Origin of the sequence: Rubellimicrobium aerolatum, assembly GCF_017872975.1 — a bacterium.
Classification (GTDB): Bacteria; Pseudomonadota; Alphaproteobacteria; order Rhodobacterales; family Rhodobacteraceae; genus Rubellimicrobium; species Rubellimicrobium aerolatum.
Genome location: NZ_JAGGJP010000020.1, coordinates 1 through 49,903, shown reverse-complemented (window position 1 = coordinate 49,903; position 49,903 = coordinate 1). Strand labels below are relative to the sequence as shown.

Annotated in this window: 42 protein-coding genes and 3 tRNA genes; 27 read left to right on the top strand and 18 right to left on the bottom strand. The window is 72.8% G+C overall.

Features of this window, described 5'->3' with window-relative positions; all coding sequences use genetic code 11:
- Positions 1–464: 464 nt before the first annotated feature.
- A complete protein-coding gene (locus J2Z33_RS16060; protein WP_209842927.1) occupies positions 465–1,808 on the top strand; it encodes an ABC1 kinase family protein in 1,344 nt (447 codons plus the stop codon).
- On the opposite strand, the gene treZ is transcribed toward J2Z33_RS16060, so the two are convergent.
- From treZ to J2Z33_RS18780, 9 genes are all read right to left on the bottom strand, one after another.
- Positions 1,805–3,652: a malto-oligosyltrehalose trehalohydrolase gene (gene treZ, locus J2Z33_RS16055; protein WP_209842925.1), complete on the bottom strand. Its 1,848-nt coding sequence runs from the start codon at positions 3,650–3,652 to the stop codon at positions 1,805–1,807. The genes J2Z33_RS16060 and treZ overlap by 4 nt on opposite strands.
- Positions 3,653–3,716: 64 nt before the next feature.
- The gene (locus J2Z33_RS16050; protein ID WP_209842923.1) at positions 3,717–4,634 is read right to left on the bottom strand and encodes a PHP domain-containing protein; all 918 of its coding nucleotides are present in this window, start codon (positions 4,632–4,634) and stop codon (positions 3,717–3,719) included.
- Between the two features lies 1 nt (position 4,635).
- The gene (locus J2Z33_RS16045; RefSeq protein WP_209842921.1) at positions 4,636–5,694 is read right to left on the bottom strand and encodes an ABC transporter ATP-binding protein; all 1,059 of its coding nucleotides are present in this window, start codon (positions 5,692–5,694) and stop codon (positions 4,636–4,638) included.
- Positions 5,695–6,477, bottom strand: coding sequence for an ABC transporter permease (locus tag J2Z33_RS16040; RefSeq protein ID WP_209842919.1), 783 nt, complete (start codon positions 6,475–6,477; stop codon positions 5,695–5,697).
- Positions 6,474–7,379 (bottom strand): ABC transporter permease, encoded by a 906-nt coding sequence (locus J2Z33_RS16035; protein ID WP_209842917.1) that lies wholly within the window; start codon positions 7,377–7,379, stop codon positions 6,474–6,476. Before J2Z33_RS16035 ends, J2Z33_RS16040 begins: the two co-directional genes overlap by 4 nt.
- 60 nt (positions 7,380–7,439) lie before the next feature.
- Positions 7,440–8,552: an ABC transporter substrate-binding protein gene (locus tag J2Z33_RS16030; RefSeq protein WP_209842913.1), complete on the bottom strand. Its 1,113-nt coding sequence runs from the start codon at positions 8,550–8,552 to the stop codon at positions 7,440–7,442.
- A 337-nt stretch (positions 8,553–8,889) separates the two neighbouring features.
- A complete protein-coding gene (locus tag J2Z33_RS16025; RefSeq protein ID WP_209842912.1) occupies positions 8,890–12,165 on the bottom strand; it encodes an efflux RND transporter permease subunit in 3,276 nt (1,091 codons plus the stop codon).
- Positions 12,162–13,403 carry an efflux RND transporter periplasmic adaptor subunit gene (locus J2Z33_RS16020; RefSeq protein ID WP_209842911.1) on the bottom strand — a complete coding sequence of 414 codons (1,242 nt, stop codon included), beginning with the start codon at positions 13,401–13,403 and terminating at the stop codon, positions 12,162–12,164. The genes J2Z33_RS16025 and J2Z33_RS16020 overlap by 4 nt, the downstream gene beginning before the upstream one ends.
- A gap of 1 nt (position 13,404) precedes the next feature.
- A complete protein-coding gene (locus J2Z33_RS18780; RefSeq protein WP_209842910.1) occupies positions 13,405–14,100 on the bottom strand; it encodes a TetR/AcrR family transcriptional regulator in 696 nt (231 codons plus the stop codon).
- Positions 14,101–14,592: 492 nt separating this feature from the next.
- Between J2Z33_RS18780 and J2Z33_RS16010 the strand changes: the two genes are divergently transcribed.
- The 3 genes from J2Z33_RS16010 to J2Z33_RS16000 all read left to right on the top strand — a co-directional run bounded on the left by J2Z33_RS16010 (position 14,593) and on the right by J2Z33_RS16000 (position 17,342).
- Positions 14,593–14,667: transfer RNA gene (locus J2Z33_RS16010), tRNA-Phe, on the top strand.
- A gap of 172 nt (positions 14,668–14,839) precedes the next feature.
- The gene (locus J2Z33_RS16005) at positions 14,840–15,727 is read left to right on the top strand and encodes a cation diffusion facilitator family transporter (protein ID WP_209842909.1); all 888 of its coding nucleotides are present in this window, start codon (positions 14,840–14,842) and stop codon (positions 15,725–15,727) included.
- Positions 15,728–16,229: 502 nt separating this feature from the next.
- Positions 16,230–17,342, top strand: coding sequence for a GGDEF domain-containing protein (locus tag J2Z33_RS16000; RefSeq protein ID WP_209842908.1), 1,113 nt, complete (start codon positions 16,230–16,232; stop codon positions 17,340–17,342).
- Between the two features lie 10 nt (positions 17,343–17,352).
- Here J2Z33_RS16000 and J2Z33_RS15995 read toward each other — a convergent pair whose 3' ends face one another.
- Positions 17,353–18,147, bottom strand: coding sequence for a lytic murein transglycosylase (locus J2Z33_RS15995; protein ID WP_209842907.1), 795 nt, complete (start codon positions 18,145–18,147; stop codon positions 17,353–17,355).
- Positions 18,148–18,289: 142 nt separating this feature from the next.
- On the opposite strand from J2Z33_RS15995, the gene J2Z33_RS15990 reads away from it, so the two are divergent.
- The 21 genes from J2Z33_RS15990 (at position 18,290) to J2Z33_RS18775 (ending at position 42,593) form a co-directional block, all read left to right on the top strand.
- Positions 18,290–19,411, top strand: a complete 1,122-nt coding sequence (locus J2Z33_RS15990; protein ID WP_342454216.1) for a S1C family serine protease — start codon at positions 18,290–18,292, stop codon at positions 19,409–19,411.
- 74 nt (positions 19,412–19,485) lie between these two features.
- Positions 19,486–21,282 (top strand): ABC transporter transmembrane domain-containing protein, encoded by a 1,797-nt coding sequence (locus tag J2Z33_RS15985; RefSeq protein WP_209842906.1) that lies wholly within the window; start codon positions 19,486–19,488, stop codon positions 21,280–21,282.
- Positions 21,283–21,382: 100 nt separating this feature from the next.
- A complete protein-coding gene (locus J2Z33_RS15980) occupies positions 21,383–23,287 on the top strand; it encodes an acyl-CoA synthetase (RefSeq protein WP_209842904.1) in 1,905 nt (634 codons plus the stop codon).
- A gap of 116 nt (positions 23,288–23,403) precedes the next feature.
- Entirely contained in the window at positions 23,404–24,369 is a 966-nt protein-coding gene (locus tag J2Z33_RS15975) for a magnesium transporter CorA family protein (RefSeq protein ID WP_209842902.1), read from the top strand.
- 127 nt (positions 24,370–24,496) lie between these two features.
- Positions 24,497–25,672 carry a D-apionate lactonase family protein gene (locus J2Z33_RS15970; protein WP_209842900.1) on the top strand — a complete coding sequence of 392 codons (1,176 nt, stop codon included), beginning with the start codon at positions 24,497–24,499 and terminating at the stop codon, positions 25,670–25,672.
- A gap of 83 nt (positions 25,673–25,755) precedes the next feature.
- Complete coding sequence (locus J2Z33_RS15965) at positions 25,756–26,205, top strand: RrF2 family transcriptional regulator (RefSeq protein ID WP_209842898.1); 450 nt, start codon at positions 25,756–25,758, stop codon at positions 26,203–26,205.
- A gap of 185 nt (positions 26,206–26,390) precedes the next feature.
- Positions 26,391–27,422: a sulfate ABC transporter substrate-binding protein gene (locus J2Z33_RS15960; protein ID WP_209842895.1), complete on the top strand. Its 1,032-nt coding sequence runs from the start codon at positions 26,391–26,393 to the stop codon at positions 27,420–27,422.
- On the top strand, positions 27,419–28,273 hold the full coding sequence (cysT, locus tag J2Z33_RS15955) for a sulfate ABC transporter permease subunit CysT (RefSeq protein ID WP_209842893.1): 855 nt from the start codon (positions 27,419–27,421) through the stop codon (positions 28,271–28,273). The genes J2Z33_RS15960 and cysT overlap by 4 nt, the downstream gene beginning before the upstream one ends.
- Before the next feature lie 11 nt (positions 28,274–28,284).
- Positions 28,285–29,175 carry a sulfate ABC transporter permease subunit CysW gene (gene cysW / locus J2Z33_RS15950; RefSeq protein ID WP_209842931.1) on the top strand — a complete coding sequence of 297 codons (891 nt, stop codon included), beginning with the start codon at positions 28,285–28,287 and terminating at the stop codon, positions 29,173–29,175.
- Between the two features lie 11 nt (positions 29,176–29,186).
- Positions 29,187–29,906, top strand: a complete 720-nt coding sequence (locus J2Z33_RS15945) for a sulfate/molybdate ABC transporter ATP-binding protein (protein WP_209842891.1) — start codon at positions 29,187–29,189, stop codon at positions 29,904–29,906.
- Between the two features lie 121 nt (positions 29,907–30,027).
- Positions 30,028–30,750 carry a transporter substrate-binding domain-containing protein gene (locus J2Z33_RS15940; RefSeq protein ID WP_209842890.1) on the top strand — a complete coding sequence of 241 codons (723 nt, stop codon included), beginning with the start codon at positions 30,028–30,030 and terminating at the stop codon, positions 30,748–30,750.
- A 160-nt stretch (positions 30,751–30,910) separates the two neighbouring features.
- Positions 30,911–32,635, top strand: a complete 1,725-nt coding sequence (locus tag J2Z33_RS15935) for a calcium-binding protein (protein WP_209842888.1) — start codon at positions 30,911–30,913, stop codon at positions 32,633–32,635.
- A 196-nt stretch (positions 32,636–32,831) separates the two neighbouring features.
- Entirely contained in the window at positions 32,832–36,299 is a 3,468-nt protein-coding gene (locus J2Z33_RS15930) for an indolepyruvate ferredoxin oxidoreductase family protein (RefSeq protein WP_209842886.1), read from the top strand.
- A gap of 194 nt (positions 36,300–36,493) precedes the next feature.
- Positions 36,494–37,477, top strand: a complete 984-nt coding sequence (locus tag J2Z33_RS15925) for a Bug family tripartite tricarboxylate transporter substrate binding protein (protein ID WP_209842884.1) — start codon at positions 36,494–36,496, stop codon at positions 37,475–37,477.
- Between the two features lie 16 nt (positions 37,478–37,493).
- Positions 37,494–37,982: a tripartite tricarboxylate transporter TctB family protein gene (locus J2Z33_RS15920; RefSeq protein ID WP_209842882.1), complete on the top strand. Its 489-nt coding sequence runs from the start codon at positions 37,494–37,496 to the stop codon at positions 37,980–37,982.
- A 24-nt stretch (positions 37,983–38,006) separates the two neighbouring features.
- Positions 38,007–39,503, top strand: a complete 1,497-nt coding sequence (locus J2Z33_RS15915) for a tripartite tricarboxylate transporter permease (protein ID WP_209842880.1) — start codon at positions 38,007–38,009, stop codon at positions 39,501–39,503.
- A gap of 21 nt (positions 39,504–39,524) precedes the next feature.
- Positions 39,525–39,830, top strand: a complete 306-nt coding sequence (locus J2Z33_RS15910; RefSeq protein ID WP_209842878.1) for an antibiotic biosynthesis monooxygenase family protein — start codon at positions 39,525–39,527, stop codon at positions 39,828–39,830.
- Between the two features lie 5 nt (positions 39,831–39,835).
- Positions 39,836–40,864 carry an AbrB family transcriptional regulator gene (locus J2Z33_RS15905; protein ID WP_342454214.1) on the top strand — a complete coding sequence of 343 codons (1,029 nt, stop codon included), beginning with the start codon at positions 39,836–39,838 and terminating at the stop codon, positions 40,862–40,864.
- Between the two features lie 53 nt (positions 40,865–40,917).
- Entirely contained in the window at positions 40,918–42,066 is a 1,149-nt protein-coding gene (locus J2Z33_RS15900) for an aldose epimerase family protein (RefSeq protein ID WP_209842876.1), read from the top strand.
- A gap of 147 nt (positions 42,067–42,213) precedes the next feature.
- A complete protein-coding gene (locus J2Z33_RS15895; protein WP_209842874.1) occupies positions 42,214–42,471 on the top strand; it encodes a spike base protein, RCAP_Rcc01079 family in 258 nt (85 codons plus the stop codon).
- Positions 42,471–42,593, top strand: a complete 123-nt coding sequence (locus tag J2Z33_RS18775) for a hypothetical protein (protein ID WP_280922930.1) — start codon at positions 42,471–42,473, stop codon at positions 42,591–42,593. The genes J2Z33_RS15895 and J2Z33_RS18775 overlap by 1 nt, the downstream gene beginning before the upstream one ends.
- A 143-nt stretch (positions 42,594–42,736) precedes the next feature.
- Here the strand turns inward: J2Z33_RS18775 and J2Z33_RS15890 are convergent, their stop codons facing one another.
- The 5 genes from J2Z33_RS15890 to J2Z33_RS15870 all read right to left on the bottom strand — a co-directional run bounded on the left by J2Z33_RS15890 (position 42,737) and on the right by J2Z33_RS15870 (position 46,516).
- A complete protein-coding gene (locus J2Z33_RS15890; protein ID WP_209842872.1) occupies positions 42,737–43,681 on the bottom strand; it encodes a glutathione S-transferase family protein in 945 nt (314 codons plus the stop codon).
- Entirely contained in the window at positions 43,682–44,494 is an 813-nt protein-coding gene (locus J2Z33_RS15885) for a VOC family protein (protein WP_209842870.1), read from the bottom strand.
- 27 nt (positions 44,495–44,521) lie between these two features.
- Complete coding sequence (locus J2Z33_RS15880; RefSeq protein ID WP_209842868.1) at positions 44,522–44,953, bottom strand: DoxX family protein; 432 nt, start codon at positions 44,951–44,953, stop codon at positions 44,522–44,524.
- Positions 44,954–45,070: 117 nt separating this feature from the next.
- Positions 45,071–45,949, bottom strand: a complete 879-nt coding sequence (locus J2Z33_RS15875) for a LysR family transcriptional regulator (protein WP_209842866.1) — start codon at positions 45,947–45,949, stop codon at positions 45,071–45,073.
- A 63-nt stretch (positions 45,950–46,012) separates the two neighbouring features.
- Positions 46,013–46,516 carry a YciE/YciF ferroxidase family protein gene (locus J2Z33_RS15870; RefSeq protein ID WP_209842865.1) on the bottom strand — a complete coding sequence of 168 codons (504 nt, stop codon included), beginning with the start codon at positions 46,514–46,516 and terminating at the stop codon, positions 46,013–46,015.
- A 169-nt stretch (positions 46,517–46,685) separates the two neighbouring features.
- On the opposite strand from J2Z33_RS15870, the gene J2Z33_RS15865 reads away from it, so the two are divergent.
- Positions 46,686–47,630, top strand: a complete 945-nt coding sequence (locus J2Z33_RS15865; protein ID WP_209842863.1) for a manganese catalase family protein — start codon at positions 46,686–46,688, stop codon at positions 47,628–47,630.
- A 45-nt stretch (positions 47,631–47,675) separates the two neighbouring features.
- Positions 47,676–48,572: an SMP-30/gluconolactonase/LRE family protein gene (locus tag J2Z33_RS15860; RefSeq protein ID WP_209842861.1), complete on the top strand. Its 897-nt coding sequence runs from the start codon at positions 47,676–47,678 to the stop codon at positions 48,570–48,572.
- Between the two features lie 45 nt (positions 48,573–48,617).
- On the opposite strand, the gene J2Z33_RS15855 is transcribed toward J2Z33_RS15860, so the two are convergent.
- The 3 genes from J2Z33_RS15855 to J2Z33_RS15845 form a co-directional block, all read right to left on the bottom strand.
- A tRNA-Gly gene (locus J2Z33_RS15855) sits at positions 48,618–48,692 on the bottom strand.
- A 124-nt stretch (positions 48,693–48,816) separates the two neighbouring features.
- Positions 48,817–48,891 (bottom strand) — tRNA-Gly (locus J2Z33_RS15850).
- Positions 48,892–48,964: 73 nt separating this feature from the next.
- Complete coding sequence (locus J2Z33_RS15845) at positions 48,965–49,717, bottom strand: TerC family protein (RefSeq protein ID WP_209842860.1); 753 nt, start codon at positions 49,715–49,717, stop codon at positions 48,965–48,967.
- Positions 49,718–49,903 lie beyond the last annotated feature (186 nt).

Below are 49,903 nucleotides of genomic sequence, written 5' to 3'. Positions count from 1 at the left end.
TGGACCCCATCGCCTGCCCGATCGTGCGGAACGGCGAGCCGGAACTCCCGTCGCCCGACGAACCGCCAGAAGCCGATACATAGTAAATGGTCATTGTGTTCAGGTTCCCCTCGTTATGGAACGCTGGTTAGGAGAGGCTCGCCGCGCGGGCAAACGCCCGGCGGGCCGGGTGGCGGGTCCCTGCCGGTCGTTTCGCTGCGAAGCAGCGAGATCGCGCCTTTCCCTGGCCGGATGGCCGGCGGATCGGCGCCTCCGGATCGCTTCGCTGGACGGAAACCCGCCGATGGCAAGTGGCGGTTGAACGTGGGATGTTAGCGCTCGCGTCGCTTGGGGCGGCCCGGAGCGGTGGCCGTCCCGGCATGGCGCGGGGGTGATTCGCGGCCGCCCTGCGGCTGATTCGGCTCGCCTTCCCCGCGCCCGGGCTAGGTGGTCCGGGCGCCGCCACCCGACCCGCAGGAGAGGCCATGAGCCGCGACCCCCGCCCCAAGGGCACGCCGATCCCCTCGGGCCGCCTCGCGCGGCTGACGCGGCTGGGCGGCCTTGCCGCCGGGGTCGCGGGCGGCACGCTGGCCGAGGGGGCCCGCGCCCTGGCGCGGGGCGAGAGGCCGGGGATGGGCGACCTCCTCCTCACCCCCGCCAACGCCCGGCGCGTCGCCGACCGGCTGGCCGAGATGCGCGGCGCGGCCATGAAGATGGGGCAGCTCCTGTCGATGGACGCGGGCGACCTCCTGCCGCCCGAGCTGTCGGACATCCTCGCCCGCCTGCGCGCCGGGGCCGACCCGATGCCGCCGCGCCAGCTCGGGCAGGTGCTCGACCGCGAATGGGGGCCGGGCTGGCGCGGGCGCTTCGTGGACTTCGACACGCGCCCCCTGGCGGCGGCCTCCATCGGGCAGGTCCACCGGGCGCGGCTGCGGGCCGATCACGACGAGGGCCGCGACCTCGCCATCAAGGTCCAGTATCCCGGCGTCGCCCGCAGCATCGACAGCGACGTGGACAACGTGGCCGCCCTCCTGCGCCTCTCGCGCCTCGCGCCCGAGGGCCTCGACCTCGCCCCCCTGCTCGCCGAGGCCAAGCGGCAACTGCGCGAGGAGGCCGACTACGCGGCCGAGGCCGGCCACCTCCGCCGGTTCGGGGCGCTCCTCGCGGACGACCCCCGCTTCCGGGTGCCCGAGGTGGCGGCGGACCTGTCCACCCCCCGCGTCCTCGCCATGACCTACGAGCCCGGCGAGCCCTTGGAGTCGCTCGCCCGCGCCCCGCAGGCGACCCGCGACCGCGTGGCGGCGGCCATCCTCGACCTGGGGCTCGCGGAGCTGTTCCGGCTGGGCTGGATGCAGACCGACCCCAACCTCGCCAACTACCGCTGGGACGGGGATCGGGTGGTGCTGCTCGACTTCGGGGCGACGCGGTCGGTGCCGCCGGACCTCGCGCGGCTCTACCGGAGGATGCTGCTGGCCGCCCGCGACCGCGATCGGACGGCGGCCGAGGCGGCGCTCCGGGCCTTCGGGGCGCTCGACGACCGCACGCCGCCCGCGCACCGGGCCGAGGCGCTGGCCCTCTTCGACCTCGCCGCCGGGGCAATGCTGCACGACGGTCCCTTCGACTTCGGGCGCAGCGACCTCCTCCAGGTGCTGCGCGACCGGGGGACGGCGCTGGCCCAGGACCGCAGCGCCTGGCGCGTGCCGCCCGCCGAGGCGATCTTCGTGCAGCGCAAGCTGGGCGGTCTCTACCTCCTCGCCGCGCGGCTGGGCGCGCGGCTGGACCTCCGCGCGCTGGTCGCGCCCTACCTCGCCGAGCCCGATCTCGCCTAAACGGGCCGCACCCGGCGCGCGCCCGCGTCCAGATGCACCGCGACCGACGGCGCCGTGCCCGGATCGCCCGTCGCCACCAGCAGCTCGCCCCGCGCCGGGGGCAGGGGACGGGCCACCTCGCCCAGATTGGCGCGCAGTTGCAGCAACCCCCCGTCCAACCGCCAGTCCACCGCGATCGCGCCCCCCTCGTGCGACAGCACCGCGCCGCAGCCCGGCCCCGTCCCCGCGAGGTGAGGCACGATCCGGTCCCGCCGCAGCGCCAGCAGGTCGCGCACCTCCGCCAGCCGCGCCTGCCCCTCGGCCGAGGCGCGGCGGTCCCAGTCGATCCGGGACCGCTCAAGGGTCGCGGGGTCGTTGGGGTCGGGCACCTCCGCATCCCCGCCATGGGCCTGGAACCCCGCGAACTCCTTGCGCCGCCCCTCGCGCACCGCCGTCGCGAGTTCCCCCTCGTAGTCGGTGAAGAACAGAAAGGGCCGCGTCTCGCCATGCTCCTCCCCCATGAACAGGAGCGGGATGTGCGGCGACAGCAGCAGCATCGCCGTCAGCGCCCGCAGCATCGCGGGGTCCGCCAGCACCGACAGCCGCTCGCCCCCCGCGCGGTTGCCGACCTGATCGTGGTTCTGGAGGAAGTCCACGAAGGCCACGGGCGGCAGGTGGCCCGAGGGCTCGCCCCGCGCCTCGCCCGACGACGGCGCGATCTCGCCCTGATAGGCGAAGCCCTCGGCCAGCGCCCGCGCCAGCAGCCGCCAGCGGTCCCCGGCGAAGTCGGCGTAATAGCCCTCCTCCTCCCCCGTCGCGACGACATGGGCGGCGTTGTGGAAGTCGTCGTTCCACTCGCCGCTATGCAGCGGCACCGACCCCCCCGGCCCCCGCGCGTGGAGATGGGTGACGTTGCGGTTGTCCTCGGTCGTCAGGTGGATGGGCCGGTCGGGGAAGGTCGCCCTGACCTCGCGGGCGATCTCCACCAGGATCTCGGGCTCGGAGCGGTCGCGCAGGTGGTCCACCGCGTCGAGCCGCAGCCCATCGAGCCGGAACTCCCGCAGCCAGTGCAGCGCGTTCTCGATGAAGAACCGCCGCACCGGCGCGCGCTCGTAGGCGATGGCCGCGCCCCACGGGGTGTGGCGCTCCTCGTCGAAGAAGCCCGGCGCGTAGAGGCCCAGGTAATTCCCGTCCGGCCCGAAGTGGTTGTAGACGACATCGAGGAGCACCATCAGGCCCGCCTCGTGCGCGGCGTCCACCAGCGCCCGCAGGTCGTCGGGGGCGCCGTAGGCGGCGTGCGGCGCATAGGGATACACGCCATCGTAGCCCCAGCCGCGCGCGCCGGGGAACTGCGCCACCGGCATGATCTCGATGGCGGTCACGCCCGTCCCGGCCAGCTCGCGCAGCCGCCGCGCCGCGCCCGCGAAGGTGCCCTCGGGGGTGAAGGTGCCGACGTGCAGCTCGTAGATCACCGCTTCCTCCCAGGGGCGTCCCGCCCAAGCCCCGCAGCGCCAGCGGTAGGCGCGGGGGTCGATCAGGCGCGAGGGGCCGTGCACCCCCTGCGGCTGCCAGCGCGAGGCCGGGTCGGGCACCGCCGTCCCGTCGGGCAGCACGAACAGGTAATCGTCCCCCGCCCGCAGGTCGTCGGCCCGCAACTCGAACCAGCCGTCCCCCCCGCGCGCCATCGGCCGGTCGCGGCCCCTGGCGCGCAGCGCCAGCGCCTCGGCTCCGGGCGCCCAGAGCCGGAACCGGACGCGCCCCTCCTCGTCCAGGGTCGCGCCCCAGGTCGCGCCCCAGGTCGCACCCCAGGTCGGGGCAGGGGTCGGGGCAGGGGGCGTGGCGTCGGGTCGATGGTCCAGGCTCATGGGCACCTCGGCGGAAGGGACGCCCGTCAAACCGCCGAGCCCGCGCGATGTTCCGGCCCGGCCCTCAGCGCCAGATCGGGTTCGCCCAGGCCTTGCGCCCCGCCCGGTCCACCACCGTCACCCGCAGCCAAGGCGAGCCCTCGAACCGCCCGAGCGGCATGACGCCGGTCGTCATCGACTCGCCATGGATCGCCTTCGACGCCGTGCCGCGCCCCGAGACGATGATCGCCGCCGCGGCCGAGCAGTCCACCCGCAGCGCGTCGCCGGAAAGCTCGATCCCCCGGATCTCGGGCCCTTGGCTGGAGTAGGTGGCCCCCGCCTTCAGCGCCGCCAGCAGCGCCTCGGGCTCGTTCGCCTCGGCCTTGACCATGACCCAGCCGCCGAAATGGTCGGGCTCGGTGAAATGGGCATCGTCCGTGGCGCAAAGGGTCAGCCGGTGCCCCTCGGTCAGCAGCAGGTCGAGCATCTGGAACCCGTCCGCCCGGTCGCAGCCCACCGCGCAGCCGTGGTTGTAGGTCTCGACCGCGTGGACGATGCCGGCGAGGGACCGGGCGTCGGCCTCGGTCAGCCCCGACCATTGCGGATGGGCGATGGCGACGAAGGCCCCGGCCTCCACCGCCCGCCGCGCGAGGTCCGGCGCGCTCTCCTGATCGGGGATCGGCTGGAACGTCGGCGTGCGGGACGGCGCGAAACCGGGCGGCAGGCCCACGGCGAGGATGTGCCACAGCTCGCCGTTCGCCATGGCGCCCGAATGAAGCTCGGCCCCCAGGATCGTGGTGAAGCGGTCGGTGCGGAAGGGCACCGTGTCCACGATGGGATAGCCATAGGCGCCCACGAAGTGATCCGTCAGCGCCAGGAAGTCGTAGCCCTCGGCGCGGTAGCGGCGGCAGACCTCCTCGGGCGGCAGCGCCCCGTCGCTGCGGTCGGAATGGGTGTGCAGGTTGCCCCGCCAGAAGCGGCCCGGCGCGTCCCACGGGATCATGTCAGCCTCCGATCACGATGACGTCGCGGCCCGAGAAGCTGATCTCCACCGGCTCGCCCGGTTGCGGCGGCGGCGCGTCGGCCCGGTTGAAGGTGTCGAGGAGGAAGCTCTGTCCCCCCGCCTCGGCGCGGATGCGGATCACCGACCCCATGAACTCCACCGCCCGCGCGGTGGCGGGCAGCACGATCTCCCGCCCCGCCTCGCGCCCCAGCCGCACCGATTCCGGGCGCAGCGCGATGGGCACCACCGTCCCCGCCGCCATCGGCAGCGCCCGGCCCAGGTGCATCACCATCCCCCCCGACGACACCGTGCCCGCGCGCGGATCGACCACCGTCGCCTCGATGGGCGTCAGCGCGCCGACGAAGCCCGCGACGAAGGGCGTCGCCGGCTGGTTGTAGATCGCGAAGGGCGTGCCGACCTGATCGGCGACGCCGCCGTTCATCACCACCACGCGGTCGGAGATGGACAGCGCCTCCTCCTGGTCGTGGGTGACGAAGATCGTCGTGATCCCCAGCCGCCGCTGGATCTCCCGGATCTCGCCGCGCAGCCGGACCCGCACCTTGGCGTCCAGCGCCGACAACGGCTCGTCCAGCAGCAGCACCCGAGGCCGGGGGGCCAGCGCCCGCGCCAAGGCCACCCGCTGCTGCTGCCCGCCCGAAAGCTGGAACGGATAGCGCCCGCCCATCTCGGGCAGCCCGATCAGCTCCAGCATCTCGGCCACGCGCGCCCGCGTCTCGGCCCCCGCCACGCCCGCGACCTTCAGCCCGAAGCCCACGTTCCCCGCCACCGTCAGGTTCGGGAACAGCGCATAGCTCTGGAACACCATGCCGATGTTCCTCTGGTTCGGCCGCAGCGGCACCACGTCCCGCCCCTCGATGCGGATCGCGCCCTCGTCCGGCGTCTCGAACCCCGCCACCATCCGCAGCACCGTGGTCTTGCCGCAGCCCGACGGCCCCAGCAGCGACACGAACTCCCCCTTGTCGATGGGGAGGGAGAAGTCCCGCACCACCCGGTTCGCCCCGAAGGACTTCTGCAAGTTCAGGATGTCGAGATACGCCATTCAGGCCCCCGCCCGCGTGTGCTTCTGGGTCCGCGTCACCAGCCCGATGAGGCCCATGCAGGCCCAGGTGATCGCGAAGGCGATGACGGCGAGAGCGGACGGCTCGTAGGCCGAGTCCTCTCCCACCCGCTGCATGAAGGGCCCGAAGGCCGGCCGGTCGAGCAGCGCGGCGAAGGTGAACTCGCCGATGACGATGGCGAAGGTCAGGAAGGCCCCCGACAGCACCGCGACGACGACGTTGGGCAGGATCACCCGCCCGAGGATCGTCCCCCAGCCCGCGCCAAGGCTCTGCGACGCCTCGGTCAGCGTGCGCACGTCCACCGACGCCAGCCCGGTATCGACGGCGCGATACATGTAGGGCAGCGCCAGCATCGTGTAGCCCATCAGCAGCAGCACGTTCGCCCCCCCGGCGGTCCCGGTCAGCGGCAGCCAGGACCCGGTGTTGTAAAGCCGGATATAGCCGAAGGCGATGACGATGGCCGGAATCACCAGGGGCAGCAGCGTGATGAACTCCACCACCGGGCGCAGGCGCGGCATCCGCAGCCGCACCCAGTAGGCGGTCGGCACCACCAGCAGCACGCCCACCAGGATGGTCACCACCGCCATCAGCACCGAGAAGCCGAAGGTCCGCTGGAACTCCGGGTTCGCCAGCACCGACCCGTAGGCGTCCAGCGAATAGACCCCCCGCCGCATCCGCAGGCTGAACTCGGCCATCCCCCACAGCGGGATCACGAAATACAGAAGCCCCAGCACCAGCGCCACCCAGGCGGCGGGACGGGTCATCGCAGCCACCTCTCGGACCGGGCGCGCAGCACGATATACAGCGCGTTCGCGACCCCGGTGATGACGATCATCCCCAGCGCCAGCGCGTAGCCCAGCCCCGGATTGCCCAGCACGTCGCCCCGGATCTGGCTGAACAGCAGGATCGGCGCGATGTTGAACGTGGGCCCCGCCAGCGCCATCGCCGTCGCCACCGCGCCGAAGGCGTTGGCGAACAGCAGGCACAGCGTCCCCAGGATCGACGGCAGCAGGATCGGGACGGCCACCATCCGCCAGTATTGCAGGCCCGTCGCCCCCAGCGACGCCGCGGCCTCCCGCCATTCGCGCCGCAGCCCCTCCAGCGCCGGCGTGATGATGAGGATCATCAGGGGGATCTGGAAGTAGAGGTAGGTCAGGATCAGCCCCCAGGTGGAGAACAGGTTCCACCCATGGGCGCGCAGGTTGATGCCGAACTCGTTCCGCAGCAGCAGCGTGAACAGCCCCGCCGGCCCGACCGAGGCGATGAAGGCGAAGGCCAGGGGCACCCCCGCGAAGTTCGACGCCACGCCCGAGAAGGTCATCATCGGCGCCCGGACCCAGCGCGGCAGCCCCCCCAGCACCAGCGCCGCCGCCAGCGCGAACCCCGCCGCGCAGCCGATCAGCGCCGACAGGAAGCTCACCTGGATGGAGGTCCAGTAGGCCTGGCGGATCGACGGCTCGTTCAGCCCCCACAGGTTGTCGAGAGTGAAGGAACCGGACCCGTCCCGGAACGCCGCCTGCACGATGTGCAGCGTCGGCAGGATCAGGAACAGCACCGCCACGACCAGGAACGGCGCGACGCCCACCCAGTCGAGCGGCGGCCGCCACGGCCTCCGCGCTGTCGGTCCGGCCCCGCTCGCGGGGGCCGCCAGGGCGCCGTCGGGCATCCGGGAGTCCTTTCAAGGGGGGAAGGGCCCGGCGGATCGCGCCGCCGGGCCCCGTTGCGGTCACTCGGCCGCGATCTCGGCGCCCACCACCGTGTCCCAGCCCTGCTGGACGGCGCTGGAATGGGTCGTCACCTGCTCCAGGCTCGGGAAGACGGCGGCCTCGTAGGCCTCGGCGGGCGGCAGCTTGTCCAGCATCTCCTGCGGCACCACGCCCCGCGCCACCATGTCGGTGAAGCGGATGGGCGTGCAGTAGCCCGACAGCCAGTGGAGCTGCCCCTCGTCCGAGTAGATGTATTCCATCCACAGCTTCGCGGCGTTCGGGTGCGGCGCATAGGCCGAGATCGCCTGCACGTAGACCCCCGCCACCAGCCCGTCCGAGGGCACGACCACCTCGACCGGCGGGTTGCCCGCCATCTGGTCGCGCGTGGACAGGCCGTTGTAGTCCCAGTCCACGACGATGGGCGTCGTGCCCTGCGCCAGCGACCCCGACGAGGCGTCCACGGGCACGAAGTTGCCCGCCTCGTTCATCTCCTTGAAGAACTGGAGCCCGGCCTCGGCCGTCCCCGCGCCCGGCTCGCCCCCGCGCGCGATCCCCGCCGCCATCACCGCCATCGCGGCGTTGTTGGCCGTGCGCGGGTCGCCCGCCAGCGCCACCATGCCCGCGTAGTCGGGCTTCAGCAGGTCCGCGAAGGAGGCCGGCACCGGGTCCACGAGGTCGGTGTTCACCACGAACGAGGTGACGCCGTAGTAGTCGCCATACCAGTGGCCGTCGGGGTCCTTGGCGCCCTCGGGGATCGAATCCCAGACCGACACCTTGTAGGGCTGAACCAGCCCCTCCTCCTGCGCGGCCGGGCCGAAGCTCAGGCCCACGTCCAGCACGTCCGGCGCCTGCGGGCCGGTGTTGTCCCTGTTGGCCCGCACCGCCTCCAGCTCGTCGGCCGACGACCCGTTGGGGTTCAGCTCGTTGACCTCGATGCCGGGAAACTTCGCCTTGAAGCCCTCGATCATCGCGCCGTAGTTGCACCAGTCATGGGGCAGGGCGATGGTGGTCAGCATCCCTTCCTCCTGCGCGGCGGCATACAGCGCGTCGAGGTCCACGGCGGCGTCCTGCGCCCCGGCGGCCCCGGCCAGAAGCGCCGCGGCGGCCCCCGCCATCCAGATGGTCGATCTCATCCTCGTCTCCCCTCAGGTCGTGCCGGGCTCTCCGTCCGCTCGGCTTCGCGGGGCGTAGTAGACGACTGAAACGGGTTCGTGACAATCCGCTTCCGCGCCCCCGAACGGCCCGGCCGGGGCCGCCCGCAGCCCGTTCCGCGTGTGGCCTGACGTGATTCGCGCAACCGCCGGGGGCGTTGCGCGAAACGGGGGCTGGGCGTTCGTTGCCGTCAGGCTCCGTCAACGCTCTCCGGCTATGCTGATTCCCACACGACGAGACAACGGCGCCCGGACCCCTGGCCCGGACGCCCCCCCGAAACCGCCAGACCCGAAAGGAGGCCCGACGATGCTGACGACCCTACTCGGCTACATGAAGAACCGGACGCGCGCCCTCGGCCTCCAGCCGGACGAGCCGCGATTCGAGGGCCGCGATCTCCGCGCGCCGCGCGGCGAGTCCCGCCGCCAGCTCCGCCGCGCCCGGCTCCTCGGGCTCGGCCTCCTTGGCGCCCACGAACCGGCTGAACATCCAGCTCAGGCCCCGCTGGATGTCGTCCATGATGAGGAAGAAGGACGGCACGATGACCAGGGACAGGACCGTCGAGACGATGATCCCGCCGATCACCGCCGTCGCCATGGGCGCGCGGAACGATCCCCCTTCGCCCACGCCCAGCGCCGAGGGCAGCATCCCCGCCGACATGGCGATGGAGGTCATCACGATCGGCCGCGCCCGCTTGTGCCCGGCCTCGACGATGGCGTCGAAGCGGCTCATCCCCCGCGCCCGCATCTCGATGGCGAAGTCCACCAGCAGGATGGCGTTCTTGGTCACGATCCCCATCAGCATCAGGATGCCGATGAGCACCGGCATGGAGAGCGGGCTGGAGGTCACGATCAGCGCCGCCGCCACGCCGCCGATGGCGAGGGGGAGCGAGAACAGGATCGTGAAGGGCTGGATGACCGAATGGAACAGCAGCACCAGCACCGCCAGCACGAGCAGCAGCCCGAGCAGCATGGCGTTGCCGAAGCTCTGCTGCATCTCGGCCTGGATCTCGGCGTCGCCGGCGGCGGTGACGACGACGCCCGCCGGCAGCTCCAGCCCGCCGACGATCGCGTCGAACCGCGCCTGCGCGGTGCCCAGCGCCACGCCGGGGGGCAGGTTCGCCCCGATGGTGACATAGCGTTGCCGGTTGATCCGCTCCACGACCGACGGCCCCTCGGCGATCTCCACGTCCGCCACGGCGTTCAGCGGCACCGAGCCGCCGTTCGCGGTGGGGATGCGGAGCGCGGCGATCCGCGACAGGTCCTCGCGCGCGGCCTCGCTCAGCTGCACCCGCACCGGGATCTGCCGGTCGCCGACGCTCACCTTGGCCAGCGCCGCCTCGATGTCGCCGATGGTGGCGACGCGCACCGCCTCGGCGATGGCCGCCGTCGTGACGCCCAGCCGGGCGGCCTCCTCGGCGCGCGGCGTCACCTGCACCTCGGGCCGGGGCAGGGCGCCCTCGGTCGCGACGGCCTGGAGCGTGGGCTCGCCCCGCAGCGCCGCCTCCATGCGGGCGACGGCCTCGGCCAGCGCCTCGGGGTCGTCGGCCTTGACCCAATACGAGATGTCGCGCTCGCCCCGGTCGTTGAGCTTCAGCACCCGGATGTCGGGGATGCCCGCCAGCCGCGCGAAGACCTCCTGCTCGATCTCGGCCTGCGGGCGGACGCGCCCGTGCGGCGGCACGTCCGGCACGAGGGCCCCCAGCACCGGCACCCGCTCCGCGAGGTCGAGGAGCTTGCGTTCGAGCGAGTTGTCGAGCCGGTCGAGGATGACCGTGACGCTCGCCCGTCGCACGTCCATGTCGCCGGTGGGCGAGGAGCCGCCCAGCACGAACACGCTCTGCACGCCGTCCACGTCGGCGATGCGGGCGTGGATGGCGTCCGTCGTCCGCTCGGTCTCCTCCAGGGTGACGCCGGGCGGCAGCTCCACCGAGATGGGGAAGCGGCTCACGTCCTCGGGCGGGATGAACGACCCCGGCACCTGCGCCATGAAGTAGAGCGACACGCCCAGGATGCCGAAGGCGGCCAGCAGCGTCAGGTAGCGCACCTTCAGCGTCACCCTCACGAAGGCCATGTAGGCCCGCATGAACAGGCCGTCCTTCTGCTCCCCGTGCCCCGCCCCGTCCTTGTCGCGCATCAGGTAGGCCGCCATGAGCGGCGTGACGAGCCGCGCCACCAGCAGCGAGAACAGCACCGCGATGGCGACCGTCAGGCCGAACTGCCGGAAGTATTGCCCCGGAATCCCCGGCATGAAGCTGACGGGCACGAACACCGCCACGATGGTGGACGTGGTGGCGATCACCGCGAGGCCGATCTCGTCCGCCGCCTCGATGGCGGCGCGATACGGCGTCTTGCCCATGCGGATGTGCCGCTGGATGTTCTCGATCTCCACGATGGCGTCGTCCACCAGGATGCCCGTCGCCAGCGTGATGGCCAGGAAGCTCACGAGGTTGAGCGAGAAGCCCAGCAGGTCCATCAGCCAGAAGGTCGGGATGGCCGACAGCGGCAGCGCCACGGCGGCGATCAGCGTCGCGCGCCAGTTCCGCAGGAAGGCGAGCACGACCAGCACCGCGAGGATCGACCCTTCCAGCAACGTGTGGAGCGCGGCCTCGTAGTTGCCGTAGGTGTAGAAGACCGTGTCATCGACCTTGGTGATGCTGACGCCCGGATTCGCCGCGCGGATGCCGTCCAGCGCCTGCGTCACCGTCTCGTCCACCGACACCTCGGACGCGCCCTTCGACCGGAACACCGCGAAGACCACGACCTCCTGCCCGTCCACCCGCGCGAAGGAGCGCAGCTCCTCGAAGGTGTCGGTCACGGTGCCGAGGTCCTCCAGCCGCACCTGCTGGCCCGAGGGGAGCGCGATGGTCGTGCGCGCCAGCCGCTCGGCGTCGCCCCGGTCGCCCAGCAGGCGGATCGCCTGCTCGCCCTCGCCCAGCTCGCTGCGGCCTGCGCCCTGGTTGGCGTTGGTGGCGCGGAGCTGCTGGCTGACGGCGGCGGCGGTGATCCCGTAGGCGTCCAGCCGCAGCGGGTCCAGCTCCACCCGGATCTCCCGGTCGGCGCCGCCGTAGCGGTCCACCCGGCCGACGCCGGCGCGGCCCTGGAGCTCGCCCTTGATGGTGTCGTCCACGAACCAGGACAGCTCCTCGAAGGTCAGGGCGGGGGCGCTGACGGCGTAGGTCAGGATCGCCTGCCCCTCCACGTCGATCTTGACGACGCGCGGCTCGTCCACGTCGGCCGGAAGGTCGCCGCGCACCTGGTCCACGGCGTCCTTCACGTCGTCCACGGCCTGCTCGGTCGGGATCTCCATGCGGAACTCGATGGCGGTGGAGGACTGGCCGTCCACCACCGTCGAGGTGACGGTCTTGACCCCGGCGATGCCGGCCACGGCATCCTCGACGATCTTGGTGACCTGCGTCTCCAGCTCGGCGGGGGCCGCGCCCTCCTGCGTCACCGTGACGGCGACCAGCGGCACGTCGATGGACGGGAAGCGCGTGATCGGCAGGGCGTTGAAGCTCTGCCAGCCCAGCAGCAGCAGCAGCGCGAAGGCGAGGAGCGGCGCGACCGGGTTGCGGATGGCCCAAGCGGAGAAGTTCATTCCGTGGCTCCTTGGCTGGCCGTGGCGGCCTGCGCCGCGGCGGCGGTGTCCGTGCCGGCGGCCCCGGCGGGGATCGGGTTGATGCGGTCGCCGTCGCGCACGAAGGCGCCGGCCTTGGTGACCACGAGGTCGCCCCGGCCCAGCCCCGACACGCCGATCAGCCCGCCGTCGCGGATGCCGACGAAGACCGGCACCCGCCGCACGACGCCGTCCGCGACGCGCAGCACGCTCGCCCCCTCGGGGCCCGTGCCCACGGCGCTCACCGGCACGGCGAGCATCTCGCGACGGGCGACGATGACCTCGGCGGTCAGGAACATCCCCTTCACCACCCGCCCCGGGTCGTCGATGCGGATGCGGGCCACGCCCAGCCGCGTCTCGGGGTCGATGGCGGGCTCCACGAGCCGCACCTGGCCGGGGATCGGGTCCGATCCCTCCATCGCCAGGAGGTTCGCCGTCTGCCCGGGCGCGAGCTTGAGGAGATCCTGCTCGGACACGTCGGCGCGCAGCTCCATCGCGCCGTCGCGGACGAGGATGAACATCGGCTCGCCCGCCGCCGAGGCGATGGCGCCCACCTGGGCGTTGCGGGCGACCACGAGGCCCGCCACCGGCGCGCGGACCTCGGTCCGGCGGAGCCGCAGCTCGGCGTTGGCGACCTGCGCGTCCACGAGCGCGAGCTGCGCCCGCGCCGAGGTGATGCCCTGCTCGGCCACCCGCACGGCGGCGCGCGAGGCGGCGGCGGCGGCGGCGGTCTGGTCGGCGGTGGCCTGCGGCACCGACCCGGCCTCGACCAGCTCGGCGTTGCGGCCGGCGACGCGCTCGGCCTCCTCGGCGTTGGCGGTGGCCTGCACGAGGCTGGCCTCGGCCTGCGCGATCTGCGCCTCGACCGAGGCGCGGTTGGCGGCGAGCTGGCTCAGCTCCAGCTCCAGCGTCGAGGTCGAGAGCCGGGCGAGGACCTGCCCTTCCTCCACCGTGTCGCCCACGTCGGCGAAGAGCGCGTCGATGGGCTGCCCTTCGACCAGGGGCTGCACCGCCACCTCCTCCACCGCGTCCACGAGGCCCGAGGCCACGACCCGGTCGGTCAGCGCGACGGGCTCCACCTCCGAGACGGTGATGGCGGGGAGGGCGGCGGTCGGCGCGGTGGCGGCGGGCGCGTCCGCTGGCGCCTCCTGCGCGGCGGCGAGGCCGGGCGGGGCTGCCAGCAGGGCGATGAGCAGCGCGCGGAGGGGCAGGGCGGTCATGTCATTGATCCTTCTCGGCGAGCACGTCGTCGATCAGCCGGTCTATGGTATGGAAGATGAGGGCGTTGAGGTCGCCATCCGCCGGGGAGGGGCCCCCGTCCTCGGGGGTTCCGTGCCCGCAGATGGCGCCGCGCACGATCAGGACGATCAACCGCGCATGGGCGCCGAAGCGCCGTTGCGCCTCCTCGGGCGGGGTCTGGCCGACGAGGGCCAGCACGTCCACGATCCGCGCGACGATGCCGTGCTCGAAGCGGTCGAGGAGGACGGCCACCTCGGGCTTGCGGCCGGCGACGGCCATGATCTCGGCCCAGAGGGTGTGGTCCTTGCCGCAGTCCTCGGTCACCCGCCCGCGCAGCGTGGCGCGCAGGGCGGCCAGCGGGTCGTCCGAGGCCGAGATGGCGCGGAACGCCTCCTCGACGCCGGCGAAGTCGCGGGCGATCAGCGCTTCGACGAGGGCGGCCTTGGACGGGAAGTAGCGGTAGAAGTTGCCCGCGCTCATCCCCGCCGCCCTTGCGAGGTCCTGCATGGAGGCGCCGTCGAAGCCCTTCTCGACGAAGGCCTGACGCGCCAGCGCCAGCAGGGCATCCCCGCGCGACGCGCCCTCGGCCGCGTCGGCCGGCTGCGCCGGGGGTTGGGTCAGCGATTCGTGGCGCACGGCGGCAGCGGCCCCCAGGTAAGTGAATGAACGTTCATTCACATGGCGCAGCCGCGTCCGGTTGTCCAGTGGGAAAGGCCCGGACCGTGCGTCGAAAGGCTCGGTCCCGCGTCGCGGAACGGGCGTTCGGGCCGTGGCCGGGGGCGTGGTCGCCCCGGACCCCGAGGAAGATCGATCCGTCCTGGGGAACCCCAACCGGGTCGGCCTCCTCCGAAAGAAGCTATTTACCAGGACCGGTCACGTTCCTAGTCCTGCGGCAGCTCCCGACCGCAGCGTTGAGGGCCCGCTCGGGCGGGAGCCGGTTCGGTCCATGCTCCCGTCCGGCGTCCCTGGCAGGCGGCGGAGCCGCCCCGCGGCCAAGGGTCCCCCCGGTCTTGGGCCGATCCCGGGCCGGGCCGTCGATGACCTGGGGGCGGCGGCGGCGCGCGGAGGGCTTCCAGGACCGGGCCGATATTCCCTTACGGCACCTCTGGACAGGCCCGGCGGGCTCGCCTAGAAGGCCGCCACCCGATGCGGCCTCGCCCGCGTCCCCGTGCCCGGGTAGCTCAGGGGTAGAGCAGTCGACTGAAAATCGACGTGTCGGTGGTTCAAATCCGCCCCCGGGCACCACGCTTCCGCCCTCCGTTTCATTCGGGTTGCCGTCGTCTGGCGTGGCGCCACGGATGCGCCTAGCCTGCGCGCCGACCCGGTCCGGCACTCTGGACTTGGGGCCGGCGTGCTGTATGGGGGCGCTCCCGGCCGCGGCACCGCGCGTGGCCCCCGCGAGGAGGACGGAGGCGCGATGCAAGGGGTTCAGAGGATCGCGGCCGCCAGCATCGTCGTGGGACTCCTCGTGCTCGGGCTCAAGTTCGCCGCATGGTGGCTCACCGGGTCGATCGCGCTCTTCTCGGACGCGCTGGAAAGCATCGTCAACGTCGTCACCGCCGTCGTGTCGCTCCTGGCCGTCCGGACCAGCGCCAAGCCCGCCGACGCCGAGCATCCCTACGGGCACGGCAAGGCCGAGTACTTCTCGGCCGTGGTCGTGGGCGTGTTCATCGTGGTGGCGGCCCTCGTCATCCTGAGCGAGGCCTGGCAGGGCTACCGCGACCCCCGGCCGCTGGACGCCGCCCCCGCCGGCCTGCTCGTCAACGCCCTGGCCGGGGCGGTCAACGGCGTCTGGTGCTGGGTGCTGATCCATCGCGGCCGCCGCCTGCGGTCGCCGGCGCTGGTGGCGGATGGCAGGCATCTCCTGACGGACGTGATCTCCTCGGTGGGCGTGCTGATCGGCGTGCTCCTGGCGACGGCGACGGGCTGGGCGGTGCTCGACCCGGCGCTGGCGGCGCTGGTCGCCGTCAACGTCCTGTGGTCGGGCTGGGCGCTCGTGCGCGAGTCGGTCGGCGGCCTCATGGACGCCGCCGTGCCCGAGCACCTGCTGACCCGCATCCGCGAGGTGATCTCGCTCAACGCCGATGGCGCCCTGGAGGCGCACGACGTCCGCACGCGGCACGCGGGCCGGCACACCTTCGTGGAGTTCCACCTGGTGGTGCCGGGCGAGACCACGGTCGCCGCCGCCCACGAGATCTGCGACCGCCTGGAGCGCGCGCTGCAGGCCGAGCTGGAGCCCGCGCACATCACCATCCACGTCGAGCCCGAGGACAAGGCCAAGCATTCGGGCATCGTGGTGCTCTAGGGCCGGTTTCCCCGGCGGCGGGGCAGGGGCGTCGCCAGCCGGAGGAGCAGCCCGTCCCGGTCAGGACCGGGCTCGCCTGACGCGAGGAGCCCCGGTCCCGAGTGGCTCGGTCGCGCTGGCCAAGAACGTGCCGAGGCGCCGGATGGCCAACCCGGTGTCGGCGATGCCACGACGTGGGACGTGGCGTCCCCATTGAGCCCCCGGATGGGCCTCGCCTCCAGGGCACGCTCCCACGAGGTAGGACCAAGGCCCTCATTGCTGCGATTCTCTGAATTTGGCTCGGTCGTGACGTCCGTCCAGGATCGTCGCCCCCGGGCCCGGTTACTGATCGGCGAAATCCTGCCGATTCCTGACCGGCCGCCTGGTCCCGAACCTGTCCGCGCTGGGTCGGCGCCACGAAGGCGCGTCCGTCATCCGGGCGGTTCCGCAGGGTCAGGAAACAGTCGTTAACGGATCGTTAATCCTCATTTGAGACAAGCGCCCGAACTCAAGAGCCGGCTCCATGCACCTCACCACCGACCTGTTCCAGCCCATCCCGGGCACCCTTGCCCTGATGGGCCTCCTGGCCCCCTCCTATGGGGCTGTCCTGCGCCATGCCCGTCGGCCACGCCGGGGCCAACTGGGGCTGGGGGCGCTCTGCGGGGCGGCGGCGGCCTTCGCCATGTGGCAGGGCACCCCGCTGGGAGAGGGCTGGATCGTGGACCTCCGCTCGGTCCCGGTCACGCTGGCCGGGGCCTACCTGTCGCCCCCGGGTGCCGCTATCGCCGTCCTGATCGCGGTCGCGGCGCGGCTGGGGCTCGGCGGCGCGGGGGCCCTGGCGGGTTGCCTGATCCTTGTGGTCGCGGCCGGGGCCGGCTGGCTCTGGAACCGTCTGACCCGGCCGCGTCCGTCGATGTCGTGGCGGGCCCTGCTGGGGCTCGCGATCCTGAGCCTGTCGCATGTCGCGGCGATGCTGACCGCCCCGCCGGGGATGCTGAGGGTCCTGCTGGGCGAGGTGCTCCCCGTCCACGTGCCGCTGCACGTGGCGGGCGTGACGCTCGTGGGTCTCCTTCTCGAACGGGAGCGGCTGGCCGCCGAGCGGGAGCGCCGCCTGACCCACGCGGCCGAGCGCGACCCGTTGACGGGGCTGCTGAACCGGCGCGGGCTGGACCGGGCGCTGGGCCGCCTCCCCGAGGACGCCGGGCTGGCCTACCTGTGCTGCGACCTTGACCACTTCAAGCGCGTGAACGACGCCTATGGCCATGCGGCGGGCGACACCGTGCTCAAGGGCGTGGCGGAGCGACTGCGCGAGGCGCTGCGGCCCGAGGACCTGCTGGGCCGGACCGGCGGCGAGGAGTTCGTGATCGCCATGCCAGGCCTCGACGCCTCGGAAGGGGCGAGGGCGGCGGCTCGCCTGCGCGACCTGCTGCGGTCGCGACCCTTCGACCTTCCCGAGGGCGAGGTGGCGGTGACCGCCAGCATCGGCGGCGTCTGGACCGAGAGCCCCCTCGGCCTCGACACGGCCCGGACGGGCGCGGACGAAGCCCTTTACGCGGTGAAGCGGAGCGGCCGGGACGGCGTCCGCTTCGAGGCGGCGCGCGCCGTCCGGCGGCGGCGGGCCCTGGAGCCCGCCTGACCGCCCCCCGTCAGGGCTCGATGCGCGCGCCCATCAGGGCGATGGCCTGCTGGTAGACGGTGGCGGCGTTCCATTGCTGGAGGACCGGCCAGTTGGGCTCGCCCTCCTGGTAGCCCAGGCCCGGCTGCCAGCCCTTCTGCCGGAAGAAGTTGGCGGTGGAGGCCATGGCGTCGGCGAGGTCGCTCAGGTCCACCCGGCCGTCGCCGTTGCCGTCCTGGCCGTATTGCAGGACGTTGCCCGGCAGGAACTGGGTGTGCCCCAGCTCGCCGTGTCGCGCGCCGATGGACTGGGGCGAGGCCCAGCCCCGGTCCACCAGCGCCAGCGCCGCCAGGGCGTGCGGCTGGAAGAACTCGGAGCGGCGGCAGTCGTAGGCCAGCGTCGTGATCGCCGACACGACGTTGGAATCGCCCATGAAGTTGCCGAAGCCCGTTTCCATCCCGTGAATGGCGATCAGCACCCCGGCGGGCACGCCATAGGCCGCCTCCAGCGATCCGTAGAACTCGGCGTTCTCGGCCAGCATCCGCGAGCCCTGCGCCACGATGGTCTCCGCCCCGCGGATCCGCAGGAACTCGTCGAGCGGATAGCGGAAGGAGCGCTGGTTGCGGTCGGCCTCGATGGTGCGCGTCGCGTAGCTGGCGCCCGTCAGGGCCGAGAGGCCGCGCTCCCCCACGCCGTTGGCGGCGGCGATGGCGGCGAACTCGCCCTTCCAGGCCTCGAAGCCCGAGGCGTCGTCGCCGCAGGTGAGGGCCTGGGCGGCGGCGGGCAGGGCAAGCGCCAGGGCGGCGAGTCGAAGGGCGGAACGCAAGGCGGGTCTCTCCTGGTCGTGGGGGCCTCGCGGAGGGTCCTTGAGGCGGCGGGTGGCGTGGCTAGGTTGAAGGGCGGAACATGGCGCGGGTCAAGGCACGATCCAGTGGGGTGGCCCCCGCGCCCCGGACAAGGGAGGCGGCGTGCGCGGCCTGATCTTCGCTGTCATCGTGGCGCTGGCCCTGGGCCTGGGAATCGGCCTGGGGCTGGAGGGGGCGGGCCTCCTCGGGGACCGGCAGGCCGCCGTCCCCGTCCCGGCGGGCCCCGCCGCGGTCATCACCGTCGCGCCGGAAGGGTCGGACGAGGCGGCGACCATCGACCTGTTCCGGGCGCATCGCGACAGCGTGGTGGCGATCTCCACCTCGGCCTCGCGGCGCGACCTCTTCGGCCGGTCGGCGGGCGAGGTGCCGCTCGGCACCGGCTCGGGCTGGCTCTGGGACGGGCGGGGCCATGTCGTCACCAACGCCCATGTCATCGAGGGGGCGACGGCGGCCTCCGTCCAGCTTGCCGACGGCCGCGCCTTCGACGCGACGCTGGTCGGGCGCGACACCGTGCACGACCTCGCGGTGCTGCTGATCGACGGCGAGGGTCTGCCGCCCCCTCTGACCCTCGCCCCGCCCGAGCCGCCGCAGGTCGGCGCGCGGGTCTTCGCCATCGGCAACCCCTTCGGGCTCGACTGGACGCTGACCACCGGCATCGTCTCGGCGCTGGAGCGCGAACTGCCCTCCGATCAGGCGGGGACGATCCGGCGGGGGCTGATCCAGACCGACGCGGCGATCAACCCCGGCAACTCGGGCGGGCCGCTGCTCGACTCCTCGGGACGGGTGATCGGCGTCAACACGGCGATCTACTCCCCCTCGGGCGGCAGCGCCGGGATCGGCTTCGCCATCCCCGCCGCCACCGTGGCCCGCGTGGTGCCCGAGCTGATCCGCACGGGCCGCTACACGCCGCCGACGCTGGGCCTGGGCTTCGACCCGCGCATCAACGCCGCCGTCAACCGGCAGGGGCTGGAGGGCGCGGTCGTGCTGGACGTCCAGCAGGGCTCCGAGGCGGCGCGGGCGGGGATCGCGCCGGCGGAGGTGCTCCGCGACGGCCGCCTGCGCCCCGGCCATGTCGTCACGGCGCTGGACGGCGAGCCGGTGGCGACGCTCGACGACCTCCTCGCCGCGCTGGACGCCCGCGCGGTGGGCGACCGGGTGGAGGTGACCTTCGACACCGGCGGCGACCGGGAGACGGTGGAGTTGCCGATCCTCGCCGGGGGCTGACGCCGCCACCGGAGCGCGACCTTGCCGCAACCGCGCGCCGGGCGTATCCCCCCGCCGTCCAGGAGACCCCAGACATGGCCCGAGCCCCCCGACAGACCTCCGAGGACCGCCCGTCCTCCCGCCGCGTCGGCGCGCTGGCCGCGCTCTGGCCCTTCCTGAAGCCCTACCGGGGGCTCCTCGGCCTCGCGCTCGTGGCGCTGGTGCTGACGGCGGGGATCTCGCTGATCCTGCCCATCGCGGCGCGGCGCATCGTCGATCATTTCGGCGTGGACCGGACGGCGCTGCTCGACCGCTACTTCGGGGCGGCGATGGCGATCGTGCTGCTGCTCGCGCTGGGCACGGCGCTGCGCTACTACCTCGTGACCCGGCTGGGCGAGAGGGTCGTCGCCGACATCCGCGCCGCCGTCTTCGACCGCATGATCGGCATGAGCCCCGCCGTCTACGAGCGCCTGATGACCGGCGAGGTCCTGAGCCGCATCACCACCGACACCACGCTGATCCTGTCGGTGATCGGCTCCTCCATCTCGGTGGCGCTGCGCAACACCCTGATCCTGTTCGGCGGCATGGCGCTGCTCCTGTGGACCTCGGCCAAGCTGACCGGGCTCGTGCTGCTCATCGTGCCGGCGATCATCATTCCCATCGTGATCCTCGGCCGCCGCCTGCGCCGGCTGAGCCGCGAGAACCAGGACTGGATCGCCGCCTCCTCGGGCGCGGCGTCGGAATCGCTGCTGGCGGCGCAGACCGTGCAGGCCTTCACCGCCGAAGGGCCGGTGCGCGCCCGCTTCCGCGACCTGACGGAACGCAGCTTCGAATCGGCCCGCGACCGCATCGGCCTGCGCGCGGTGATGACGGCCATCGTCATCTTCCTGATCTTCTCGGGCGTGGTGGGCGTCCTGTGGATCGGCGCGCGCGACGTGGAATCCGGCGCGATGACGGTGGGCAGCCTCGTGCAGTTCGTCATCTATTCCGTGCTGGTCGCCGGGGCGGCGGGCTCGCTCACCGAGGTCTGGAGCGAGGTCCAGCGCGCCGCCGGCGCGACCGAGCGTCTGGTGGAGCTGCTGACCCTGCCCGACGCCGTGCAGGACCCGCCCGCGCCGCTCCCCGCGCCCCGCCTCGCGACCTCCGAGATCCGTCTGGAGGGCGTCACCTTCCATTACCCGACCCGGCCCGACCGCAGCGCGCTCAACGGCGTGACGCTGACCGTGCGGCCGGGCGAGACGGTGGCGCTGGTCGGCCCCTCGGGCAGCGGCAAGACCACGGTGATCCAGCTCCTGCAACGGTTCTGGGACCCGCAGGCGGGCCGCGTCGCCATCGGCGGGACCGACCTGCGCGACATCGCCCGCGCCGATCTCCGCCGCCAGATCGCGCTGGTGCCGCAGGACCCGGTGATCTTCGGCGACACCGCGCGCGCCAACATCCGCTTCGGCCGGCCCGACGCCACGGATGCCGAGGTGGAATCCGCCGCCCGCGCCGCCGCCGCGCACGACTTCCTCACCCGGCTCCCCGACGGCTATGACAGCTTCGTGGGCGAGCGTGGGGTGATGCTGTCCGGCGGGCAGAAGCAGCGCATCGCCATCGCCCGCGCCATCCTGCGGAATGCGCCGCTGCTGCTGCTCGACGAGGCGACCTCGGCGCTCGACGCCGAATCGGAACGCGCCGTGCAGCAGGCCGTCGAGGCGCTGTCGCGCGACCGGACCACGATCATCGTCGCCCACCGGCTCGCCACCGTGAAGCGCGCCGACCGCATCGTGGTGCTGGACGAGGGCCGCGTGGTGGCCGAGGGCACCCATGACGCGCTAGTGGCGCAGGGCGGCCTTTACGCCCGCCTCGCCCGGCTCCAGTTCACCGAAGGGCTCGCCGCCGCCGAGTGAGCGCACCCGGGGGTTGCGGCGCGGCCTCGCGCCTTCCATGCTGGCGGCACGGGATCGCCGGACCACGGCGGCCCGCCACCACACGGGGGGAGGACGGGCCATGGCCTTCGCGGGTCCCGGCGACAGCGCCGCCATCGAGGCCGAGGGCCCCTGGGACGACCGCGACCTGCCGCGCACCACCTGGGGCGTCCTGAGCCGCACCGCCGCCCGCGTCCCCGACCGCCCGGCCTCCAGCTTCCAGCTCCTGTCCGACCCCAGGGCCCCGGCCGAGACGCTGACCTGGGCCGAGCTACGCGCGCAGGTGGCGCAGGCCGCCAACCTGTTCCGATCCCTGGGCGTGGGCGAGGGGGACACCGTGGCCTACCTCCTCCCCAACTGCACCGAGGCGGTGCTGGCCTATCTCGGCGGGCAGGTCGCGGGCATCGTCAGCCCGATCAACCCGCTGCTCGACGCCGAGCAGATCGCCGGCATCCTGCGCGAGACCGGCGCGAAGGTGCTGGTGACGCTGCGCGCCTTTCCCAAGACCGACATCGCGCAAAAGGCCGCCGCCGCCATGGCGCTGGCCCCCGAGGTCCAGGCGGTGCTGGAGGTGGACCTCCTGCGCTACCTGACCGGCCCGAAACGCTGGATCGTCCCGCTGATCCGCCCCCGCCATCGCCCGGCCCACAAGGCCCGCGTCCTCGACTTCCGCCGCGAGCTCGCCCGCCAGCCCCGCGACCTCGCCTTCCCCGACAGCGCGGGCGACCGGGTGGCCGCCTGCTTCCACACGGGGGGCACCACCGGCCTGCCCAAGCTCGCGCAGCAGCGGTATCGCGGCCTCATCTACAACGGCTGGGTCGCCCACCGGCTCCTGTTCACCGAAACCGACACGATGATCTGCCCGCTGCCGATGTTCCACGTCTTCGCCGCCGTGGTCGCCCTGGGCGCCTCCGTCGCCTCGGGCGCGCACATCGTCTTCCCGACGCCGGCGGGCTACCGGGGCGAGGGCGTCCTCGACAACTTCTGGAAGCTGGTCGAGCGCTGGGGCGTCACCTTCCTCATCACCGTGCCGACCGCCATCTCGGCGCTGATGCAGCGCCCGGTGAACGCCGACATCTCCTCGCTGCGCCTCGCCTTCTGCGGCTCCGCGCCCCTCCCGGCCGAGCTCTACCGCCGCTTCGAGACGGCGGCGGGCGTCACCATCTGCGAGGGCTACGGCCTGACCGAGGCCACCTGCCTCGTGGCGATCAACCCGCCGCAGGGCACCAAGAAGATCGGCTCCATCGGCATCCCCTTCCCCTACACGAAGGTCCGCGTCATCGACCCCCACACGCAGATGGACTGCGAGCCCGACACCGTGGGCGAGATCTGCGTGGCCTCCCCCGGCGTCTGGGCCGGGCGCACCTACACCGACGCGCCCCGGAACGCCGCCGTCGTCTACCCCGGCCCGGACGGCGAGCCGCTCTGGCTCCGCACCGGCGACCTCGGGCGGCGCGACCCCGATGGCTATCTCTGGATCACCGGGCGGGCCAAGGACATCATCATCCGGGGCGGCCACAACATCGACCCCGCCGAGATCGAGGACGCGCTCTGCTCGCATCCGGCGGTGGCCTTCGCCGGGGCCATCGGCCAGCCCGACGCCCACGCGGGCGAGGTGCCCTGCGCCTATGTCGAACTGGTCCAGGGCGCGACCGCGACCGACGCCGAGCTGCTGGCCCACGCCCGGTCCCGTGTCCACGAGCGCGCCGCCGCCCCCCGGCACCTGGAGATCCTCCCCGAGCTGCCCAAGACCGCCGTGGGCAAGATCTTCAAGCCCGACCTTCGCCGCCTGGCGATCCGCCGCGTCTACGACGAGGCGCTGGCGTCGGCTGGCGTCGCCGCCTGCGTGGCCGAGGTGGTGGAGGACCGCCGCCTCGGCCTCGTGGCGCGGCTGCGGCCCACCGGCCCCGTCGCCGAGGAGGAGGTGGCCCGCGTCCTCGGGGCCTTCACGCGCCCCTGGGCCTGGGCCGAGCCGCCCGGCTCCTGACCCGCGCGGGGTGGCCCCCCCGGCCCGGCCGCGCTAGGACTGCCCCCGCCGTCCTGCCCGCCGTCCTCCCCGCCGTCCTCCCCGTCGCCCCGCTCGTCGCCCCGCCGGAGCCGTCCATGATCCACATCCACCGCCTCGCGGACCGACGGCTGGAGCGCGTGCCGCCCGGCTCCGACCTCCGCGACGCCATCTGGATCGACCTTTACCGCCCGCAGCCCGAGCAGGCGGCCCGCGTCGCGGGCGAGCTCGGCATCGAGGTGCCGTCCCTCGCCGACATGGAGGAGATCGAGATCTCCAACCGCTTCTACCGCGAGGACGGCGCGGACTACATGACGGTGATCCTGCCCGGCCAGACCCCGGACGGCCGGCACGTCACCGGCCCCGTCACCTTCATCCTGACGCCCGAACGCCTCGTGACCGTGCGCCACCACGCGCCGCGCCCCTTCGACACCTACCCGACCCGCGCCGACCGCTCCTCCACCGGCTGCGGCACCCCCGCCCGGCTGTTCCTCGGCCTCGTGGAGGAGATCGTCGCCCGCTTCGCCGACCTGCTGGAGGCGACCGGCCACGCGCTCGACGCCATCGCCGCCCGCGTCTACGCCGGCACCAACGAGGCGCTGACCTCCGAGGAGCTGGCCGAGGCGCTCCGCTCCACCGGCCGGCAGGGCGAGATGGTGGCGCGCGTGCGCCTGGGCCTGCTGACGGTGGAGCGGATGCTGTCGGTGTTCAGCCTCTGGAGCGACCACGGCGACGCCGGCCGCGAGACCAAGCCCTTCGTCAAGTCGATGCTGCGCGACATGCAGGCGCTGGAGGTCCATGCCGACTTCCTGTCGGGCCGCGTGGGCCTCGCCACCGACACCACGCTCGGGATGGTGAACCTCAGCCAGAACCAGACGGTGCGGATCGTCTCGGTCGTGGCGGTGCTGTTCCTGCCGCCGACGCTGATCGGCACCGTCTACGGCATGAACTTCCACGACATGCCCGAGCTGGACTGGACCTGGGGCTATCCGGCGGCGCTGGCGCTGATGCTTCTTTCGGCACTCGGCACCTGGGCCTACTTCAAGTGGCGCGGATGGCTCTGACCCGCTTGCCCCGGCAGAGCCGGCCCCCCTATCGTCGGAGAGCCGGGACAAGGGGAGCGGACGCGGCCCCGGGCGACATCATCCGGGTTCGCCCCCCGTCGCCCGGCCCATCGCCCGAGGAGAGGCCGTGACCCAACGCATCGCGATCAGGCTGGGCGACGCCGCCCCCGAATCCGTCGTGGCCGGCGGCCCGGCCGGCGCCGTCGCGGCCCGGATGCCCGACATCCTTCTGGCGGCCGAGCCCGGCTGGCTTCGCCCCGGCGGCCCCTTCCCGGCGCGCGGCCTCCTCCTGCGCCTGCGGGCCGGCGAGGAGGACGACGCCACCCTGCGCGCGGCCTGCGGGACGCTCGCCCTGGGCGGCGCCCTCGACATCGAGGCGCTGCTCCCCGTCGAAGCCGAGCCCGGCCCGGCGCTGGAGGCGCTGGCCCTGCGGCTCGCCCGCGCCGGCCTCTTCCCCCGCCACGTGGTCGCGCTGCCCGAAGGCTTCCTGAAGGGCCGACAGCCCGCCGCCGCCCGGCCCGAGGGTCCGGGGCCCGAGGACTGCGCCGCCGCCGCCCAGGCCGCCTTCCCCGAGGCGCGGATCGGCTTGGCGCTGCTCGCCGACGCCGCCGAGCCGAACCGTCCGGGGGCGGGGGAGGTCGGCCACTATGTCACGCACGGCAGCTCGGCCATCGCCCACGCCGCCGACGACGCCTCGGTGCTGGAATCGCTGGAGGCCCTGCCGCAGGTCTTCGCCGACGCCCGCGCCATCGCCGGCGGGCGGGGGTTGCGGCTAGGGCTCGTGTCCATCGGCATGAGGTCGAATCCCTACGGCGCGGGCCTGCGCCCCAACCCGCAGGGCGTCCGCCGGACCATGACCGACCGCGACCCCCGGCAGGACGGGCTCATGGCCGCCGCCTACGCCGTCGCCGCCTGCGCCGCCGCCGCCCGAGCCGGGGCCGAGGCGGTGGCCCTCGCCGCGCCGGACGGCCCCTTCGGCCTCCTCGACCGCGACGGCCGCGCCCGCCCGATCCTCCAGGCCGTGGCCGCGCTGAACGCCGCGGCCGAGAGGGTCGTCCATGTCGATCCCGTCCCCGGCCTCCACGGCCTGAGCTGGGAGGAGGGGGCCATCCTCGCCAACGCCACCCTCGATCCGGCGACCGTCCCCGCGCCCTTCCCGACCGGCGCGATCCTCGGCCCCGCCACCATCGAGGCCGCGCGCGATCCGGCCTGGCTCTCCGGGGCGGCGGGCCCGCTGCCCGACCGGGTGACGCTCGGCCCCTGCGAGGTGCTCCTCGCCGGGTCGGCCGCCGGCGGGGCCTGAGCCCGCCGCCCCGGGCGCGCGACCCTCGCGGGCCGTCGTCGGCGTTGAAGAACCGCCCCGGTTCCGCTAGGCCCTAGGGCGACATGATCACCCAGAAGATGAAGTATGCGCTCAAGGCGCTGATGGTCCTCGCCGACGAGCGCGAGGCCGAGGGCCGGGCGCTCCGCATCGAGGAGATCGCCCGCCGCTCCGGCGCGCCCAAGCGCTTCCTCGAACACATCCTGCTGGAGATCCGCAACGCCGGGATCATCTCCTCGATCCGGGGCCGCTCGGGGGGCTACGTCCTCGACAAGGATCCCGCCACCGTCCCCATCCACGAGCTGCTCCGCCTCATCGACGGCCCCATGGCGCCGCTCCCCTGCCTGTCGCGGCGCCACTACGCCCGCTGCGACGACTGCACCGACGAGGAGACCTGCCGCATCCGCCGCGTCTTCGCCGAGGTGTTCTGGAGCTACCTCGTCCTCATCGAATCGCTGACCCTGGCCGATCTCACCCGTTCGCCGGGGGCGGCGGCGCAGGTCTTCGCCGCCTGACGCGCAACCAATCCCGCCGCCCCGCGTTGTCGGCCTGACCCGGGCCGGCGTCGGCGGCTTCCGGCCCGCGCCCGAAATCACGACAAACTTCGACGAGATTCAGGCTTGCGAAACACGATCAACTCGGTCGATATTCGGGGCGACGCGGGCCGGACCCGCGAACCCTGGTCACGATGAAGGTCGCCATGCACAACCGCGCCATCACCTCCCTCGCCGCCGTTCCCCGCAGCCTCCTCCTCGGGGCGGGCGCGCTCCTCGCGCTGGCCCTGCCGCAGGCCGCCGCCGCGCAGGCCAGCCTCCTGAACGTCTCCTACGACCCCACGCGCGAGCTCTACCGCGAGATCGACGGGGCCTTCTCGGCCTGGTGGGAATCCCAGGGCCACGACCCCGTGGAGGTCGAGGCGAGCCACGGCGGCTCGGGCAGCCAGGCCCGCGCGGTGATCGACGGCCTTAGCGCCGACGTGGTGACGCTGGCGCTCGCCTCCGACATCGACGCCATCGCCGAGCGGACCGACCTCCTCCCCGAGGACTGGCAGTCGCGCCTCCCGCACAACTCCTCGCCCTACACCTCCACCATCGTCTTCCTCGTCCGCGAGGGGAACCCAAAGGGCATCCAGGACTGGGGCGACCTCGTGAAGGAGGGCGTGGAGGTCATCACGCCCAACCCCAAGACCTCCGGCGGCGCGCGCTGGAACTACCTCGCCGCCTGGGCCTGGGCGGAACGCAACGGCCAGGACCCCAAGACCTTCGTGGGCGACCTTTACCGCCACGTCCCCGTGCTCGACTCGGGCGCGCGGGGGGCCACGACCACCTTCGCCCAGCGCGGCATCGGCGACGTGCTGCTGGCGTGGGAGAACGAGGCCTACCTCGCCCTGAACGAACTCGGCGACGACCAGTTCGACATCGTGGTGCCCACCGTCTCCGTGCTGGCCGAGCCGCCCGTGACCTGGGTGGACGGCAACCTCGCCGACGACGCCGAACGCGAGCTGGCGCAGGCCTACCTGAACTTCCTCTACACGCCCGAGGCGCAGGCCATCATCTACAAGAACTTCTATCGCGGCTGGGACGCCTCACAGGCCAACCCCGACGACGTGGCCCGCTTCCCCGAGATCGAACTCGTGTCCATCGCCGACTTCGGCGGCTGGGCCAAGGTGCAGCCCGAGCATTTCGGCGACGGCGGCATCTTCGACCAGATCTACTCGGAGGGGAGCCAGTGACGACGCGCCCCGGCGCCTGGAGCCTCCGCGCGCCCTCGCCCCTGCCGGGGTGGGGGCTCTCGCTCGGGATCACCCTGACGCTGCTGTCGCTGGTGGTGCTGCTGCCCATCGGCGCGCTCCTGATCCGCGCCGCGGGCATCGGCCCCGCCGAGCTCTGGGCCACCATCTCCTCCCCGCGCGTGCTCGCGGCGCTGGTGCTGTCCTTCCGGGCGGCGCTGGTGGCGGCGCTGTTCAACCTCGTCTTCGGCCTCGCGCTGGCCTGGGTGCTGGTGCGCTACGAGTTCCCCGGCCGCCGCCTGATCGACGCGGCGGTGGACCTGCCCTTCGCGCTGCCCACGGCCGTCGCCGGCATCGCGCTGACCGCCCTCTATGCCCCGAACGGCGCGCTGGGCGGCCCGATCCAGGACTGGTTCGGGGTCCGCGTCGCCTACACGGAACTCGGCATCTGGATCGCCCTCGTCTTCGTGGGCCTGCCCTTCGTGGTCCGCACCGTCCAGCCCGTCATCGCCGAGATCGAGAAGGAGGTGGAGGAGGTCTCTGCCACCCTCGGCGCCTCGCGCCTGACCACCTGGCGGCGGGTGATCCTGCCGATGCTCACGCCCGCGCTGCTGACCGGCTTCGCCCTGGCGCTGGCCCGCGCGGTCGGCGAATACGGCTCCGTCATCTTCATCGCCGGCAACCTTCCCTTCCAGACCGAGATCGCGCCCCTCCTGATCGTCATCCGGCTGGAGGAGTTCGACTACGACGGCGCGGTCGCCATCGCCGTCGCCATGCTCGCCATCTCCTTCGTCCTGCTGCTCCTCATCAACCTGATCCAGGTCTGGAGCCGCCGCCACACCGCCGGAGCCTGACCGTGGCCGACATGACCGTATCCGCCCCCCTCGCCACCGCCCCCGCCCGCCCCCGCGCCCGCGCGGTCGGCTGCACCGAGGAGCCGCGCTGGCTGCGCTGGACCGTGACCCTCGTCGTCCTCGCGCTGCTCGCGCTCCTGGTCGTCGTCCCGCTCGCCTCCGTCTTCGTCGAGGCGCTGCGCGACGGCGCGGCCGTGGCCGTGGCCTCGCTGTCCGACCCCGACGCGTGGTCCGCCATCCGCCTCACGCTGCTGGTGGCGGCGGTGGCGGTGCCGCTCAACGCGCTCTTCGGCGTCGCCGCCGCCTGGGCGCTGACCAAGTTCCACTGGCGCGGCAAGGCCTGGCTCCTGACGCTCATCGACCTGCCCTTCTCGGTGTCGCCGGTGGTGGCGGGGCTCTGCATCGTGCTGCTGTTCGGGACCAACTCGCTCCTCGGCGGCTGGCTGGTGGGGAACGGCCTGCCCATCGTCTTCGCCGTCCCCGGCATCGTGCTGGCCACCATGTTCATCACCTTCCCCTTCGTCGCCCGCGAGCTGGTCCCCCTGATGACCGAGCAGGGCAAGGCCGAGGAGGAGGCCGCGCTCACCCTCGGCGCCTCCGGCTGGCGGATGTTCTGGACCGTCACCCTGCCCAACATCCGCTGGGCGCTCCTTTATGGCGTGCTGCTCTGCAACGCCCGCGCCATGGGCGAGTTCGGGGCCGTCGCCGTCGTGTCCGGCAAGATCCGGGGCGAGACGGCGACCATGCCGATCATGATCGAGATGCTCTACAACGAATACATGTCCGTTGCCGCCTTCTCCATGGCCGCGCTCCTGACGCTGCTCGCCCTCGTCACCCTGACGCTCAAGAGCCTGCTCGAATGGCGCTACGCCGACCAGCTCGCCGCCTCCGGCCGCCACTGAGGATTCCCGCCATGCACATCGAGATCGACGAGATCGCCAAGACCTTCGGCTCGGCCAACGCGCTGCACCCCGTCTCGCTCGCCCTCCCCTCCGGCGCGCTGGTGGCGCTGCTCGGGCCGTCCGGCTCGGGCAAGACCACGCTGCTGCGCATCCTCGGCGGGCTGGAGGAGCCGACCTCCGGTCGCGTCCTGTTCGACGGCCAGGACGCCACCGGCCTGCGCGTGCAGGAGCGTCGCGCGGGCTTCGTCTTCCAGCACTACGCGCTCTTCCGCCACATGACGGTGTTCGAGAACATCGCCTACGGCCTGCGCGCCCGCCCCCGCGCCACCCGCCCCCCCAACGCCGAGATCACCCGGCGCGTCACAAGGCTCCTCGACCTCATCCAACTCCCCGACATCGCGGCACGCTACCCGTCCCAGCTCTCCGGCGGCCAGCGGCAGCGCGTGGCCCTGGCCCGCGCCCTCGCCATCGAGCCCCGGATGCTCCTGCTGGACGAGCCCTTCGGCGCTCTCGACGCCAAGGTCCGCAAGGAGCTGCGGCAGGGCCTCCGCGACATCCACGACACCACGGGCCTCACGACCGTCTTCGTGACCCACGACCAGGAGGAGGCGATGGAGCTGGCCGACCTCGTGGTGGTCATGTCGATGGGCCGCATCGAGCAGATGGGCAAGCCCGCCGACATCAAGGCCCGCCCGCTCACCCCCTTCGTGCGCGAGTTCCTGGCCGCCTGAGCCCGCCGCGACGCCGCGTCAGCCGGGGCAGGGGGCGCGAAACCTGGGTCGCGCCCCTTGCCGCCGCCCGCGCGGCCCCGATGATCGGGGGCGACGCTCACGGCCACCAAAGGACGCCGCCATGAAGACCCTCGCCTTCGCCTCCGCCCTGGCGCTCGCCGCCGGGATCGCCTCCGCCCAGGATGTCGTCCGCATGGGCACCGAGGGCGGCTACCCGCCCTACAGCTTCATCAACGACGCCGGCGAGCCCGACGGCTTCGAGATCGAGCTCGGCAACGCCCTGTGCGAGCGCGCGGGCCTGACCTGCCAGTGGGTCACCAACGAATGGGACTCGATCATCCCCAACCTCGTGTCGGGCAACTACGACACGATCATGGCCGGGATGAACATCACGCCCGAGCGGGACGAGGTCATCGACTTCACCCAGGACTACATCCCCGCCACGCCCTCCAGCTACGTGGGCCTGTCCGCCGACGTGGACCCGGCCGGCGCCGTCGTCGCCGCCCAGGCCACCACCATCCAGGCCAGCCACGTCGCCGGCACCGGGGCCACGCTCCTCGAATACGCCACCCAGGAGGAGGCCGTCGCCGCCATGAGGAACGGCGAGGCCGACGCGGTGTTCGCCGACACCGACTTCCTCGCCCCCATCGTCGAGTCCTCGGGCGGCGAGTTGACCTTCATCGGCGAGCCGGTCCCCCTCGGCGGCGGCATGGCCATGGGCCTGCGCGAGAGCGACGCCGAGCTCCGGGCCCGCTTCGACGAGGCCATCTCCGCCATGAAGGCCGACGGCTCGCTGAACGAGCTCCTGGCCAAGTGGTTCGCCGAGGACGCGCCGGGCTACTGACGCCCCGAGGACCGGGGCCGCGCGCCCGTCCCGTCCCATCACGTCCCGGCCCCCCGCCAGAGCGGGCCGGGACATCGTGACCCCTTGCCTTGCGCGCCAAGGCGGGGAATGACTGCGGGCGGATGGCCCCATCCAGTCCTATCCGCTCCCGGGAGAGATCATGACGACAAGTTCCACCAGCCTTTCCGACATTCCGTCCGCCGTGGTGGGCTTGGCGGTCGCCAGGGGCTCCTCGCGCCGCGACGTGCTGAACGGGACCTCCGGCCGCGACACCCTCAGCGGCGGCGGCGGCAACGACACCATCAACGGCCGGGCCGGCGCCGACCGCCTGTCCGGCGACTCGGGCAGCGACCGGCTGCTCGGCGGCGCCGGCAACGACTCCCTGTCCGGCGGCACCGGCCGCGACCGCCTCGACGGCGGCTCGGGCCGGGACCGCATGGCGGGCGGCCGGGACAGCGACACCTACGTGGTGAACTCCACCCGCGACCGCGTCACCGAGCTGTCCTCGGGCGGCACCGACACCATCCTCTCGTCCGTCAGCCTCGCGCTCGGCGCGAACCTGGAGAACCTGACCCTGACCGGCACCCGCGCCCTCTCCGGGACCGGAAACGGGCTGGCCAACACCCTGCGCGGCAACAACGCCGCCAACGAGCTCTCGGGCGGGCGCGGCAACGACAACCTCTCCGGCGCGCGCGGCAACGACGTCCTGCGCGGCGGCAGCGGCCGCGACACCCTCAACGGCGGCGGCGGCATCGACACGCTGCTGGGCGGCGCCGGCAGCGACACCTACGTCGTCACCGCCGGGGACATCCTCGCGGAAAGCTCGGGCGGCGGCAGCGACCTCGTGCAGGCCGGCTTCAGCTTCACCCTCGGCGCGCAGTTCGAGAGGCTGGAACTCACCGGCTCCAGCGCCATCGACGGCACCGGCAACGATCTCGCCAACACCATCGCGGGCAACGGCGCCGCCAACACGCTGACCGGCCTCGACGGCGACGACACGCTCCTGGGCGGCAGCGGCCGCGACCAGCTCTTCGGCGGCAACGGCGACGACAGCCTGTCGGGGGGCGAGGGCGACGACCTGCTCTCGGGCGGCGCGGGCGCCGACCGCATGACCGGCGGCGATGGCGACGACACCTACATCGTCGACTCCACGGCCGACGTGGTGAGCGAGTCGGGCTCGAACGGCACCGATATCGTCCGCTCCAGCGTCAGCATCACCCTGGCCTCGGGCATCGAGAACGCCGAGCTGACCGACGGCGGCAACGTGAACGCCACCGGCAACGGCGCGGCCAACCGCATCTCGGGCAACGGCGGCAACAACGAGATCGCCGGCGGCGACGGCAACGACCGCCTCGACGGCAACGGGGGCGACGACCGCCTCACGGGCAACGACGGCCTCGACCGGCTCAACGGCCAGGAAGGGAACGATGTCCTCTCCGGCGGCGAGGGTCGCGACCGGATGTTCGGCGGCGAGGGGAACGATCTCCTCAGCGGCGGGGCGGCCCGCGACGGGCTGAGCGGCGGCACCGGGCTCGACACCCTGACGGGCGGGGACGGCAACGACATCTTCATCTTCTACCGCGTGGCCGATGCCGGCGACATCATCACCGACTTCCGCAACAGCGGCGGCGAATCGGACACGCTCCGCATCGGCTCCGGTGGGTTCGACGCGCTGGCCTCGGTCGGCGAAGGCGACCTGCCGTCCGCCTTCTTCGAGTCGCGCGACGACAACCTCGCCCAGAACGCCGCCACGCGCTTCGTCTTCGACCGCGACGACGACCTGCTCTGGTATGACGCGAACGGCAGCGCCGCCGGCGGGCTGACCCTGGTGGCGTCGTTCTCGACCGACGTGGACCTGTCCAGCTCCGACATCCTGATCTTCTAGGCCGACGCCCCGGGCGTCGGGCGCGGGCCGGCCTCCCCCGGGGGCCGGCCCGTTCCGTTCCGGCCGGGGGAACCCGGGCGGGGTCCGGGCGTTCCATCCGTCACGGACCCGGCGGCGCGAACCTCCGGGCGGGAGGAACCGGACCGATGGCACGGACACGTCGCCGGCCCCGGGGCGCATCGCCGCCGGGATGGCCATGACCGCTCATGTCTCGCTCGACGACAAGTTCGCGGCCACGGACGGACGGGTCTTCCTGAGCGGCACCCAGGCCCTCGTCCGCCTCCCCATGACGCAGATGCGCCGCGACCGCGCGGCGGGCCTCGACACCGCCACCTTCATCTCCGGCTATCGCGGCTCGCCCTTGGGCGGCCTCGACCAGCAGCTCCTCGCCGCCCGCCGCTTCCTCGACCCGCTCGACATCACGTTCCAGCCCGGCCTGAACGAGGATCTCGCCGCCACCGCCGTCTGGGGCAGCCAGCAGGTGCCGCTCTCCCGCCGCGCCACCAGGGATGGGGTCCTCGGGATCTGGTATGGCAAGGGCCCCGGCGTGGACCGCTCGGGCGACGTGCTCAAGCACGCCAACGCCGCCGGCACCTCGGCCCATGGCGGCGTCCTCGCCATCGCCGGGGACGACCACACGGCGAAATCCTCCTCCATCCCCCACCAGTCCGACCACGCCTTCATCTCGGCGCTCATGCCGGTGCTCTACCCCTCCTCCATCCACGAGTTCCTCCCCCTCGGCCTCCTCGGCATCGCCATGTCGCGCTTCTCCGGCTGCTGGGTCGGCTTCAAGGTCATCTCCGAGACGGTCGAGACCACCGCCACCGTGGACCTTGCCCCCGAATCCCGCCGGTTCGTCCTTCCCGACTTCGAGCTTCCCCCCGGCGGCCTCAACATCCGCTGGCCCGACCCGCCGCTCGTGCAGGACGAGCGTCTGCAGGAATGGAAGGGCTACGCCGCCCGCGCCTTCGCCCGCGCGAACCGGGTGGACGAGGTGACCTTCGACACCCCCCACGCCCGCTTCGGCCTCATCGCCTCCGGCAAGGCCTACGAGGACGTGGACCAGGCCCTGCGCGAGCTGGGCCTCGGCGCCCCCGAGCTGCACCGCATCGGCGTCCGCATCTGCAAGGTGCGGATGCCCTGGCCCCTGGAGCCCGAGGGCGTCCGCGCCTTCTCCATGGGCCTCGATGAAGTCCTCGTGGTCGAGGAGCGCCGCGAGATCATCGAGCACCAGATCAAGCAGCAGCTCTTCAACTGGCGGGCCGACGTGCGCCCCCGCATCGTCGGCAAGTTCGACCACAGGGACCGCCCCTTCCTGCACCTCTCGGCGGGCCTGACGGTGGCCCAGGTCGCCCGCGCCATCGCCGACCGCCTCCTCGCCAACGGCCTCCCCGACGACCTGCGCGCCCGCATCGCCGAGCGCGCCGAGCGCCTGGAGCGCCTCGAACGTGCCATGACCGAGCACCAGCCCCCCGTGCTCCGCCAGCCGTGGTACTGCGCCGGCTGCCCGCACAACGCCTCCACGCGCGTCGTGGAGGGCTCCACCGCCATGGCGGGGATCGGCTGCCACTACATGGCGCAGTGGATGGACCGCAGCACGGAGACCATCACCCACATGGGCGGCGAGGGCGTCCCCTGGACCGCGCTCTCCCGCTACACCGACGAACCCCACCGCTTCGCCAACCTCGGCGACGGCACCTTCCACCATTCCGGCCACCTCGCCATCCGCCAGGCCGTCGCGGCGGGCACCCGCATCACCTACAAGATCCTCTGGAACGACGCCGTCGCCATGACCGGCGGCCAGCCCCTCGACGGCCCGCTGACGCCCGAGCGGCTGACCCACCTGCTCCACGCCGAGGGGGTGGCCACGATCCGCCTCCTCGCCGAGACCCCCGAATCCTTCGACCCCGCCACCCTCGCGCCCGGCACGATCCTCCGCCCCCGCGACGCCCTCGAAGCCACGATGCGCGAGCTGCGCGACCTCCCCGGCGTCACCGCCCTGATCTACGTCCAGACCTGCGCCGCCGAGAAGCGCCGGCGGAGGAAGCGTGGCACGCTCCCCGACCCCGACCTCCGCCTCTGGATCTCCCCCGAGGTCTGCGAGGGCTGCGGCGACTGCTCCGCCCAGTCCAACTGCGTCGCCATCGAGCCGCTGGAGACCGAGATGGGCCGCAAGCGCCGCATCAACCAAAGCTCCTGCAACAAGGACGTTTCCTGCCTCAAGGGCTTCTGCCCCTCCTTCGTCACCGTGCGCGGCGGCCGCCCCCGCCGCCTCGCCCCCGCCGCGCCGCCCGACGCCTCCGACCTCCCCGATCCCCCGCGCGCGCCCTTGGACCGCCCCTGGAACATCGCCGTCGCCGGGGTGGGCGGCACCGGCGTCCTCACCATCGGCGCGGTGCTCGGCATGGCCGCCCATCTCGACGGCCTCTCGCCCATGGTGCTCGACATGGCGGGCCTCGCGCAGAAGGGCGGGGCGGTCCTCAGCCACATCCGCCTCGGCCCCGGCGACCGCCCGCTGACCGAGCCGCGCATCGTCACCGGCGCCGCCGACCTGCTGCTGGCCGCCGACACCGTCGTCGCGGTGTCCAAGGAGGCCGCGCTCCTCTGCGACCCCGCCCGCACCGTGGGCGTGGTCAACACCCACCTCGTCCCCGTCGCCGGCTTCGTCCTCGACCGCGACCTCGACTTCCGCCAACGCGACACCGAATCGCTCCTCCGCAGCCACCTGCGCGCCGCGCACCTCCACGACTTCACCGCCGCCGGCCTCGCCGTCGCGGGGGACGAGATCGCCGCCAACATCCTCCTCCTCGGCCATGCCTGGCAGATGGGCCTCGTCCCCGTCTCCCGCGCCGCCATCGAGGACGCGATCCGCCTCAACGGCGTCGCCGTGCCGGCCAACCTCGACGCCTTCGCCTGGGGCCGCCTCCTGGCCCACGACACCGCCCGCCTGCCGCGCCCCCGGCCCCCCGGCCGCGCGCAGGACGACATGACCATCCCGGAGATCGTCGCCCACCGCCGCGCCCACCTGACCGCCTACCAGGACCGCCGCCTGGCCTCCCGCTACGCCGCCCTGGTGGACAGGGTGGGGCAGGGGACGCGGACCCTCTCCGACCCCGCCATGCGCGACCGGATCACCCGCGCCACGGCCACCGGCTACGCCCGCCTCCTCGCCCCCAAGGACGAATACGAGGTCGCCCGCCTCCTGACCGCCCCTGCGTTCCGTCAGGGCCTCGCCGACGCCTTCGAGGGCGACGCCCGCATCGCCCTCAACCTCGTCCCCCCCGGCCTCCGGTCCTCCCGCCCCGACGGCCGCCCGCCCAAGCGCGAGTTCGGCCCCCGCATCTTCCCCGTCCTCCGCCTCCTCGCGCGCCTCCGCCACCTGCGCGGCACCCCCTTCGACCCCTTCGCCCGCACCGCCGAACGCCGGGCCGAGCGCGCCCTGCTCGCCACCTACGAATCCGACGTGGCCCTCGTCCTCGCCCGCCTCACCGACGCCAATGCCCCCACGGCGCTCCAGCTCCTCGACCTCGCCAACCAGATTCGCGGCTACGGTCCCGTCAAGGCCGCCGCGATGGAGGCCGCCGCCACGACCCGCGCCCGCCTCCTCGCCGACCTCGACCGCCCCGCGCGTCCTCCCAGCCCCCACGCCCTGGCCGCCGAATGAACGCGGCCTTCCTCGACGCCCTCCGCGACCCCGTGGGGCGCCGGGCGATCCGACGCGGGCGAGGCCGGCCGCCGTCCCCGCCCGCGCGCCTTGAACCGACCCGGCTTGACCCGCCCGAACCGCCGCCGCATTGTGCCCGCCACCATCAAGGCGGCCCGCCCGAGGCCGCCGCCACCTCGGGAGGGAACCACCCCATGCGCCTCAGCCGCCGCGCCTTCGCCGTCCTCGCCACCGCCACCCTGCTGGCCGCGCCCGCCTTCGCGCCCGCCGTCGCTCAGGACGCCGCGCCCGAGCCGCTGCCCTCGCTGTCGCTGCTGGCCCCGGCCAGCGCCGGCTCGGGCTACGACCAGCTCGCCCGCGTCATCCAGACCGTGATGCAGGAGCAGGGCCTCGCCTCGGGGATCGAGGTGGAGAACGTCGCCGGCGGCGGCGGCACCGTCGGCCTCGCCCAGTTCGTGACCTCCAGCCCGCGCGGCCCCGCCGCCCTGGTGATGGGCTTCGCGCTGGTGGGCGGCGTGCTCACCACCCAGTCCGGCCTGACGCTGGCCGACACCGTGCCCGTCGCCCGCCTGATGGGCGAGAACGACGTGATCGTGGTCCCGGCCGACTCCCCGATCCAGGACCTCGCCGGCCTCGTCGAGGCGCTGAAGGCCGATCCCGGCGCGGTCTCCTGGGCGGGGGGCAACATCGGCGGCATCGACCACGTGATCGCCGGGCTCTTCGCTAAGGCGGCGGGCGTGGACCCGACCCAGATCAACTACGTCGTCCACTCCGGCGGGGGCGAGGTGCTGGCCTCCATCCTCGGCGGCCAGACCACCGTCGGCATCTCCGGCTACGAGGAGTTCGCGCCCCAGATCGAGGCCGGGGAGCTGCGCGCCCTCGGCGTCTCCGGGCCCGAGCGCATCCCCGGCATCGAGATCCCGACCTTCCAGGAAGGCGGCGTGGACCTCGCCGTGGTCAACTGGCGCGGCATCGCCGCCCATCCCTCCATGTCCGAGGAGGACCGGGCCGCCCTCGCCGCCGCCATCGACGCGATGGTCGCCTCCGAGCCTTGGAAGGCCGCCTTGGCCGAACGCGGCTGGACCGACACCTACCTCGCCGGCGAGGAGTTCACGACCTTCCTCGCCGAGGAGGAGGAGCGGGTCCGCACCGCGCTCTCGGACGCCGGCATCCTCTGATCCGGGACCGCAGGCCATGACCGCCTTCCGCATCGGGGAGCTGATCCTCGGACTCGTGGCCTGCGCCCTCGCGGGGGTGATCGCCTGGGGCACCTGGACCGCCCCGGCCATCGCCGCGCGCAGCGTGGTGGGGCCGGGGGCCTTCCCGGCCCTGGTGGCGCTGGGCCTGCTCGGCGTGGGGCTGCGCCTCCTCTACGACACCTGGGCCAACACCAGCCCGGCCGTGCCCATCCCCGCCATCGACTGGCCGGCCGTCCTGACCGTGGCCGGCACGCTCCTCCTCTTCGTGCTCCTGCTCGAACGGCTGGGCTGGATCGTCGCGGCCACGCTCCTGTTCATGGGCGTGGCGCGCGGCTTCGGCGGCCGCGCCTGGGTCGCGAACGCCCTGATCGGCCTCGTCCTCGCCGCGCTGGTCTTCCTCGTCTTCGACACGCTCCTCGGCCTCAGCCTGCCCCTGGGCCGCTGGATCGAGCCCCTCCTCGTGGCCCTGGGCCTGATCGCCTGAGCCCTGCCTTCGGGACCCCTCGCCATGGACACGCTTTCCGCCCTCCTCAACGGCTTCGCCGTCGCGCTGACGCCGCTCAACCTGCTGTGGTCGCTCCTCGGCGTCACGCTCGGCACCGCCATCGGCGTGCTGCCCGGCATCGGCCCGGCGCTGACCATCGCGCTGCTGCTGCCCGTCACCTACGGCTCCGACCCCACCGCCGCCTTCATCATGTTCGCCGGCATCTACTACGGCGCGATGTATGGCGGCTCCACCGCCTCCATCCTCCTCAACACGCCCGGCGAATCGGCCTCCATCGTCACCGCCATCGACGGCAACCAGATGGCCCGCAAGGGGCGCGGCGCGCAGGCCCTCGCCACCGCCGCCATCGGCTCCTTCCTGGCCGGCACCGCCGGCACGCTGGCGCTCACCTTCGCCGCCCCGCTCATGGTCCGGCTCGCGCTGCTCTTCGGCCCCGCCGAATACTTCGCCCTCATGGTCCTGGCGCTCACCACCGTCACCGCGCTCCTCGGCCATTCCGTCTCGCGCGGGGTGTTCTCCCTCATGCTCGGCCTCGCCCTCGGCCTTGTCGGCATCGACCTCCAGACCGGCCAGATGCGCTTCACCTTCGGCGTGCGCGAGCTCCTGGACGGCATCGACGTGGTGATCGTCGCCGTCGGCCTCTTCGCCGTGGGCGAGACGCTCTGGACCGCCGCGCGCCTGCGCCACGAGCCCGAGGAGATCTCGGCCCTCAAGGGCTCCATGTGGATGAGCCGCGAGGACTGGGCCCGCTCCTGGAAGCCCTGGCTGCGCGGCACGCTGATCGGCTTCCCCATCGGCGTCCTGCCGGCGGGGGGCTCCGAGATCCCCACCTTCCTCAGCTACCTGACCGAGAAGCGCCTCGCCCGGAACCCCGAGGAGTTCGGCCACGGCGCCATCGAGGCCGTCGCGGGCCCCGAGGCCGCCAACAACGCCTCCGCCGCCGGCACGCTCGCCCCGCTCCTGGCGCTCGGCCTGCCCACCTCGGCCACGGCGGCCATCATCCTCGCCGCCTTCCAGCAATACGGCATCCAGCCCGGCCCCGCGCTCTTCGACAGCCAGCCCGAGCTGGTCTGGGGCCTGATCGCCAGCCTCTACATCGGCAACGTCATGCTGCTGGTCCTCAACCTGCCGCTCGCCGGAGTCTGGGTCCGGCTCCTGGCGATCCCGCGCCCCTGGCTCTACGGCGGCATCCTCGTCTTCGCGACGATGGGGGCCTACACGCTCAACAACAACCTCGTGGACGTGGCGATGCTCTGGATCATCGGCCTCGTGGGCTTCGGGATGCGCGCCCTCGACGTGCCCGTGGCCCCCGCCATCGTCGGCCTGATCCTCGGGCCGCTGGCGGAACAGCAGTTCCGCCGGGCGCTGGCCATCTCCCAGGGCGACGCCACCGTGTTCCTGACCCACCCCATCGCCCTCGGCCTCCTGCTCATCGCCGTGCTGCTGGTGGTCCTGCCCCACGTCCTGCGCCGCCGCGCCAGCCGGCATCAGGCCGTCTGACCCCCCAACCGGAACGCCCCCATGATCCTCGAAACCGCCGAGCTCGCCATCGCCCCCGGCCATGAGGCCGCCTTCGAAGCCGCCGTGGCCGAGGCCATCCCCCTGTTCCTCGCCTCCCCCGGCTGCCACGGCGTCCGCCTCCACCGGGTCATCGAATCCCCCGGCCTCTACCGCCTCCTGGTGGACTGGGCGACGCTCCAGGACCACACCGAGACGTTCCGCGGCTCCGAGTCCTTCGCCCGCTGGCGCGCGCTCGTCTCCCCCCACTTCGCCGCCCCCCCGGCGGTCACCCACTCCGAGGAGGCGCTCGCCTCCGCCGGGGTGTGACCCGCGTGGGGCCAGCCGCCCGCCGCCTCCTCACGCTCGCCGTCGCGCTGGCGGGCCTCGGCGCGGCGCTCGCCCTCCACCTCCCGCTCCCCTTCCTCTTCGGCCCCATGCTGGCCTGCCTGCTGGCGGCGCTCCTCGGAGCCCCGCTCAAGGGCCTCGGCCTCGCCTCCGAGGCCGCGCGCACCATCCTCGGCGTCGCGGTCGGCGCCTCCATCACGCCCGCGATCCTCGCCCAGCTTCCGGCGATGTCGCTGTCGCTGGCGCTCGTCCCCCTCTACGTCGCGCTGATCGGCCTCGTCGGCATCCCGTTCTTCCGCCGCGTCGGCGGCTTCGACCCGGCGACCTCCTTCTTCGCCGCCATGCCGGGCGGGGCCTCCGACATGGTGCTCTTCGGGCAGGAGGCCGGGGCCGACGCCCGCGCCCTCGGCCTCATCCACGCCACCCGCGTCGCGGTGATCGTCACCGTCGCGCCGATCCTGCTCTCCACCCTCTACGGCGTCCGCCTCGACCGCCCGCTCGGCGCGGCGGCGACCACGATCCCGCCGCACGAGCTCGCCATCATGGCCGCCGCCGCCCTCCTCGGCTGGCAGGCCGCCCGCCGCGTCGGCCTGTTCGGCGCGGCGATCCTCGGGCCGCTCCTCCTGACGCTCCCCCTGTCCCTCACCGGCGTCATCCACGACCGCCCCCCGCGCGAGGCCCTGCAACTCGCGCAGTTCCTCATCGGCCTCGGCATCGGCACCCACTACGTCGGCGTCACGCTGCGCGAGCTGCGCCGCACCATCGCCCTCTCCGCCCTGTTCATGCTGATCCTCGCCATCCTCGCCGGCGCAGTGGCCGAGGCCGTCCTCCTCCTCGGCCTCGCCCCGCCGGTCGAGGCCTTCCTCGCCTTCGCCCCCGGCGGGCAGGCCGAGATGACGGTCCTCGCCATCGTCTCGGGGGCGGAGCTGGGCTACGTCGTCACCCACCACCTCCTGCGCCTCGTCCTCGTCCTGCTCGGGGCGCCGATCGTCATGGGCTGGCTCCGCCGCCGTTGACACCGCTCGCCCCGCCGCCAACTCTCCGGCACGGCAACCGGAAAGGGCAGGGCATGGCGGTCACGGAGTTCGGGCGCATCGGCGACCAGATCGTGCAGGCGGTGACGCTCTCGAACGGCGGCCTCCGCGCCCGCCTCATCACCTACGGCGCGCGCCTGACGGAACTCCACGTCCCCGGCCGCGACGGCCGCACCGCCGACATCGTGCTCGGCTTCGACACCCTCGACGACTACCTCGCGACGACCACCTACTTCGGCGCGACCTGCGGCCGCTACGCCAACCGCATCCGCCGGGGCCGCTTCACGCTCGACGGCACCGACCACCAGCTCGACCTGAACGAAGGCCCCAACCACCTCCACGGCGGCCGCGACGGCTTCGACCGCAAGACCTGGACTCTGGCCGAGGCGACCGCCACCCGCGCCACCTTCACCGCCACCTCCCTCGACGGCGAGATGGGCTATCCCGGCGCCTGCGATCTCCGCACCACCTACGAGCTGACCCCCGACGCCCGCCTCCTCATCACCATGGAGGCGACCGCCACCGCGCCGACGCCCGTCAACATCGTCCATCACTCCTACTTCAACCTCGCGGGGCAGGGCGACGTGCTGGGCCAGCACCTCCGCCTCGCCGCCCCCTTCACCACCCCCGTCGATTCCGGGCTCCTCGCGACCGGCGAGGTCCGCGCCGTCGCCGGCACCCCCTTCGACTTCACGACCCCCAAGCCCATCGGCCAGCATATGTCCGGTCTGGGCGCAACCGGAACGGGAGACGACCCCCAGCCCGCCGGGATCAAGTCCGGTCCTGAGACCTCCGAACCGGCCCCTCCGCCCCCGTCCACGGGGATCAAGTCCGGTCTGGAATCAACCGCAGGTTACGGCAACGGCTACGACCACAACTGGGTCCTGGGCGATCCCACCGACGCCGACGGCCTCCGCGCCTGCGCCGAGGCCCTCGATCCCGCCTCCGGCCGCCGCCTCCTCCTGCGGACCGACCAGCCCGGAGTCCAGCTCTACGCGGGCGGCTACCTGACCGATTCGATCCGTGGCAAGAACGACACGCCTCTCCGGCGATTCGCGGGCTTCACGCTCGAAACCCAGCGGTTCCCCGGCTCCCCGAATCACCCGCATTTCCCGGACAGCACCCTGCGGCCGGGCGACAAGTATCTACACCGGATGGAGTTTTCCTTCTCCGCCGACGCCTGACCCCGGACGGGCAGGGGCCTCGCCCGCTGTTGCGGAAACGGCGCAGGCCCCCGTTGCGCGAACCGCCCCCCGAGCGTTCGTTGCTGTAGGAATCCGTCCGTCCCTCCCCGGTAGTTTGCTCGCAGGCAACCACCAGGAGGACCTTTCATGCCCGACCACTTCTCGACCCACCAGCGCGGCCTCGACAGCCCCGGCGAGCGTCACTTCGCCATCGTCCCCTCGGACGCGCAGCCCATCGACCCGCGCCCCCGCGCGCTCTGGTGCCAGACGGCCGGCGACCTCGTGATCGAGGACGCGCAGGGCACCCGCCTCACCTACGCGGTGCAGGCCGGCCAGATCCTGCCGCTGCGCCCCGCCAAGGTGCGGGCGACCGGCACCACCGCCACCGTGTACGGGTGGGACTGATGCTCGGCCTCGGCCTCGGTCTCGCGCAGCTCCCGCCGCGCCGCCTCCCCGCCCCGGACCTCCTGTGGCTCATCGCCCCCGCGACGGTCCTCGGCCCCGCCACCCGCATCCGGGGCGCCTGACCGCGCCCCCTCCCGCGGCCCCGGACCCTCCGGGGCCGCTCCCCCGATCCCCCAACCCCCCCGCAAGGAGGCCCGGCATGACCCGCACCCGCGACGCCCATCCCGACCCGCGCCGCGCCTCCCCCCCTTCGGCGGGCGGCGCGTCAGAGCCCCGCTCCCCACTCCAGGGCCGGCCCCTTGGGCACGATCCCCGTCGGGTTCAGCGCCTTGATCGAATGGTAGCCCCGCTTGATGTGCGACAGGCTCACCGTCCCGCGCACGCCGGCCAGGTCCAGCACCCGCCGCAGGAAGCCCTCCAGCGCCGGATGGTCCGCCACGCGCTTCAGGTTGCACTTGAACAGCCCGTGATACGCGGCGTCGAAGCGCACCAGCGTCACGAAGAGCCGGATATCCGTCTCGGTCAGCCGCTCCCCGAACAGGAAGCGCCGCCCGTCGCCCATCCGCGCCTCCAGCGCCCCAAGCTCGGCGAACACCTCCTCGAACGCCTCCTCGTAGGCGTCCTGCGTGGTGGCGAAGCCCGCCCGATACACCCCGTTGTTGAGGCGGCGATAGATGCGCTCGTTCAGCTCGTCGATGTCGCCCCGCAGGTCCTCGGGGTAGAGGTCCGGCCCTTGGGCGAGGTCGCCGAAGCCGTCGTTCAGCATCCGCAGGATGTCCGCCGACTCGTTCGAGACGATCGTGCGGCTGGCCTTGTCGAACAGCACCGGCACCGTCGCGCGCCCCGTGAAGACGGGATCGGCGGCGGTGTAGACCTCGTGCAGGAAGCTCGCCCCCGTCACCCCCTCGGGCTCGGCGAAGCGCCAGCCCTGCGCGCTCAGCTCCGGCTCCACGACCGAGACGGAGATCGCCCCCTCCAGTCCCTTGAGCGCCCGCCCCATCAGGGTGCGCGAGGCCCAGGGGCAGATCAGCGCCACTAGCAGGTGATAGCGCCCCGCCTCGGCCCTGAACCCGCCGGTGCCGGTCGGCCCCGGATTCCCGTCCGGCGTGATCCAGTTGCGGAAGGACGACACCTGCCGCACGAAGCCGCCCTTCTCGTCCTTGGCCTGGACCGGCTGCCAGTCCGCGACCCACTTGCCCTCGACCAGCATTCAGCCCTCCTTCCGGCTCAGCCGGATCGGCGTGCCCCAGGGGTCCGCGACCTCCGCGCCGCCCACGCGGGCGACCAGCGCCTCATGCGCGGCCCCCTCCGCGACGATCTCCACCGCCGCGAGGCCGGTGGCCGGGAACGCGCGTCCGCGCGCGCCCCGGCTGTTCCAGACGTTCGCGCCCAGATGGTGATGGTAGCCCCCCGAACCGAGGAAGCTCGCGCCGGGGTAATGCGTCACCACGTCGAAGCCGAGCACGCCGTGATAGAAGCCCTCGGCCTCGCCCACGTCGCCGACCTGCAGATGCACGTGCCCGACCACGGTCCCCTCCGGCGCCCCGGTCCAGGGGCCGTCGGCCGCCGCAGCCACGCCGGGCACGTCCATGGGCAGCGTGTCCATGCGGATGCGCCCGCCCTCGCGCGGCCAATCTTCGCGCGGCCGGTCGGCATAGACCTCGATGCCGTTCCCCTCCGGGTCGGCCAGATAGACCGCCTCGCTCACGAGGTGGTCCGACGCCCCCTGCACGGCGACCTGGGCTTCGGCCACGTGCCGCAGCCAGCGCCCCAGCCCCGCGCGGTCGGGCAGCAGGAACGCCGTGTGGAACAGCCCCGCCTCGCGCCGCGACGCGCGGCGGGCCGCCCGGTCCTCGCGCAGCTCCAGCAGCACGCGGTCCCCCGCGCCGAGCAATGCCACGCCCTCGCCGTCACCCAGGTGGCCAAGGCCGATGACCCGTTGGTAGAAGTCCCGGACGGCCGCGAGGTCGTTCACGACCAGCGCGACGCGGCCGATCTCCAGGGGGGCGGATGCAGTGGACATGGCATCACTCCGGTGAATGGGCGGCCCTCAGCGGGCCGCGCGGTTGCCGACGGCATAGGCGCCATCGCCCAGCAGCGCCTGGACGACCAGCGCCACGGTCCAGAAGGCCGGATATTCCCAGCCGCCGCCCGCGTTCGAGAAGAAGAACCCGGCCGAGGCGTGTCCGAACCAGCCCGCGCCGACCATGACCGGCACCAGAGCCAGCGCGACCCAGCGCGTGGCGACGCCGGCGATCAGGGCGAGCCCGCCCAGCAGCTCGGCGGCGATGGTCAGGTAGGCCAGGACGCCCGGCAGCCCGATGGAGGCGAAGTAGGCCGCCGTCCCGGACGGCGTGAAGACGGCGATCTTCATCCAGGCGTGCAGCACGAAGAGCACGCCCATGGCGACGCGCAGGAGGAAGGCCGCAAGATCGGCCTGCGAGGCTTGGGCGCGGGAGGCGGAAGCGGTGGCGAAGGTCATGGCGGTCATCCCTGTGATGGCCCCCTCGGGGCCGACGCGACCGATCTACGACTCATCCGGACCGACGATAATCCGGGCTGCCGGAAGAACATTGCATCCCCGGAGGAAGGAGTGACCTCAACCCTCGCGCAACCCCTGGGCCAGCGCCTCGACCACGACGCGCACCTTGGCGGCCATGTGCCGGCCCGAAGGCATCAGCGCATGAATCGGAAGCGGGGCGTCCTCGTGCGCCTCCAGAAGCCGCAGGACCCGGCCCGCCCGCAGCGACTCGGTGGCCACGAAGTCCGGCATGGCCGCGACGCCGAGCCCCGCCTCGGCAGCCAGCAGGCAGGCCGTGGGATCCGAGAAGGTGAGCCGCCCGCGCACCGCCACCGCCACGCCGCCGGCGAAGGTCCAGCGGTGCGGGTCGCGGCGGTTGAGGTCGATGACGCAGTCGTGGCCCGCAAGGTCGCGCGGCGCCTCGGGCCGTCCCCGCGCCGCGAGGTAAGCGGGCGAGGCCACGGCCAATATGCGCGCCTCCCCGAGCCGGCGCGCGACCAGCGTCGAATCCTCGGCGCGCCCCACCCGCACGGCGAGGTCGAAGCCCTCGTCCACCAGCCGCACCAGCCGGTCGGTGAACTGCACCTCCAGCGCGATCTCCGGGTACGCCCGCGCCACCTCGGCCAGGATCGGCGCGACGCGCAGGGTGCCGAAGGCCATGGGTGCGGTCATCCGCACCCGCCCGCGCGGCACCGTGCCTTGGCTCCGCACCTCGGCGTCGAGCGCGTCGAGGTCCTCGACCAGCACCCGGAGCCGGTCATGGTAGGTCTGACCCGCCTCGGTGAGCTGGAGCGCGCGGGTGGTGCGGTGCAGGAGCCGCACGCCCAACTCCGCCTCCAGCCGCGCCACCAGCTTGCTGGCTTGCCCGGAGCCGGTGCCGAGCCGCTGCGCCGCGCCGGCGAAGCTCCCCGCCTCGACCACGGCGAGGAACATCCGGTCGCAGGCGAGGCGGTCCATGGGAAAGGCTCCGGGCAGGGCGCGCCCGGAGCCTACGATGCCGCGTCCGAAGCCGAAAGGCCGTCAGGCGGCCTCGGCCTGATCGGCGGCGGCGTTGATGACGCTCTCCGCCAACTCGGTCAGCAGCTTGTCGGTCTTCTCCTCCTCGGCCAGCGTTTCCCGCAGAAGACGCTCGGCCTCGGCGTTGCCCATCTGCTTGGCCCAGGACGCCAGCGTGCCATACCGGCAGATCTCGTAATGCTCGATGGCCTGCGCCGCGCCCAGGAGGCCGGCGTCGAGCGCGGGCGAGCCCTTGTATTCGTCCATGATCTCATCGCCCTCTTCGGACAGCCCGTCGATGGCGGCGCAGGTCTTGCCCTGCGGGCGTTTGCCGATGGTCTCGAAGACCTGCTGGAGGCGCTCGATCTGGCCCTCGGTCTCGTCGCGGTGCTGCTCCAGCGCCTGCTTGAACTCGGGGCTCGACACGGCGCGCGCCTGCTTCTTGAGCGCGGCCAGCGCCTTGCGCTCGGCGTAGTAGATGTCGCGAAGGCCGTCGTGGAACAGCTTTTCGAGGTTCGCGGCGGGCATGGGTCTCTCCATCCGGTGGACGTTCAGCCTGACGAACGCCGCGCCCCCGGAACCGTTCCGGCCCTTCGTGCGCATCGGAGCGGTTTGTCGCTGCTTCGTCGCGGGCCTCTGGCCGTCCGGCCCGGCCCGACTAGTTGCCTCCTCGCCATCAGCAAGGAGGGCCTCCCCGATGTTCCTGCGTGTCGATCGACTCCAGGCCGAGCTTCCCGCACCGAAGAAACAGGACCCCAACGCCGGCGCCGCGCTTCAGGAACTCCTGGGCGGCAAGTACGGCGAGATGTCCACCCTGGGCAACTACATGTTCCAGAGCTTCAACTTCCGCTCCAAGTCCAAGCTGAAGCCCTTCTACGAGCTGGTGGCCGCGATCACCGCCGAGGAGCTGGGGCACGTGGAGCTGGTCTCCAACGGCGTGGCGATGCTCAACAACGGCCCGGACTCGGCGGCGGACGATTCAGGCACGGGCGGCGACATCTCCATGTCGCCCTTCGAGGCCATGCAGGAGATCCGGTCCGCCGCGAGCTTCTTCAGCCACGGCGGCGGCGCGGTGCCCGTGAACTCCAACAGCATGAGCTGGAACGTGGACATGGTGACGACCACGGGCAACGTGGTCTTCGACCTCCTGCACAACTTCCACCTCGAATGCGGGGCGCGGCTGCACAAGCTGCGGGTCTACGAAACGCTCTCGGACCCGACGGGGCGCGAGGTCTGCGGCTACCTGCTGGTGCGGGGCAGCGTCCACGCGCACGCCTACGCGCTGGCGCTCAAGAAGCTGACGGGCGTGGCCATCGAGCAGATGCTTCCCACACCGAACATCCCGCTCGACCGCATCCCCGAGTGCCAGAAGTATCTGGCCGAGGGGTCGCACCGGCGGCTCTACACCTTCTCGCCGTCGGACTACGGCTCGATCCGGGGCATCTGGGAGGGCGAGATGGCGCTGCCCGACGATCCGCCGGGCGAGCTGATGGTGGTCGAGGGGATGCCGGACGGCGGGCGCATCCACGACCTCGTGGGCCAGCCCTCGGCCTTCACGCCCGACTACGCGCCCGAGGAGTTCTACGAGATCGCGACCAAGCTGACGCAGAAGGCGCACCAGGGCGCGGGCTCGCTCTCGTAAGCCGGCCCGCCGGTGCTAGGGTTCCTCCGTCACGACGGAGGGACCATGTCCATCTATGAGATCCACGATCCCCGCTTCCGCGCCCTGATCCAGCCCTCGGCGCGTCTTGATCACCTCGGGACCGGCCTGCGCTGGGCCGAGGGGCCGGTGTGGTTCCCGGCCCATCAGGCGCTCTATCTGAGCGACATCCCCAACGACCGGATCATGCGCTGGACGGAAGGGACGGGCCTGACGGTCTTTCGCGCCCCGGCCGGCTATGCCAACGGCCATTCGCGCGACCGCGAGGGCCGGCTGGTGAGCTGCTCGCACGGGACGCGCTCGGTGGTCCGCACCGAGCACGACGGCACGACAACGACGCTGGCCGAGAGCTTCGGGGGCAAGTGGCTGAACTCGCCCAACGACGTGATCGTGGCGCTCGACGGCGCGGTTTGGTTCAGCGACCCGACCTACGGCATCCTGTCCGATTACGAGGGCTACGAGTCGGTGCCCGAGCAGGAGGAGAACGCCGTCTACCGCATCCCGCCCGGCGGGGGGGAGCCCGAGCGGATGGCAACCGGCTTCGTCCAGCCCAACGGCCTTGCCTTCTCGCCCGACGAGAGCCGGCTCTATGTGGCGGAAAGCGGGTCAAGCCACGACGATTCGGTGCCGTCGGTCCTGAAGGTGTTCGACATTGAGGGCCGTCGGCTGGGGCCCGGGCGCGTCTTCGCCCAGGTCGAGCCAGGGCCGCCCGACGGGTTGCGCGTGGACGCGCGGGGAAACGTCTGGTGCTCGGCCGGGGATGGGGTGCAGGTCTTCGCGCCGGACGGCACTCTACTCGGCAAGATCCTGGTGCCCGAACGGGTGGCGAACCTCTGCTTCGGCGGGCCGCGCGGCAACCGCCTGTTCCTGGCGGCCACGACCTCGCTTTACGCGGTCTTCGTGAATGCCCGGGCGGCGGCCTGAATGCGAAAAGGGCGGCTGAAGGCCGCCCCTGTCACGCCGGATGATTGGAGCGGGCGAAGAGATTCGAACTCTCGACCCTTACCTTGGCAAGGTAATGCTCTACCCCTGAGCTACGCCCGCGCTCCGTGGGCGGCTCTCTACCGAAGAAGGCGGAGAGGTGCAAGGGGCAACCGGATGCGTCCGTGCCTCGTCGGGATCGTGAAAACGACAAGGGCGGCCGAAGCCGCCCTGTCTGCCGGATGATTGGAGCGGGCGAAGAGATTCGAACTCTCGACCCTTACCTTGGCAAGGTAATGCTCTACCCCTGAGCTACGCCCGCGCTCCGTGAGGGGCTGTCTACTCATGGCCGCGAAGGGCCGCAAGGGGGAAAGCACGCCTCTTCCCCGGGGTCATCAGGCGGCCGGCTGACCCCGCTCGGCCGCCGCCAGTCGCCTTTGCCGCCGCTGCTTCCAGAGGTTGAGCGCCTCCACAGCGCCGGCGAAAACCATGGCGGCGTAGATGAAGCCACGCTCGAAATGATAGTGGAATCCGTCGGCCACAAGCGCCATCCCGACCATCACCAGGAAGGCCAGGGCCAGCATCTTGGTCGAGGGGTGGTGCTCGATGAAGCTGGCGATGGGATTCGCGGCGACCATCATCACGATGATCGCCAGCACGATTGCCGCCACCATGACCGGGACGTGGTCGGCGATGCCCACGGCGGTGATGACGCTGTCCAGCGAGAACACGAGGTCGAGCACGACGATCTGGGCGATGACCGCGGTGAAGGAGGCGTATGCGACCGCTGCGGACCCGTGGTGGCCGCCGTCGCCCTCGACGTCCTGGAAGATCTCGGTCGCGCCCTTGTAGATCAGGAAGAAGCCTCCGACGATCAGGATGATGTCGCGCCAGCTCAGCCCGAAGCCGGCGATAGTCACGAAGGGCTCGGTCAGGCCGATGATCCAGGCGATCGACAGGAGCAGGAGGACACGCATCACGAGAGCGAGCATCAGTCCGATGAAGCGCGCCCGCGCCCGCTGATGCTCGGGCAGGCGCGCGGAGATGATGGACAGGAAGATGACGTTGTCCACGCCCAGCACGATTTCAAGGACCGCGAGGGTGAGAAACGAGGCCCAGACGGCCGGGTCGGAAAGCAGTTCGATCATGGTCGGGCCTTATGGCGAGGGACGACGAGGCCGCCCTATCGGGAGGGCGGCGCAATTGTCGCTAGAAGACGCTGCGGGGCCGCGAGGTTCCGTGGGAGAGGCGCTCACTCCATTTCCACGAGCAGGTCCTTGGCGTCGATCTGGGCGCCGGGCTGGACGTGGACGGCCTTGATCGTGCCGTCGCGG

Coding starts and splice junctions, on each gene's coding strand:
- J2Z33_RS16060 (WP_209842927.1), top strand. CDS start 465: ATGAGCCGCGACCCCCGCCCCAAGGGCACGCCGATCCCCTCGGGCCGC.
- treZ (WP_209842925.1), bottom strand. CDS start 3,652: ATGAGCCTGGACCATCGACCCGACGCCACGCCCCCTGCCCCGACCCCT.
- J2Z33_RS16050 (WP_209842923.1), bottom strand. CDS start 4,634: ATGATCCCGTGGGACGCGCCGGGCCGCTTCTGGCGGGGCAACCTGCAC.
- J2Z33_RS16045 (WP_209842921.1), bottom strand. CDS start 5,694: ATGGCGTATCTCGACATCCTGAACTTGCAGAAGTCCTTCGGGGCGAAC.
- J2Z33_RS16040 (WP_209842919.1), bottom strand. CDS start 6,477: ATGACCCGTCCCGCCGCCTGGGTGGCGCTGGTGCTGGGGCTTCTGTAT.
- J2Z33_RS16035 (WP_209842917.1), bottom strand. CDS start 7,379: ATGCCCGACGGCGCCCTGGCGGCCCCCGCGAGCGGGGCCGGACCGACA.
- J2Z33_RS16030 (WP_209842913.1), bottom strand. CDS start 8,552: ATGAGATCGACCATCTGGATGGCGGGGGCCGCCGCGGCGCTTCTGGCC.
- J2Z33_RS16025 (WP_209842912.1), bottom strand. CDS start 12,165: ATGAACTTCTCCGCTTGGGCCATCCGCAACCCGGTCGCGCCGCTCCTC.
- J2Z33_RS16020 (WP_209842911.1), bottom strand. CDS start 13,403: ATGACCGCCCTGCCCCTCCGCGCGCTGCTCATCGCCCTGCTGGCAGCC.
- J2Z33_RS16005 (WP_209842909.1), top strand. CDS start 14,840: ATGCAAGGGGTTCAGAGGATCGCGGCCGCCAGCATCGTCGTGGGACTC.
- J2Z33_RS16000 (WP_209842908.1), top strand. CDS start 16,230: ATGCACCTCACCACCGACCTGTTCCAGCCCATCCCGGGCACCCTTGCC.
- J2Z33_RS15985 (WP_209842906.1), top strand. CDS start 19,486: ATGGCCCGAGCCCCCCGACAGACCTCCGAGGACCGCCCGTCCTCCCGC.
- J2Z33_RS15980 (WP_209842904.1), top strand. CDS start 21,383: ATGGCCTTCGCGGGTCCCGGCGACAGCGCCGCCATCGAGGCCGAGGGC.
- J2Z33_RS15975 (WP_209842902.1), top strand. CDS start 23,404: ATGATCCACATCCACCGCCTCGCGGACCGACGGCTGGAGCGCGTGCCG.
- J2Z33_RS15965 (WP_209842898.1), top strand. CDS start 25,756: ATGATCACCCAGAAGATGAAGTATGCGCTCAAGGCGCTGATGGTCCTC.
- J2Z33_RS15960 (WP_209842895.1), top strand. CDS start 26,391: ATGCACAACCGCGCCATCACCTCCCTCGCCGCCGTTCCCCGCAGCCTC.
- cysW (WP_209842931.1), top strand. CDS start 28,285: ATGACCGTATCCGCCCCCCTCGCCACCGCCCCCGCCCGCCCCCGCGCC.
- J2Z33_RS15945 (WP_209842891.1), top strand. CDS start 29,187: ATGCACATCGAGATCGACGAGATCGCCAAGACCTTCGGCTCGGCCAAC.
- J2Z33_RS15940 (WP_209842890.1), top strand. CDS start 30,028: ATGAAGACCCTCGCCTTCGCCTCCGCCCTGGCGCTCGCCGCCGGGATC.
- J2Z33_RS15935 (WP_209842888.1), top strand. CDS start 30,911: ATGACGACAAGTTCCACCAGCCTTTCCGACATTCCGTCCGCCGTGGTG.
- J2Z33_RS15930 (WP_209842886.1), top strand. CDS start 32,832: ATGACCGCTCATGTCTCGCTCGACGACAAGTTCGCGGCCACGGACGGA.
- J2Z33_RS15925 (WP_209842884.1), top strand. CDS start 36,494: ATGCGCCTCAGCCGCCGCGCCTTCGCCGTCCTCGCCACCGCCACCCTG.
- J2Z33_RS15920 (WP_209842882.1), top strand. CDS start 37,494: ATGACCGCCTTCCGCATCGGGGAGCTGATCCTCGGACTCGTGGCCTGC.
- J2Z33_RS15915 (WP_209842880.1), top strand. CDS start 38,007: ATGGACACGCTTTCCGCCCTCCTCAACGGCTTCGCCGTCGCGCTGACG.
- J2Z33_RS15910 (WP_209842878.1), top strand. CDS start 39,525: ATGATCCTCGAAACCGCCGAGCTCGCCATCGCCCCCGGCCATGAGGCC.
- J2Z33_RS15900 (WP_209842876.1), top strand. CDS start 40,918: ATGGCGGTCACGGAGTTCGGGCGCATCGGCGACCAGATCGTGCAGGCG.
- J2Z33_RS15895 (WP_209842874.1), top strand. CDS start 42,214: ATGCCCGACCACTTCTCGACCCACCAGCGCGGCCTCGACAGCCCCGGC.
- J2Z33_RS18775 (WP_280922930.1), top strand. CDS start 42,471: ATGCTCGGCCTCGGCCTCGGTCTCGCGCAGCTCCCGCCGCGCCGCCTC.
- J2Z33_RS15890 (WP_209842872.1), bottom strand. CDS start 43,681: ATGCTGGTCGAGGGCAAGTGGGTCGCGGACTGGCAGCCGGTCCAGGCC.
- J2Z33_RS15885 (WP_209842870.1), bottom strand. CDS start 44,494: ATGTCCACTGCATCCGCCCCCCTGGAGATCGGCCGCGTCGCGCTGGTC.
- J2Z33_RS15880 (WP_209842868.1), bottom strand. CDS start 44,953: ATGACCTTCGCCACCGCTTCCGCCTCCCGCGCCCAAGCCTCGCAGGCC.
- J2Z33_RS15875 (WP_209842866.1), bottom strand. CDS start 45,949: ATGGACCGCCTCGCCTGCGACCGGATGTTCCTCGCCGTGGTCGAGGCG.
- J2Z33_RS15870 (WP_209842865.1), bottom strand. CDS start 46,516: ATGCCCGCCGCGAACCTCGAAAAGCTGTTCCACGACGGCCTTCGCGAC.
- J2Z33_RS15865 (WP_209842863.1), top strand. CDS start 46,686: ATGTTCCTGCGTGTCGATCGACTCCAGGCCGAGCTTCCCGCACCGAAG.
- J2Z33_RS15860 (WP_209842861.1), top strand. CDS start 47,676: ATGTCCATCTATGAGATCCACGATCCCCGCTTCCGCGCCCTGATCCAG.
- J2Z33_RS15845 (WP_209842860.1), bottom strand. CDS start 49,717: ATGATCGAACTGCTTTCCGACCCGGCCGTCTGGGCCTCGTTTCTCACC.